Source organism: Candidatus Colwellia aromaticivorans, from assembly GCF_003333305.1.
GTDB classification, from domain to species: Bacteria; Pseudomonadota; Gammaproteobacteria; order Enterobacterales; family Alteromonadaceae; genus Colwellia; species Colwellia aromaticivorans.
This window is the reverse complement of record NZ_QOLD01000058.1, coordinates 1-57,671: the sequence shown is the minus strand read 5'-3', so window position 1 is coordinate 57,671 and position 57,671 is coordinate 1. Positions and strand designations below refer to the sequence as shown.

Annotated in this window: 55 protein-coding genes (1 of these 55 running past the window's edge); 25 read left to right on the top strand and 30 right to left on the bottom strand. The window is 37.7% G+C overall.

Annotated elements, in window-relative coordinates; translation table 11 throughout:
• The 6 genes from rdgC to DWA31_RS08825 form a co-directional block, all read left to right on the top strand.
• On the top strand, positions 1-182 hold the end of the coding sequence (rdgC, locus tag DWA31_RS08850; protein WP_114326232.1) for a recombination-associated protein RdgC. 742 nt of this gene lie to the left of the window's left edge; only the last 182 of its 924 coding nucleotides appear in the window; its start codon lies beyond the left edge, outside the window; it ends in the stop codon at positions 180-182.
• A gap of 18 nt (positions 183-200) precedes the next feature.
• Positions 201-1,376 (top strand): phosphoglycerate kinase, encoded by a 1,176-nt coding sequence (locus DWA31_RS08845; protein ID WP_114326231.1) that lies wholly within the window; start codon positions 201-203, stop codon positions 1,374-1,376.
• 233 nt (positions 1,377-1,609) lie between these two features.
• Positions 1,610-2,515 (top strand): fructose bisphosphate aldolase, encoded by a 906-nt coding sequence (locus DWA31_RS08840; protein ID WP_245942561.1) that lies wholly within the window; start codon positions 1,610-1,612, stop codon positions 2,513-2,515.
• Positions 2,516-2,767: 252 nt separating this feature from the next.
• The gene (fba, locus tag DWA31_RS08835) at positions 2,768-3,832 is read left to right on the top strand and encodes a class II fructose-bisphosphate aldolase (RefSeq protein WP_114326230.1); all 1,065 of its coding nucleotides are present in this window, start codon (positions 2,768-2,770) and stop codon (positions 3,830-3,832) included.
• Between the two features lie 308 nt (positions 3,833-4,140).
• Complete coding sequence (locus tag DWA31_RS08830) at positions 4,141-5,028, top strand: DUF481 domain-containing protein (RefSeq protein ID WP_114326229.1); 888 nt, start codon at positions 4,141-4,143, stop codon at positions 5,026-5,028.
• 88 nt (positions 5,029-5,116) lie between these two features.
• The gene (locus tag DWA31_RS08825; RefSeq protein ID WP_114326228.1) at positions 5,117-5,896 is read left to right on the top strand and encodes a DUF481 domain-containing protein; all 780 of its coding nucleotides are present in this window, start codon (positions 5,117-5,119) and stop codon (positions 5,894-5,896) included.
• Between the two features lie 416 nt (positions 5,897-6,312).
• On the opposite strand, the gene DWA31_RS08820 is transcribed toward DWA31_RS08825, so the two are convergent.
• Positions 6,313-7,899 (bottom strand): isocitrate lyase, encoded by a 1,587-nt coding sequence (locus DWA31_RS08820; RefSeq protein ID WP_114326227.1) that lies wholly within the window; start codon positions 7,897-7,899, stop codon positions 6,313-6,315.
• 341 nt (positions 7,900-8,240) lie between these two features.
• Between DWA31_RS08820 and DWA31_RS08815 the strand changes: the two genes are divergently transcribed.
• The 3 genes from DWA31_RS08815 to DWA31_RS08800 all read left to right on the top strand — a co-directional run bounded on the left by DWA31_RS08815 (position 8,241) and on the right by DWA31_RS08800 (position 12,845).
• Entirely contained in the window at positions 8,241-9,188 is a 948-nt protein-coding gene (locus DWA31_RS08815; protein ID WP_114326226.1) for a LysR family transcriptional regulator, read from the top strand.
• 881 nt (positions 9,189-10,069) lie between these two features.
• A complete protein-coding gene (locus DWA31_RS08805) occupies positions 10,070-12,253 on the top strand; it encodes a malate synthase G (RefSeq protein WP_114326224.1) in 2,184 nt (727 codons plus the stop codon).
• Between the two features lie 238 nt (positions 12,254-12,491).
• The gene (locus DWA31_RS08800; RefSeq protein ID WP_114326223.1) at positions 12,492-12,845 is read left to right on the top strand and encodes a hypothetical protein; all 354 of its coding nucleotides are present in this window, start codon (positions 12,492-12,494) and stop codon (positions 12,843-12,845) included.
• A 39-nt stretch (positions 12,846-12,884) separates the two neighbouring features.
• On the opposite strand, the gene DWA31_RS08795 is transcribed toward DWA31_RS08800, so the two are convergent.
• The gene (locus DWA31_RS08795) at positions 12,885-13,805 is read right to left on the bottom strand and encodes a hydrogen peroxide-inducible genes activator (RefSeq protein WP_114326222.1); all 921 of its coding nucleotides are present in this window, start codon (positions 13,803-13,805) and stop codon (positions 12,885-12,887) included.
• A 130-nt stretch (positions 13,806-13,935) separates the two neighbouring features.
• On the opposite strand from DWA31_RS08795, the gene DWA31_RS08790 reads away from it, so the two are divergent.
• Positions 13,936-14,214: a peptidylprolyl isomerase gene (locus DWA31_RS08790; RefSeq protein WP_114326221.1), complete on the top strand. Its 279-nt coding sequence runs from the start codon at positions 13,936-13,938 to the stop codon at positions 14,212-14,214.
• Positions 14,215-14,336: 122 nt separating this feature from the next.
• Here DWA31_RS08790 and DWA31_RS08785 read toward each other — a convergent pair whose 3' ends face one another.
• The 4 genes from DWA31_RS08785 to DWA31_RS08770 form a co-directional block, all read right to left on the bottom strand.
• A complete protein-coding gene (locus DWA31_RS08785) occupies positions 14,337-15,602 on the bottom strand; it encodes an inorganic phosphate transporter (RefSeq protein WP_114326220.1) in 1,266 nt (421 codons plus the stop codon).
• A 10-nt stretch (positions 15,603-15,612) separates the two neighbouring features.
• The gene (locus tag DWA31_RS08780; RefSeq protein WP_114326219.1) at positions 15,613-16,293 is read right to left on the bottom strand and encodes a TIGR00153 family protein; all 681 of its coding nucleotides are present in this window, start codon (positions 16,291-16,293) and stop codon (positions 15,613-15,615) included.
• Positions 16,294-16,664: 371 nt separating this feature from the next.
• Positions 16,665-17,792: a PilT/PilU family type 4a pilus ATPase gene (locus tag DWA31_RS08775; RefSeq protein ID WP_114326218.1), complete on the bottom strand. Its 1,128-nt coding sequence runs from the start codon at positions 17,790-17,792 to the stop codon at positions 16,665-16,667.
• A gap of 48 nt (positions 17,793-17,840) precedes the next feature.
• Positions 17,841-18,884: a type IV pilus twitching motility protein PilT gene (locus tag DWA31_RS08770; protein ID WP_114326217.1), complete on the bottom strand. Its 1,044-nt coding sequence runs from the start codon at positions 18,882-18,884 to the stop codon at positions 17,841-17,843.
• Between the two features lie 75 nt (positions 18,885-18,959).
• Between DWA31_RS08770 and DWA31_RS08765 the strand changes: the two genes are divergently transcribed.
• From DWA31_RS08765 to tadA, 7 genes are all read left to right on the top strand, one after another.
• Complete coding sequence (locus DWA31_RS08765) at positions 18,960-19,703, top strand: YggS family pyridoxal phosphate-dependent enzyme (RefSeq protein ID WP_114326216.1); 744 nt, start codon at positions 18,960-18,962, stop codon at positions 19,701-19,703.
• A gap of 44 nt (positions 19,704-19,747) precedes the next feature.
• Complete coding sequence (gene proC / locus DWA31_RS08760) at positions 19,748-20,560, top strand: pyrroline-5-carboxylate reductase (RefSeq protein WP_114326215.1); 813 nt, start codon at positions 19,748-19,750, stop codon at positions 20,558-20,560.
• Positions 20,561-20,731: 171 nt separating this feature from the next.
• On the top strand, positions 20,732-21,277 hold the full coding sequence (locus DWA31_RS08755; RefSeq protein ID WP_114326214.1) for a YggT family protein: 546 nt from the start codon (positions 20,732-20,734) through the stop codon (positions 21,275-21,277).
• A gap of 101 nt (positions 21,278-21,378) precedes the next feature.
• The gene (locus DWA31_RS08750; RefSeq protein WP_114326213.1) at positions 21,379-21,819 is read left to right on the top strand and encodes a DUF4426 domain-containing protein; all 441 of its coding nucleotides are present in this window, start codon (positions 21,379-21,381) and stop codon (positions 21,817-21,819) included.
• A gap of 192 nt (positions 21,820-22,011) precedes the next feature.
• Positions 22,012-22,614, top strand: a complete 603-nt coding sequence (rdgB, locus tag DWA31_RS08745) for an RdgB/HAM1 family non-canonical purine NTP pyrophosphatase (protein ID WP_114326212.1) — start codon at positions 22,012-22,014, stop codon at positions 22,612-22,614.
• Between the two features lie 16 nt (positions 22,615-22,630).
• Positions 22,631-23,863, top strand: a complete 1,233-nt coding sequence (hemW, locus tag DWA31_RS08740; protein ID WP_114326211.1) for a radical SAM family heme chaperone HemW — start codon at positions 22,631-22,633, stop codon at positions 23,861-23,863.
• Positions 23,863-24,381: a tRNA adenosine(34) deaminase TadA gene (gene tadA, locus DWA31_RS08735; RefSeq protein ID WP_114326210.1), complete on the top strand. Its 519-nt coding sequence runs from the start codon at positions 23,863-23,865 to the stop codon at positions 24,379-24,381. Before hemW ends, tadA begins: the two co-directional genes overlap by 1 nt.
• Before the next feature lie 517 nt (positions 24,382-24,898).
• Here the strand turns inward: tadA and mltF are convergent.
• Positions 24,899-26,359: a membrane-bound lytic murein transglycosylase MltF gene (mltF, locus tag DWA31_RS08730; RefSeq protein ID WP_114326209.1), complete on the bottom strand. Its 1,461-nt coding sequence runs from the start codon at positions 26,357-26,359 to the stop codon at positions 24,899-24,901.
• A gap of 196 nt (positions 26,360-26,555) precedes the next feature.
• Between mltF and purL the strand changes: the two genes are divergently transcribed.
• Together purL and DWA31_RS08720 are read left to right on the top strand one after the other, a co-directional pair.
• Positions 26,556-30,503: a phosphoribosylformylglycinamidine synthase gene (gene purL, locus DWA31_RS08725; protein ID WP_114326252.1), complete on the top strand. Its 3,948-nt coding sequence runs from the start codon at positions 26,556-26,558 to the stop codon at positions 30,501-30,503.
• A gap of 218 nt (positions 30,504-30,721) precedes the next feature.
• A complete protein-coding gene (locus DWA31_RS08720) occupies positions 30,722-31,396 on the top strand; it encodes a nitroreductase family protein (protein WP_114326208.1) in 675 nt (224 codons plus the stop codon).
• A gap of 19 nt (positions 31,397-31,415) precedes the next feature.
• On the opposite strand, the gene DWA31_RS08715 is transcribed toward DWA31_RS08720, so the two are convergent.
• The 3 genes from DWA31_RS08715 to DWA31_RS08705 form a co-directional block, all read right to left on the bottom strand.
• Positions 31,416-32,006 carry a DUF2780 domain-containing protein gene (locus tag DWA31_RS08715; protein WP_114326207.1) on the bottom strand — a complete coding sequence of 197 codons (591 nt, stop codon included), beginning with the start codon at positions 32,004-32,006 and terminating at the stop codon, positions 31,416-31,418.
• Between the two features lie 224 nt (positions 32,007-32,230).
• Positions 32,231-32,458 carry a hypothetical protein gene (locus tag DWA31_RS08710; RefSeq protein ID WP_114326206.1) on the bottom strand — a complete coding sequence of 76 codons (228 nt, stop codon included), beginning with the start codon at positions 32,456-32,458 and terminating at the stop codon, positions 32,231-32,233.
• 44 nt (positions 32,459-32,502) lie between these two features.
• The gene (locus tag DWA31_RS08705; protein WP_114326205.1) at positions 32,503-32,838 is read right to left on the bottom strand and encodes a ribonuclease E inhibitor RraB; all 336 of its coding nucleotides are present in this window, start codon (positions 32,836-32,838) and stop codon (positions 32,503-32,505) included.
• Positions 32,839-32,960: 122 nt separating this feature from the next.
• Here DWA31_RS08705 and DWA31_RS08700 point away from each other — a divergent pair, with 122 nt between their 5' ends.
• Positions 32,961-33,857 carry an RluA family pseudouridine synthase gene (locus DWA31_RS08700; protein WP_114326204.1) on the top strand — a complete coding sequence of 299 codons (897 nt, stop codon included), beginning with the start codon at positions 32,961-32,963 and terminating at the stop codon, positions 33,855-33,857.
• Positions 33,858-33,924: 67 nt separating this feature from the next.
• On the opposite strand, the gene DWA31_RS17705 is transcribed toward DWA31_RS08700, so the two are convergent.
• From DWA31_RS17705 to DWA31_RS08640, 12 genes are all read right to left on the bottom strand, one after another.
• Positions 33,925-34,413: a type II secretion system protein gene (locus tag DWA31_RS17705; protein ID WP_114326203.1), complete on the bottom strand. Its 489-nt coding sequence runs from the start codon at positions 34,411-34,413 to the stop codon at positions 33,925-33,927.
• A gap of 74 nt (positions 34,414-34,487) precedes the next feature.
• The gene (locus DWA31_RS08690; protein WP_245942560.1) at positions 34,488-35,114 is read right to left on the bottom strand and encodes a pilus assembly FimT family protein; all 627 of its coding nucleotides are present in this window, start codon (positions 35,112-35,114) and stop codon (positions 34,488-34,490) included.
• 139 nt (positions 35,115-35,253) lie between these two features.
• Positions 35,254-35,751, bottom strand: coding sequence for a hypothetical protein (locus DWA31_RS08685; RefSeq protein ID WP_114326202.1), 498 nt, complete (start codon positions 35,749-35,751; stop codon positions 35,254-35,256).
• A gap of 208 nt (positions 35,752-35,959) precedes the next feature.
• Entirely contained in the window at positions 35,960-37,195 is a 1,236-nt protein-coding gene (locus tag DWA31_RS08680; RefSeq protein WP_114326201.1) for a type II secretion system F family protein, read from the bottom strand.
• Positions 37,196-37,215: 20 nt separating this feature from the next.
• Positions 37,216-38,928: a GspE/PulE family protein gene (locus DWA31_RS08675; RefSeq protein WP_114326200.1), complete on the bottom strand. Its 1,713-nt coding sequence runs from the start codon at positions 38,926-38,928 to the stop codon at positions 37,216-37,218.
• 5 nt (positions 38,929-38,933) lie between these two features.
• Entirely contained in the window at positions 38,934-40,052 is a 1,119-nt protein-coding gene (locus tag DWA31_RS08670; protein ID WP_114326199.1) for a tetratricopeptide repeat protein, read from the bottom strand.
• Complete coding sequence (locus tag DWA31_RS08665) at positions 40,052-40,984, bottom strand: ExeA family protein (protein ID WP_114326198.1); 933 nt, start codon at positions 40,982-40,984, stop codon at positions 40,052-40,054. The genes DWA31_RS08670 and DWA31_RS08665 overlap by 1 nt, the downstream gene beginning before the upstream one ends.
• A 15-nt stretch (positions 40,985-40,999) precedes the next feature.
• Positions 41,000-42,679, bottom strand: a complete 1,680-nt coding sequence (mshL, locus tag DWA31_RS08660; RefSeq protein WP_114326197.1) for a pilus (MSHA type) biogenesis protein MshL — start codon at positions 42,677-42,679, stop codon at positions 41,000-41,002.
• A gap of 54 nt (positions 42,680-42,733) precedes the next feature.
• Positions 42,734-43,066 (bottom strand): hypothetical protein, encoded by a 333-nt coding sequence (locus DWA31_RS08655; RefSeq protein ID WP_114326196.1) that lies wholly within the window; start codon positions 43,064-43,066, stop codon positions 42,734-42,736.
• On the bottom strand, positions 43,059-43,769 hold the full coding sequence (locus tag DWA31_RS08650; RefSeq protein WP_114326195.1) for a hypothetical protein: 711 nt from the start codon (positions 43,767-43,769) through the stop codon (positions 43,059-43,061). The genes DWA31_RS08655 and DWA31_RS08650 overlap by 8 nt, the downstream gene beginning before the upstream one ends.
• Positions 43,766-44,395 (bottom strand): PilN domain-containing protein, encoded by a 630-nt coding sequence (locus DWA31_RS08645; RefSeq protein ID WP_114326194.1) that lies wholly within the window; start codon positions 44,393-44,395, stop codon positions 43,766-43,768. The genes DWA31_RS08650 and DWA31_RS08645 overlap by 4 nt, the downstream gene beginning before the upstream one ends.
• Entirely contained in the window at positions 44,385-45,347 is a 963-nt protein-coding gene (locus tag DWA31_RS08640; RefSeq protein ID WP_114326193.1) for a hypothetical protein, read from the bottom strand. Before DWA31_RS08640 ends, DWA31_RS08645 begins: the two co-directional genes overlap by 11 nt.
• 146 nt (positions 45,348-45,493) lie before the next feature.
• Here DWA31_RS08640 and DWA31_RS08635 point away from each other — a divergent pair, with 146 nt between their 5' ends.
• Entirely contained in the window at positions 45,494-46,453 is a 960-nt protein-coding gene (locus tag DWA31_RS08635; RefSeq protein WP_114326192.1) for a 1-aminocyclopropane-1-carboxylate deaminase/D-cysteine desulfhydrase, read from the top strand.
• A gap of 214 nt (positions 46,454-46,667) precedes the next feature.
• Here the strand turns inward: DWA31_RS08635 and rplI are convergent, their stop codons facing one another.
• The 8 genes from rplI to DWA31_RS08590 all read right to left on the bottom strand — a co-directional run bounded on the left by rplI (position 46,668) and on the right by DWA31_RS08590 (position 54,276).
• Complete coding sequence (gene rplI, locus DWA31_RS08630) at positions 46,668-47,120, bottom strand: 50S ribosomal protein L9 (RefSeq protein ID WP_114326191.1); 453 nt, start codon at positions 47,118-47,120, stop codon at positions 46,668-46,670.
• Between the two features lie 18 nt (positions 47,121-47,138).
• Positions 47,139-47,366: a 30S ribosomal protein S18 gene (gene rpsR, locus DWA31_RS08625; RefSeq protein WP_019029522.1), complete on the bottom strand. Its 228-nt coding sequence runs from the start codon at positions 47,364-47,366 to the stop codon at positions 47,139-47,141.
• Between the two features lie 62 nt (positions 47,367-47,428).
• Positions 47,429-47,767: a primosomal replication protein N gene (priB, locus tag DWA31_RS08620; protein ID WP_425451875.1), complete on the bottom strand. Its 339-nt coding sequence runs from the start codon at positions 47,765-47,767 to the stop codon at positions 47,429-47,431.
• Between the two features lie 7 nt (positions 47,768-47,774).
• Positions 47,775-48,197 (bottom strand): 30S ribosomal protein S6, encoded by a 423-nt coding sequence (rpsF, locus tag DWA31_RS08615; protein WP_114326190.1) that lies wholly within the window; start codon positions 48,195-48,197, stop codon positions 47,775-47,777.
• Positions 48,198-48,651: 454 nt separating this feature from the next.
• The gene (locus DWA31_RS08605) at positions 48,652-49,935 is read right to left on the bottom strand and encodes a DUF945 family protein (protein WP_114326189.1); all 1,284 of its coding nucleotides are present in this window, start codon (positions 49,933-49,935) and stop codon (positions 48,652-48,654) included.
• A gap of 101 nt (positions 49,936-50,036) precedes the next feature.
• Positions 50,037-50,792 (bottom strand): 23S rRNA (guanosine(2251)-2'-O)-methyltransferase RlmB, encoded by a 756-nt coding sequence (rlmB, locus tag DWA31_RS08600; RefSeq protein ID WP_114326188.1) that lies wholly within the window; start codon positions 50,790-50,792, stop codon positions 50,037-50,039.
• A 62-nt stretch (positions 50,793-50,854) separates the two neighbouring features.
• Positions 50,855-53,215: a ribonuclease R gene (gene rnr, locus DWA31_RS08595; protein ID WP_114326187.1), complete on the bottom strand. Its 2,361-nt coding sequence runs from the start codon at positions 53,213-53,215 to the stop codon at positions 50,855-50,857.
• A gap of 443 nt (positions 53,216-53,658) precedes the next feature.
• Positions 53,659-54,276 (bottom strand): tetratricopeptide repeat protein, encoded by a 618-nt coding sequence (locus DWA31_RS08590; RefSeq protein WP_114326249.1) that lies wholly within the window; start codon positions 54,274-54,276, stop codon positions 53,659-53,661.
• 310 nt (positions 54,277-54,586) lie between these two features.
• Between DWA31_RS08590 and DWA31_RS08585 the strand changes: the two genes are divergently transcribed.
• The 4 genes from DWA31_RS08585 to tnpB all read left to right on the top strand — a co-directional run.
• Positions 54,587-55,774: a cyclic di-GMP phosphodiesterase gene (locus DWA31_RS08585; RefSeq protein ID WP_342766954.1), complete on the top strand. Its 1,188-nt coding sequence runs from the start codon at positions 54,587-54,589 to the stop codon at positions 55,772-55,774.
• An 89-nt stretch (positions 55,775-55,863) separates the two neighbouring features.
• Positions 55,864-56,895, top strand: coding sequence for a DUF484 family protein (locus DWA31_RS08580; protein ID WP_168427315.1), 1,032 nt, complete (start codon positions 55,864-55,866; stop codon positions 56,893-56,895).
• A gap of 286 nt (positions 56,896-57,181) precedes the next feature.
• Positions 57,182-57,499, top strand: a complete 318-nt coding sequence (tnpA, locus tag DWA31_RS08575) for an IS66 family insertion sequence element accessory protein TnpA (RefSeq protein ID WP_114324640.1) — start codon at positions 57,182-57,184, stop codon at positions 57,497-57,499.
• Positions 57,492-57,671, top strand: a 180-nt coding sequence (gene tnpB, locus DWA31_RS08570) for an IS66 family insertion sequence element accessory protein TnpB (RefSeq protein WP_210725508.1), incomplete at its 3' end; no start/stop codon positions are given. The genes tnpA and tnpB, both read left to right, overlap by 8 nt.

The following is a 57,671-nucleotide window of genomic DNA, read 5'->3' as shown; positions in this document are numbered from 1 at the left end:
CCATTAAACGCATTAAATTTTTTGATGTTATTCAAGAACAAAATGATGATATTGACGCAGATGATATTGTTGCAAAATTAGATGCTGATTTCGCCTTGATGGCCGGTGAATTAAACCGCTTTATTCATGACTTATTAGCTGAGTTTTCATTAAAAACCACTGATCTATTAGAAAAAGATTAAACTTTTGGAGTATTAAAAATGTCAATTATCAACATGACAGATCTAAATTTAGCCGGACAACGTGTTCTTATACGTGAAGATTTAAATGTACCTGTGCAAGAAGGTAAAATCACCTCAGATGCACGTTTACTAGCAGCCTTACCGACAATGAAACTCGCATTAGAAGCGGGCGCAAAGGTTATGGTAATGTCACACCTTGGTCGTCCAACAGAAGGTGAATATAATACTGATTATTCTCTTCAGCCTGTTGCTGATTATCTAGCTGCAGCGCTTAATTACCCTGTACGCCTAGTAAACGATTACTTATCTGGCGTTGAAGTTGCTGCTGGTGAATTAGTTATATTTGAAAATGTTCGTTTTAATCAAGGCGAAAAGAAAAATGATGACGCGTTAGCAAAACAACTAGCAGCCCTTTGCGATATTTTTGTAATGGATGCTTTCGGTACAGCTCATCGCGCCCAAGCCAGTACGCACGGCGTGGCTAAATTTGCCCCTACCGCTTGTGCTGGCCCATTATTAACCGGTGAATTAAATGCTTTAGGTAAAGCGTTAGACAATCCAGCCCGCCCTCTTGTCGCGATTGTTGGTGGTTCAAAAGTGTCAACTAAGCTTACCGTATTAGATTCATTATCGAAGATTGCAGACATTATTGTTGTTGGTGGTGGTATTTCAAATACGTTTGTAGCTGCAGCTGGCCATGAAGTAGGTAAATCATTATATGAAGCCGATTTAATTCCAGAAGCACAACGTTTATGCGCGCAAACCCAAGTAATCTTTGCTGATGACGTTACGGTAACCCGAGATGGGTTTAGCGACTGGAAACATGATTCTGCCACCACAATAAAATCAGCTTCTGAAGTTGATGCTCTTGATGACATTATTGATTATGGTCCAGAAACAGCAAATAAAGTGGCTGAAATAATTAAAACAGCTGGCACTATATTATGGAATGGCCCTGTAGGCGTATTTGAAATGGACGCCTTTGCCAAAGGTACTGAGGTTATTTCTCATGCTATTGCTGACAGTACGGCTTTTTCAATTGCTGGCGGCGGCGATACCTTAGCTGCTGTTGATAAATATGATATTAAAGATAAAGTATCGTATATTTCCACTGGTGGTGGTGCTTTTTTAGAGTTCTTAGAAGGCAAGAAATTACCTGCTGTTGAAATTTTAGAACAAAGAGCAAGTAAATAGTTTGGAGTTTATAAAAGCCTAACAAGCAAAAATAACAAAACAGTTATTTTTGCTCGGTTATAAACCTAAAGCACCTCAAAATACGCGTTGCCGTATCTTGAGGTGATATTTTTTAATAAAAAATAATAAAATAATAGAAATAACACTATACTGAAAAATATGAGTTGTTCTTCCACCCAAACTTCCTGAACGTTAACCGATTTAATTTAGCCGCTTTACTCAAGGAGATCTTCATGACTTTAACGCCTGATGCTTTTGCAAAAATGCTAATAAAAATTACCAATCAAGATGGTTTTATTGCCGCCTTAGACCAAAGCGGCGGTAGTACACCAAAAGCACTCGCTTTATATGGCATAGAAGAATCTAGCTTTAGCAATGATGAACAGATGTATGACTTAGTACACAAAATGCGCACACGTATAGTCACTAACGCTGCTTTCCACGGCACACGAATTTTAGGTGCTATTTTATTTGAAAATACCTTAGATAGAGAGTTTGAAGGTAAAAATGCCGCACAATATCTATGGCAAGACAAAAATATAGTACCATTTTTAAAGGTTGATAAAGGTCTTTGCGAAGAGAATAATGGTGTGCAGTTAATGAAAGCGTTACCAACGCTGAATACATTACTAGACAAAGCAGTTACGCAAGATGTCTTTGGCACTAAAATGCGCTCAGTTATCAAATTAGCCAACCAACAAGGTATTAATGATATTGTTGCGCAACAATTCACCATTGCAAAACAAATTTTAGCAAAGGGGTTAATACCAATAATTGAACCTGAAATTGATATTAATAGTCCTGAAAAGTCTGCAGCTGAAGTATTACTTAAGTCAGCATTGCTTGATGAATTAGATGCATTATCTAATGGGCAGAATGTCATGTTAAAACTCACACTGCCTGATTCAAATAATTTTTATACTGATTGTATTAATCATAAAAACATTATAAAAGTTGCAGCTTTATCAGGTGGTTACACCAGAACACAAGCAAATAAAAAACTTCACTCAAATCATGCTATGGTAGCGAGCTTCTCTCGCGCCCTCACTGAAGGACTATCTGCGAAACAATCAAATAATGAATTTAACATAACATTAGATAGTGCCATAGCAAGTATATTTACTGCATCTAAATCTTAAGGAAAATAAAACGCCTTAAAGCAGAATGAACTATGCGAATGAGTGTGGTTAACTTTCACACATAAAAACAAAAACCTTATGGAAACAACGCTTTTTTATAAGTTTTTTTTGTAAGTTTAGTACAAAATGCTAACATTCCCCATCGAACCTTCAAAACCACAACTTTCTATGCCCGAAGCAGTTAAACTCTGATATAATTTCGCCACTAAAATAGAAAACATAACCTTTAATTGACTACCCTAGGAGTAACCAATGGCTTTAATTTCAATGCGTCAAATGCTTGATCATGCTGCAGAGTTTGGATATGGAATCCCAGCATTTAATGTAAATAACTTAGAGCAAGTGCGCGCAATTATGATTGCAGCAGATAAAACTGATAGCCCTGTTATTCTTCAAGGCTCTGCAGGCGCTCGTAAGTATGCTGGAGCACCATTTTTACGCCATTTAATTTTAGCCGCCATTGAAGAGTTTCCTCACATTCCGGTGGTAATGCATCAAGATCACGGTACTTCACCAAGCGTATGTCAGCGCTCAATTCAATTAGGATTCTCATCTGTAATGATGGATGGCTCCTTAATGAGCGATGGTAAAACGCCAAGTAGTTATGATTATAATGTTGACGTAACGCGTAAAACCGTTGAAATGGCACATGCTTGTGGCGTGTCTGTGGAAGGAGAATTAGGCTGCTTAGGTTCGTTAGAAACAGGTGAAGCCGGTGAAGAAGATGGTATTGGTGCCGTAGGTAAATTAACGATGGAACAAATGCTAACAAACCCTGAAGAAGCTGCTGATTTTGTGCAAAAAACGCAAGTAGATGCGTTAGCTATTGCCTGTGGTACTTCACACGGTGCTTATAAATTTACTCGCCCACCAACAGATGATATTTTAGCCATTGATCGTATTAAAGCAATACATCAACGTATTCCTAATACGCATTTAGTTATGCATGGCTCATCGTCTGTTCCACAAGAATGGTTAGCTATTATTAATGAATTTGGTGGTAATATCCCAGAAACTTATGGCGTACCTGTTGAACAAATTCAAGAAGGCATCAAAAACGGTGTTCGTAAAGTTAATATTGATACTGATTTACGACTAGCCTCAACTGGCGCTACCAGACGCTTTCTAGCACAAAACCCAAGTGAATTTGATCCTCGTAAATTTTTAGCTGAAACAACCAAAGCAATGTCTGATATTTGTGTTGCCCGTTATGAAGCGTTTAATACTGCAGGTAATGCCAGTAAAATAAAACCCATTAGCCTTGATACTATGTTTGATCTTTATCAAGCAGGTAAACTAAATGCGCTAATCAAGTAATCGATACCCGCTCCACTTGAAGATGATCGTTTCAGCAAGTCTGAGAGATTCATAATCAAGTGGAACGGCTATATAGCTAAACATATTCAAACCATCTAGATTTTTTGTAATAATAGGTGGTTCTTTTCTTTTTACTTTCATACAAAAATTCTCTTTAAAATAAAGTCAATTTATTTATAATACTCTGCTTTAGAATTGTGATTTACCCATAGCCTTTATAACACCTCGCTTATAAATCTATTATTTTTATTAACTACGATTACTTTACAGTCTTAGTTAAATTATTTTGTGTGAAAATTGAGAATAAAATGTGTCGTTTTTTAGTACTAACATCATTTTTCCTATTATCTGTTACTGCTTATGCACAAGGAAGTTACTCTCAAGATGAGAATAAACAGGTTTCAATAAATCAAACAAACTCTCTCTCGAAAGCAACTGCTGCCGATATTTTATCTAGTCTTGAAAACCCAGTACAAACAAATGCGGTTAACATCAAGCCGATGCTGATTGGTTCTGCTGAACTAGGTTTTTTATACAAAACCGGTAATACTCAAAGTGCTGATATAAAAACGGGTATTGATTTACGTTTTGAGCAAAGCCGTTGGTTAAGCTTGATAAACATAGATTTACTCATCAAAAAAGCTGATGTGGCTGATAAAGATACGGGTGATTCACACTTTAAGACCACTGACAAAAAATGGACAATAGCTTCGCAAACTAATTACAGCTTAGACAGTAGCGAGAAGCATTACATCTACGGTAATGTTTGGTATGAAGAAAATGACTTTAGTGGTTTTATCAATCAAAGCTCAGTTTCTACTGGCTGGGGTAGGCATTGGTATAGAACTAATGAAGCCTCACTTTGGGGTGATATTGGCCCTGGCTATAAGCGCGATCAACTTAAAGTAACCGATAAAGAGCCAACACACACAATAGCGTCATGGATTATACAGGCCCAAGCGCTGTATATAAGAAAACTCGGCGAGCATGTCGAATTAAAACAATATGTTAGTGTCAAGCAAGCAATAAAAACAGGTGAGAATAGTATTTATAAGGGGGAAACCTCTATCACAACTAAACTTATTTCAACATTGCAGCTAAAGTTTACTTTTACTGTTAACTACAATACTGACATCGAAGATGACAAGAAAAACTTAGATACTCAAACCGCCGTAACGTTAGTTTATAGTTTTTAATCAACCTGATATTTAATATTAAAATATCAGGTGTTATAATTTCTTTGATTTGACATATTAAACATATTAAAAATAACAAGGGAATATCATGGTTCGTAACTACACACTAACAGCTTTATGCTTATTACCACTAGTGTCATACGCAGTATCAGCGGAAGACACAGAAAAAAAATCAGAATATACTGCATCAGCTGAATTAGGCTTTTTATATAAAACAGGCAACACAAAAAGTGCAGATATTAAAGCTGGTTTTAATCTGAAGCATGAAAAGGATAAGTGGAGATCTGTAGTTGCTTTTAATATTCTCGCTAAAAAACTAGAAAAAGAAGATGCTGATGGTAATGAAGAGTTTGAAACGACTGATAATAAGTGGGATATACTTACCCAAACCAACTACACCATAGGTGAAGAAGGTAAAAACTACCTTTACGGTAACCTTGCTTATGAACAAGATAAATTCAGTGGTTTTGAATCACAAAGTTCTTTTTCTGCTGGTTGGGGTCGCCACTGGTATGAAACTGAAACCTCATCGTTTTTTGCTGATATAGGTCCCGGTGTAAAATATGATGTTACCCGTGCAACTGATACAGACTCATCATCAAGCAGCACCAGCTTAATCATACAAGCACAGGCTCTTTATACACATAAGTTCAATGAACATGTTGAATTTAAACAATACCTTGTTGCTAAGCAAGCGACTGAATCAGGTGAAAACAGTATTTATAAATCTGAATCTTCTGTTACCGCTCAGTTAATTGACTCTCTACAACTAAAATTTGCTTTACGTATAAATTATGACACTGAAGTTGAGCCTGAATTTGAAAATACAAATACAGAAACTTCAATGACTTTAATCTATAATTTCTAGTCTATTCATAAATACCACTATTATTCTCAAATTAAAAGTATTGATAATAACAGTGGTATCCCCCTACTGATTATCGTCTTTTATTCAAATGAAAGTATGCCTAATACCAAATGAAATAATGAATGAGTCAATTCATTACTTCAATTGGTATAATATTATGTTACTGCTTTAAAGGTACTGCTTGGTGAATTATAACAAACTCACCACGGCCAGCCTGTTCATACCATCGATTTATATCATTGATTAATGAATCAAGTTTTAATAATAATTAATCCTAACTTATTGCTGATCAAATCCATACTGAAGGCTACTTTTGACAAACTTGTAAAACAAAAAAGCTAGAGTTTTAAAAACTCTAGCTTTTTATTTATATTGAACTTTTTACAAGCTCTACATAATTCTTAACAAGTTAGTGATTAGTTAAACTGGTTAGAAGTGTTTTTCGCGCCGCCTGCTTTAAGAGCATTTTCACCAGCAAAGTATTCTTTATGATCATCACCCATGTCTGAACCAGACATGTTTTGATGTTTAACACATGCGATACCTTGACGGATTTCTTCACGCTGAACTTTCTTAACGTAACCTAACATACCTTGCTCACCGAAGTACTCTTTAGCTAAGTTGTCTACAGACAACGCAGTAGTGTGGTAAGTAGGTAGAGTGATTAAGTGATGGAATACGTTTGCTTCACGAGCAGTATCTGCTTGGAAAGTACGAATGCGCTCATCAGCAGTTGCAGACAATTCAGTTGCATCATATTCTGCTTTCATTAAGTCAGCACGAACGTATGCAGATACATCTTGACCCGCTTCAACCATTGCATCATATGCTTGTTGACGGAAGTTAAGTGTCCAGTTAAAAGATGGAGAGTTGTTATAAACAAGTTTCGCATCTGGGTGAACTTTACGAACGTCATCCATCATGCCAGCAATTTCGTGTACTGTAGGTACTGCAGTTTCAATCCAAAGTAGATCAGCACCTGCATTAAGTGCACCAATACAGTCAAATACACAACGTTCATGGCCAGTACCTTGACGGAATTGGTATAAACCTGAAGGTAAACGCTTAGGACGAACTAATTTACCGTCACGGTTAAAGCATACATCGCCTTCTTCCATGTCAGCTACGCTGATTTCTTCAACATCTAAGTAAGAGTTATAGATATCGCCAGAATCACCTGGTTCTTTAACTACAGCGATTTCTTTAGTAAGACCAGCACCTTCAGAGTCAGTACGTGCAACGATAAGACCGTTGTCGATACCTAGCTCTAAGAAAGCATGGCGTAATGCACGAATCTTAGAATGGAAATCAGCATGAGGAACAGTTACTTTGCCATCTTGATGTCCACATTGCTTTTCATCAGCTACTTGGTTTTCAATTTGAAGGGCACAAGCGCCGGCTTCAATCATTTGCTTAGCCATGATGTAAGTCGCTTCAGCGTTACCAAAACCAGCATCGATATCAGCAACAATTGGCACAACGTGAGTAACGTGATTATCAATTTTAAATTGGATAGCAGCTTTGTCGCCTTCTGCAGCAGCGTCTAGTTCACGGAAAAGACCGCCTAGCTCACGTGCATCAGCTTGACGTAAGAATGTGTAAAGCTCAGCAACCAAAGAAGCTACAGAAGTTTTTTCGTGCATAGATTGATCAGGAAGAGGACCAAATTCACTGCGAAGTGCAGCAACCATCCAACCTGAAAGGTATAAATAACGACGGTCTGTTTTGCCATCAAAATGTTTCTTGATAGAAATCATTTTTTGTTGGCCAACAAAACCATGCCAGCAACCTAGAGATTGTGTGTATTGAGTCTTGTCTGCATCAAAAGCAGCCATATCAGCACGCATAATGTCTGCAGTGTACTGAGCAATCTCTAGACCAGTTTTGAATTTGTTCTGTAGACGCATACGAGCAACTGATTCTGGGTTTATAGGATCCCAAGAGCTACCTGCATTTGCTTTAATCGCTTGAACCGCTTCTATTGCACTCTGATAATTAGACATATCAATCTCCGTTTACTTTGTTTGTAGTATATAAAAAGCTATATTAGCTTGGTTGGTGTAACTGACTTTGTATGCCGTTACACTAGACGACAAAAATAATAGTCTACTCACTATGTATTTAGGAAATATATAATTATGATTACCATCATTCACGTAGAAAATATCACTTCTTCATAGTAAAAGGAAAACACCTCTTAAATAAATTAAAACAAGTAGTTATAACGAATTATCATTTTTTATGTTCTCTAACACGATAAAATGAACAATAATAAACATTGAATATTATAAAAAATTCGCTTATATCTATTTCAATTATGTTTTTACAGAGAGCCATTAAACTCATGAATATTTCAAAGATTGATTTAAACCTACTTATTTATCTAGATGTTTTACTCAGAGAAAAAAATGTTACCCGTGCGGCTAACCAGCTTAATATTACCCAGCCCGCAATGAGTAATGGCTTGAAGCGTTTACGCAATTTGTTTAATGATCCAATTTTAGTACGCACTTCTGACGGTATGGTACCAACAGAAAGAGCAAGAACCTTAGCACCGACCATTAGAAAGATATTGCTTGAATTAGAAGAAGCACTACAAGGCGAAGAAGAGTTTAATGAGAAAAATAGTTCACGTGTTTTTCGCATTATGGCAAGTGATTATGCCGCTTCAACCCTATTGCCTGAATTGTTAAAGTTACTTAACAAAACGGCGCCAAATGTTACGATTGATATAATGACACCAAGTGATGTTACCTTTCATGATGTTGAAGCAGGTAAAATAGATATGGCTATTAACCGTTTTGATGAATTACCACAATCGTTTCATCAAAAGTCTATTTGGCGTGATTCCTTTTCATGCTTGCTCAGTGCTGCCAACCCCATGGTTGATAAGTTTAATTTAAACGCTTACTTAGCATCTAAACATGTGTGGGTATCAAAAACAGGTTTTGGTGTTGGTGTTGGAATGAACCCGGATGATGTACAAAAACTTGGCTGGGTGGATGAATCACTAGCAAAAATAGGTAAACAACGTGACATTAAAGTTTTCACACGAAATTACCATGTAGCCATGCAATTGGCTCATGAAGATAACTTAATCGCGACATTACCAACCAAAGCAGCCATGCTCCATAAAAATGATAATAGTTACATCATCATCAAACCACCGTTTGAGATCCCTGAAATGGAGTTGAAAATGATCTGGAGCCCATTACTACATCATGACACAAGTCATATTTGGTTTAGGCAATTAGTCATTGAAGCTGCTAGACAAGTACAAATAACTGAATAATTAAAAGCGGTACTAGGGTCTGTTGAACTTTCGCGGTTAAATTTTGTTCGCCTTTTTTAAAGAAAGTAAAGCGTTTTAATCGCGGCGAGTAGTATGTAGCCTAGTCATTCTAAGCAAATACTACTCAACAATGAGTAAAATGCTTTTAGCCGAATCCTTCGGACAGCGTTTGTTGGTCATTTTTACGGCGTTATCGCCTTTTTATGTGACGCTACATGGATGTAGCTTATAAGACAATGCAGGAGCATATTGTCCTGAACAACCATTCTCTTCAATCAATGCCTTGCCTTGCCTAAAGGCGTTTCTAATTCCAGCTGAATCATACATCTTCAAGTGGAACGGGTATATATAGCTCAGTAGTCTTTTCAATACTGAAGTAATTTCCTATTTTACTGCCATTTTTCAGCTATCAACAAACCTCATCATAAAAGAAAGGCATAATTAAAAAACCAACATTCACAAAATTAATAGTAGGTATTAATTTACCGCTATTGCTAGTTATACCTATTCTGAATAGGATGACAATATATACCCGTGTTACTTCAAAATGCAGGATTCAGTTGGAATTAGAAACGTCTTTAGGCAAGGCATTGATTGAAGATAATAGTTGTTCTATTGTCGAAATAAATAACGCTGAATAAAACGTTTCTAAACCAACCCTACGGGGATGTCTGAGTAAATCATGCTCTTCGTTGCATCTGTTTTTAAGGGAATAACCCTTAATAAAAAGATGCGCCTTGATCATGAATCGCTCAGGCATCCTGAAACACGCATTTTGAGGTATCACGGGTATATAATTATTTCATTCTAGCAATGAAGAATTTCATCAAGCTTTTATCAAAGTACGTTACATCCAAAAAAGCAAGGCAAGTGAGGAAAATATGACCCAAACAATTCAATTAGCAGGCTTAACCATAAATCAAAATCTACATGATTTTATTGAAAATGAAGCCCTGCCAAATACCGGCATAACATCAGCACATTTTTGGCAAAGCTTTGCCAAAATCATTAACGACCTATCGGGTGAAAACGCACAGTTACTTGCTAAACGAGATGACTTACAAACACAAATAGATACTTGGCACAAAAATAATTTTGGCGATAAGTTTAGCTTTGACAACTACAAAAAATTCTTAACTGATATCGGCTACCTAGCACCTGTAGTAGATGATTTCTCTATCAGTACAGAAAATGTAGATGCCGAACTAGCGACCATTGCAGGTCCTCAGCTCGTTGTGCCTATTATGAATGCTCGCTTTGCCTTAAATGCAGTAAACGCGCGTTGGGGTAGCTTATATGACGCTCTTTATGGCACTGACGTTATCAGCAGTGAAAATGGTGCAGAGAAAGCTGGTAGTTATAATCCCATACGCGGCGCAAAAGTTATTAGTTATGCTAAAGAATTTTTAGACCAAGCCATTCCATTAGTTAAAGGTAGCCATCAAGACGCTGTTGCCTACCATTTGAACGAACAGAAATTAATGGTGAGTTTAGCCAATGGTGAACAAAGCTCGTTAAAAGAAAGTAGTGCTTTTATTGGTTTTACTGGCACTATCAATCAGCCAAATACTTTAGCTTTTAAACATAATGGTTTACACCTGGAGCTAGTATTTGATGCAAACAGTGTTATCGGAAAATCAGAACCGTCGACGTTAAGTGACATACTGCTTGAATCAGCACTTACCACTATAATGGATTGTGAAGATTCTGTGGCAGCCGTTGATGGTGAAGATAAAGTAGTAGCCTACCGTAATTGGTTAGGATTAATGCAAGGTACTTTGACAGAAGAAATTCATAAAAACGGCCAAGTATTCACCCGTAAAATGAATGAAGACCGCAGCTATCAATCATTATCAGGCGATTCAGTACAGCTTAAAGGTCGTAGTTTGATGTTCGTGCGAAATGTTGGTCACCTTATGACTAATAATGCCATTATTGACGGTCAAGGACGTGAAGTTCCTGAAGGAATAATGGATGCAGTGATTACTTCTCTACTTGCCCTACATGATTTAAAAGGTAATGGTGAGCTAAGCAACAGCAACGAAGCATCAATATATATTGTTAAACCAAAAATGCACGGCCCTGATGAAGTACAGTTTGCTGATACTTTATTTGCCCGTGTTGAAGATTCATTATCACTGCCACGTAATACTATTAAAATGGGTATTATGGATGAAGAACGCCGTACCAGTGTTAATTTAAAAAATTGTATCCATGCAGCAAAAGAGAGAGTTGTATTCATTAACACCGGATTTTTGGACAGAACTGGTGATGAAATTCATACTTCTATGGCCGCTGGCCCAATGGCACGCAAAGCGGATATCAAGTTAACACCTTGGATTGGCGCCTACGAAAATAACAATGTAGATGTTGGCCTAGCTTGTGGATTTAGTCAAAAAGCTCAAATTGGTAAAGGTATGTGGCCTATTCCAGATCAAATGGCTAACATGATCGCAACCAAAATTAATCATGTAGAAGCGGGAGCAAATACTGCTTGGGTTCCATCACCAACCGCAGCAACACTACACGCATTGCATTACCATCGCATTGATGTATTTGCACTACAAAAAGACTTAATGCAACGAGAAAGCGCTAATTTAGATGACATCTTAACAATTCCATTAGCAACAGATACCAACTGGAGTGACACGGAAATAACAGAAGAACTAGATAATAACGCTCAAGGAATTTTAGGTTACGTTGTCCGTTGGGTAGACCAAGGTATTGGCTGTTCTAAAGTACCAGATATCAATGATGTCGGGTTAATGGAAGATAGAGCAACCCTACGTATTTCTAGTCAACATATGGCTAACTGGCTACATCACGGCATTTGCAGCCAAGAGCAAGTACAAGCAAGCCTGGAAAAAATGGCTAAAATTGTTGATGGTCAAAATGCAAGTGACCCAAGCTATCAAGCGATGAGTGATGACTTTGATAATAGCATTGCCTTTAAAGCAGCCTCTGCTTTAGTGTTTTCTGGTGCAGAACAACCCAGTGGTTACACTGAGCCATTATTACATCAATGTAGATTAGATAAAAAACAAGAGCTTGCTAACAATAAATAGCATATCTTCGTATAGTTTATTTACATAACACTAACTTATGTAAAAACAATGAAAGCAAATGATAAATAACCTTGTTATTGTCATTTGCTTTTTTTATTTCTGACGCCCTTTACTTCTAACGCATATTATATAGGCAAAACCTAAGTCAAATTGTCATACCTATGAAACTTTTACTGGTAATATCGGTCTTATTTGAAGAGTAATTATGAAGCTAAAGATCTAGAATAGGAGAGCTATTATGAAACAACTACTATCACTATTGTTAATAATTATGGTTGCTATCATGTCTTGGTCTAGTTGTGCCAAAAATAAAGTAATTAACATTACTACCATTTATAGCTTATCTTATCCTATAGCGCCTTCTTCGTTATTAGCACCAACTTTGACAGCACTAGAAACGAACGAAAGCTTAAACTTTTCTCAAGCTAAAGTTGTGAGTGAAAAAAATCGTTTTTTTGAACTATCAATTGTTTTTAATGAAAACCTACAACAGATAATTTCATTTTTTACCCGCTCAAATGATGAAAAAATCTACGCTAAGAATAATAGTTTCCCTTCATATACCCGTGATACCTTGCCTCTAAACCTTTGATTTTCGCTAAGTGGTGAATTCATTAATTCAAGCTATTATCTATTGGCTCAATGAAGCTTTACTAACAACATCTGCTAATGACATAAACGTTGCTTCACGCATACTCGTTTTGCGCCATACAATACCTATATCTCTATATACTTCGCCTTTCATCGGCTCAATTAGCAACCCTTCTAACTTACCAACCCCTTTATTTACTGCCATTTCGGGTAAAAAAGTAACACCGTGATGAAATGCTGTCATTTGAACTAACGTCGCTAAACTTGAAGCCGAAAAGCTATTAATAAGACTCGCATCTGCTAGTTTGCATGCTGATACTGCATGTTCAGTTAAACAATGTTCTTCATTGAGTAGAAAAACACTTTTTTCTGGTAAACTTTGATAGTCTAAAGACGCTTGAAAACGATTCACTAACGTTTTATCACCAGCAATATAGAAATCATCTTGCCCTAATTTTTTAGAAAAGAAGTTATTTTTTGGAATAGGAAAAGCAACTATTGCACAATCAATTTCGCCTTGTTCCAACTGAAAGAGTAAATTATCAGTAGTATCTTCTCGTAGATATAACTCAATATTTGGTAGGTCCTTTTGACAAGCTTGTACTAAATCGGTGAGTATAAATGGCGCAATCGTTGGAATACACCCAAGATTAACACTTCCACTATTATAACAACCTTGTTGTTGGGCAAATGTAGTGAATTCATTTGCATTAAGTAAAAGTTTTTGTGCAAGTGCCACTACTTGTTTTCCATGGCTTGTAAAAATAAAACGCTTATGCTCTCGCTCAAGTAACTGACAACATAGCTGCTGTTCTAATTTTAAAATTGCGCTACTTAATGTTGATTGGCTAACAAAACAGGCCTCTGCAGCCTTGTTGAAGTGCTGATATTTATCAAGTGCCAACAAGTAGTTTAAGTGCTTTAAGTTAGGTAATTTATTATTGAATGTGCTACTGCTCATAGAGTATCGACTTTTTAGATTAAGAGCTCGGTAATGTAGTAATAATTTAAATCAAGATGTCTTTAAAATCAAAGGAAAATACGATAAGGTTACGCAGAGTTTATTATTATAACAACTAACGGGGAAAACTATGTCACAAGCTGCTGCACGCCATTTATTGGTAGACACTGAAGAACAGTGCTTAGCATTAAAAGCTGAAATAGAAGACGGAAAAGATTTTGCCGAAGTAGCCAAAGAACACTCAAACTGCCCTTCAAAAGCGCAAGGCGGTGATTTAGGTACATTTGGTCCTGGTCAAATGGTTCCAGAATTTGATAAAGTGGTATTTTCTGCACCACTTAATGAAGTGCAAGGTCCAGTAAAAACTCAGTTTGGTTATCATTTACTCGAAGTAACTGCGCGGGATTAAAGGTTAAGAGAGCCTTACTTAAGTAATATAATTTAAGTTACATAGTTTAAGATACAAATAATAAAAAAGAAAAGCCGCAACAAACGTTGCGGCTTTTTTATATTTGTAGAGAAAGCTTTTATCTAGGTAAAAGTCGCCTGCATCATCCAGAAGAACAATATGGACAGCCCTGCACCAATTGGTAAAGTTATCACCCAAGATACAACAATGTTACGTACTACGCCTAAGTTAATAGCAGCAATACCACGAGCCATGCCTACACCCAACACAGCACCAACTAAGGTTTGTGTGGTTGAAATAGGTAAACCTGCACCTGAGGCGATAACAACAGTACAAGCAGCAGCTAATTCAGCAGCAAAACCACGACTTGGTGTTAAATGAGTAATACCCTGACCAATAGTGGCCATCACTTTATGACCAAAAATAGCCAAGCCAGCAACAATACCAAAACCACCTAGTGGTAATATCCACCAAGCAATAGTAGATTTCGCCGCTATTTGTCCACCGTTATCAACAATACTAACAACCGCAGCAAGTGGGCCAATCGCGTTAGCAACATCGTTTGAGCCATGAGCAAATGCCATACAACAAGCCGTTACTATCATTAACACGGCAAATACTTTTTCTACATTGGCATAATGCGTTTTAAGTGCTGCTGACTCATCAAACTTAAGGCGATTAATAAACACCTTACCGATAATAGCAACCAAAACTGCAGTGATGACCGAGTATATAAAGCCATCGGCGGTACCAATGTGTAAATCTATATGCTTAAGACCCTTTTTGATAGTAACCAACGCCAGTACAAAACCCGCTAAAAACATATATAACGGTACCCACCGTTTCGCTTGTTGTAATGGTTTATCCGTATCAAAAATAAGTTTTTGCGCACTATTAAATATAATAAAAGCAATAACGCCAGAAATCACTGGCGTAATAACCCAACTACCAACAATACCAGTAACTTTGCTCCATTCCACAGCATCAGGACTTACGCCAACAGCAGCAAAACCAACAATGGCACCAACAATTGAATGGGTAGTAGACACTGGCCAACCTAGTGCCGATGCAATAAGCAACCAAGTAGCAGCAGCAAATAATGCTGAAATCATACCAAAAACAAGTAATTCAGGTGATTCAATAAAGAAACTGGCATCAATAATGCCTTTACGAATGGTTGAAGTAACTTCACCGCCTGCTAAATAAGCACCAGCAAATTCAAATATCATGGCGATAATAATCGCTTGCTTGATAGTCAGCGCTTTTGAACCAACAGAAGTACCCATAGCATTGGCTACATCATTGGCACCAATGCCCCACGCCATAAACAAGCCAACAACAGCAGCAATAATAACTAATGTAGTTCCAGAATTAAGTAAAATTTCCATCAGTTAACCCCTACTTTCTAGCAAGAAGTATTTCTAAACGTGCGCCAACACGTTCAGCTAGATCGGCTAAGTCGCCAACCCAATCAATTATTTGATATAAGAACATTACATCAACCGGATTTAATTCACGTTCTAAAGCAAGTAAATCTTTGCGCAAAGCAATTTGCATGTCATCAGTATCGTCTTCTATTTCATCTAATTGGTTGATCATTTTTTCAACCAAAACTACTTCTCGGCCACGAAAGCCTGTTTCTAACAAGTCATCTAATTCGTTGATTGCTTCGGCAGCTTTTTCGGTCGCATCAATACAACGCTCTAAATATTTTGAAAATTGATCTTGTAAACTAGTCGGTATTTCTAATTTACGACCTAAAACACGCCCTGCAATATCTTTTGCACGATTGGCTATTTTATCCTGTTGAGTAAGCAACTCGAGTAAATCAGCCCTGTCTACAGGCATAAACAACCCACCGGGTAGCTCTAAACGTAGTTGACGCTTTAATGAGTCAGCATCTTGTTCTAATTTGGATAATTTACGACGAACTTTAGCCGCTTCACTCCAATTTTGCTCATAACAAGCTGTAAAGAAAGGAATAAGTTGATTGCTACATTTAACAACCAATTTGATATGTTTTTCTAATGGTTTAATTGGTGACTTTGCAAATACACCTATTATTGAATTTCTGGCCATAATGGTTTCCAGTTTATTATTTTTCAGGGCGGATAATAACGTATTTATCTAGTAATGTTAACTTTACTAGGTAAGTTCCCCTAGGATGTTGAATTTTATCGGCTAGAATTATATGACAGTTATATGACAGTTTTATTACAAAGGAAACACGGTGATAAAAATGAGCAGCGAGTAGCGAGTATATCTATTCATAAATAACGCTAATCCCGTGATTTAATAATAAAATTTAGCCCTCAACCCACAAGTTTATGGGCTATACATCATTTTAAAGTTTCTCACCTTATAATAGAGAAAATAGCCGTTGATTGATTGTATAATGAATTAACTAACGGCCTTTTTCGAATTTAAAGTAAATAACAAAAAATAGAAAATTAATCGTATTTAGGTTCAACACCATCGATAGTAATGCCTGCCAACCCGCCAGTACCACTTTGATCATTACTTCTTAATTTAATCATCAATCGTAAGTCATTAGGTGAATCAGCATGATGAATAGCATCGGCATAAGTAATTAAGCCTTGTTGGTATACATTAAAGAGTGCTTGGTCAAAGGTTTGCATACCTAACTCATTCGATTTTTGCATCACGTCTTTAATACTACCTATCTCACCTTTTTTAATCAGCTCTGCAATGTATGGTGAATTTAACAAGACTTCTATAACAGCAACACGACCATTACCATCCCTAGTTGGCACTAATTGCTGCGCAATAATACCACGCAGATTCAACGCTAAATCAAACAATAATTTTCCATGTTGATTAGCTGGAACTAAATGCATAATACGGTCAATCGCTTGGTTTGCATTATTAGCATGTAAAGTAGCAATACATAAATGCCCTGTTTCGGCAAAGCTTAATGCATACTCCATCGTTTCTTGGCTACGAATTTCACCAATTAAAATAACATCAGGTGCTTGTCGCAATGAGCTTTTAAGTGCAGCATCAAATGATTCAGTGTCTAAACCGACTTCCCGCTGAGTGATCATACACTTTGCATGCTCATGAACAAATTCCACCGGATCTTCAATGGTTAGAATGTGCCCACGAGAATTCCGATTTCGATAACCTATCAAAGACGCCATCGAAGTTGATTTACCCGTACCCGTACCACCAACAAAGAGCAGTAAACCTCGCTTTGACATCACAACATCTTTAAGTATCGGTGGTAAACCTAATTCCTCAAGATCAGGAATATCTGTAACAATACGACGGATAACCATACCGGCCATATCTCGCTGCCAAAAGGCTGAGATCCGAAAGCGGCCTATGCCATCAATCGATATTGCAAAATTACACTCTTTTTCTTCATCAAATTGACGAATCTGTTTTTCGTTCATTGCATTATGAACTAAGCCTAACGACTCTTCCGCTGACAATACATGCTCAGTGATCGGACGTAATTCGCCATTAATTTTTGCGCTAACGGCTAACTTTGCCGTAACAAACATATCAGATGCCTCGGCACTCACCATTTTTTCTAATAGCTGATGAAAATTCATTGGGTATTCCTGTTCTTATAGTTCTAAAATGTATTATACCAATTGTTATTAAAAGCTTTTAAATTGGTTTTTATCTACCGCTTTTTCCATCGCTGCACCCTTAGTGATCATGCCGCGATTAACCAGATTTTGTAAGCATTGATCCATTGTTTGCATACCATTAGACATACCTGTTTGAATGGCTGAATACATTTGGGCAATTTTATCCTCACGAATTAAATTACGAATAGCGGGTGTTCCAATCATAATTTCATGGGAAGCAACTCGACCACCACCTACTTTCTTAATCAAGGTTTGAGAAATAACCGCGCGAAGAGATTCTGATAACATAGAGCGCACCATGGATTTTTCCGCGGCTGGAAATACATCAATAATACGGTCAATGGTTTTAGGAGCTGAGGTTGTATGTAGTGTTCCGAACACTAAATGGCCGGTTTCTGCTGCTGTCATCGCAAGTCGGATAGTTTCTAGATCACGCATCTCGCCCACTAAAATAACATCTGGATCTTCACGTAAAGCTGAACGTAATGCGGCGGAAAAACTTAACGTATCTCGGTGCACTTCTCGTTGATTAATTAAACATTGCTTATTTTCATGCACAAATTCAATAGGATCTTCAATGGTTAAAATGTGATCATTCTTAGAATCATTAATATAATCAACCATTGCCGCTAAGGTGGTTGATTTACCAGAGCCTGTAGGGCCTGTTACCAAAACTAAGCCACGCGGTGTGTCCGAAATGTCACGAAAAATATCAGGACAACCCAAATCATCTAACGATAAAATCTTGCTTGGAATAGTACGAAATACAGCAGCAGGACCTCTGTTTTGGTTAAAAGCATTCACCCTAAAACGTGCTAAGTTTGGTACTTCAAAAGAAAAATCCACTTCTAAGTTTTCTTCATATTCTTTACGTTGGCGATCATTCATAATATCGTAAACTAAGGCGTTGACATCTTTAGCATCAAAAGCAGGGATATTCAATTTACGCACATCACCATCGACTCGAATCAATGGTGGTGAACCCGTTGATAAATGTAAATCTGACGCTTCATGCTGCACACTAAATGCGAGTAGTTCGGTAATATCCATAAAAAATCCTCGGTTTATCTGTTAAAGTACTGTTTGTTAAAAATATATCTATCAACATTATTTACATAAAAAAACATGAACAAAATTAAAGAAAATATAAAAAAAATTCAACTACAAATTGATCAAGCTTGCCAAGCTACTGATGATACTCACAATCAAGAAAGTAAGGTTTTCTCCAATAATAGACAAAATCATGTCACTTTGCTCGCGGTTAGTAAAACCAAACCAGCATCGGCAGTAGAACAAGCTTATCTGGCTGGACAACGTAATTTTGGTGAAAACTATTTACAAGAAGCTGTTGAAAAAATAGCTCATCTATCACATTTACCAGAGCTTTGCTGGCACTTTATCGGTCCTATACAATCTAATAAAACTAAGCAAATTGCGAAAAATTTCACTTGGGTTCATAGTGTTGATAGGGCTAAAGTTGCCATACGCTTAAATGCACACTTTACTGAGTACTTAAGTGAGACACGCCATTCAAATTATTGTCAAGATACCGCGCTAAACATCTGTTTACAAGTCAATATTAGTGAAGAACCATCAAAATCAGGCATCATGGCTAGTGAACTATTTTCTTTAGCTGAAGTTGTTGATAATTGTGATAAACTCACCTTACGAGGCTTAATGGCTATTCCTGAAAAAAATACCGGTGTAGCAAGTTACGAAAAAATGCAGCACTTGTTTAATAAATTACAAGCCCAATATCCAACAGTAGATACACTCTCAATGGGTATGTCGAATGATTTAAGTACAGCGATAACCCATGGTTCAACTATGGTAAGAATCGGTAGAGCCATCTTTGGAGAAAGAGATTAATACCATCAAGACCAGTAAACGTATAATTTAGGACAACAATACTTATGAAAAAAATAGCGTTCATCGGCGCAGGTAATATGGCACGCGCGATTATTATTGGGCTTATCAACTCAGGCGTAGCAGCAAAAAACATTATCGTTGCTAACCCCTCACCAGAAAAAAGAGTCATGCTCGCAAGTGAATTTGGCGTGCAACAAACCAATGATAATATTGAAGCCGCAAAATTTGCTGATATTATCGTGCTTAGTGTTAAGCCACATTTTATCTGTGATGTTTGTCAACAACTAAGCAATGCACTAGATATTACCAATAAATTGTTCGTTTCTGTTGCCGCTGGTACAACGGTTGCTCAAATTCAACAAGCATTAAACAAACCAGTAGCGCTAGTACGGGTTATGCCTAATACACCGGCACAACTAGGCTTAGGAATGAGTGGTATGTTTGCTTCAAAAGAAGTAAACAGAGAACAAAAAGCGGCAAGTGATAAGTTAATGTCTGCTGTTGGTAAAGTTATCTGGTTAGAAACTGAAGATAAAATTAACGATATTATCGCGATTGCTGGCTCGGCACCTGCCTATTTCTTCCTCTTTATGGAAGCCATGGAAAAACAAGCCCAAACCTTAGGTTTTAACGCCCAAGAAAGTAGAATGTTAGTACAGCAAACGGCGCTTGGCGCCGCCCAAATGGTTGAGCATAATACCGCTGCTATTAGCACCTTAAGAGAAAATGTTACCTCAAAAGGTGGAACTACCTTTGCAGCTCTAGAACAGTTTAGAAAAGATGGCCTAGAGAGAGTCGTGAGTAATGCAATGAATGCAGCCATTGCTAGAGCCGAAGAGATGGCAAAGGGTAATTAAAAATTTCGAGTTGAAAACACAAATTACACAAATAAGTGTAAAAACAATTAAACCATAGATAGTCTGTTTAAATACAAGCGCGATGCACTGAGTTAATTTCAGTCCATGAGTCATTGATTAAAAGCCGTAGTTGAGCAAATTATCGAAGATAAATTTTATTTAGGATAAAAAATGGAAGCAGTAATCTACTTACTTCGATTCGTATTTGATGCGTTTTTAATGATTTTGATCATGCGTTTTTGGCTACAATGGGTTAAAGCTGATTTTTATAATCCACTCAGCCAATTTATCGTTAAAGTAAGCAATCCCTTGGTAGTACCTTTACGTAGAGTTATTCCCGGCCTAGGTGGTTTAGACATGGCAACCCTTGTTGTTGCTTATATAATAGCTACATTGAAGTTTTTTACCTTGGCGGCATTAGCAGGTGAAAGCTTAGGCCCTTTGGCTTTTTACATAGGCCTATTAGTATTGTTGAAACAAGCAGGGTTTCTACTCTTTGTGATTATGATCATCATGGCTCTCATGAGTTGGGTAGTGCATGGCTACAACGCAACCTTAATGATTTTTAATCAATTAACCGAACCATTTTTGAACCCTATTAGACGCATTATTCCTAATTTAGGCGGATTAGACTTATCCATGATTGTTGCTTTTTTAGCCCTGAATGTAATTAACATTCTACTTTCGAATTCTTTACCTTATTGGAGCGCATTATAACTAATAAAGTGTTTGTATTTTGAACTACAGACACATTTTTTCAGGTCTGTTCTATAATAGGTATATAGACCTTATCAAAATCAATGAATCAGGAGAGCCACATGAAGAATTCAATAATGAAACTTTTGCTAGCGATCACTATCAGCTTTTTTGCTATCAGTCACGCTAACGCTGAAAACATGAAAAAACTTGGCTCAATGGATGTACATTATATGGCTATTGGCTCAACTTTTTTTACGCCAGAAATAGCGAAGGTTTATGGTATTACCCGTAGCCGATATAATGGTCTTATTAATATTTCAGTACTCGATAATACCAAAGCAGGACATCCCGCTAAATCAGTCAGTATTAGTGGAAAAGCAAAAAATAATTTAGGCCAATTTAAAGCGTTAGAATTTACCGAAGTAAAAGAAGGTGATGCCATTTATTATTTAGCACAAATTAAATATGGCAACGAAGAAACAATGCATTTCACCTTATCCATCAATGATGGAAAAGAGCAGCAAATATTAAAGTTTTCTCAAAAATTTTATGTAGATTAACGAATAACTTCGAGTTTCGAGTTTCGAGTTTCGAGTTTCGAGTTTCGAGTTTCGAGTTTCGAGTTTCGAGTTTCGAGCAGCCTAGTGGCAGATAACATTGTCTGCTACTATTAAAAAATAATTTTTACAATCACTAAATAATATACGTTATTATTGCTGTCATTATCTTTTAAGAAAAAGTATCTACATTTCATGTCAAAAATAGTTTTAGCCACAGGTAATCAAGGCAAAGTTAAAGAATTAGCAAGTTTACTCGCTACACACCAATTAGAAATTGTTCCTCAAAGTGATTTTAATGTACCTGATGTCGCTGAAACTGGCACCACATTTGTTGAAAATGCCATTATCAAAGCGCGCCATGCGGCAAAAATTACCGGCTTACCAACCATCGCTGATGATTCAGGCTTAGAAGTTGATGCATTAAATGGTGCACCCGGTGTTTATTCTGCCCGCTATGCCAGTGATATTACTGAAAACCCCAGTGATGATGACAACACCAACAAATTACTAAACGCGCTAAAAGATACGCCAGATGAACAACGCAGTGCACGTTTTCATTGCGTATTAGTTTATATGCAGCACGAAAATGATCCTACCCCCATTATTTGTCATGGTGTGTGGCAAGGAAGTATTAGCCGAACAAAACAAGGTGATCAAGGTTTTGGTTATGATCCTATTTTTTGGCAGAGTGACTTACAACTGTCTTCAGCACAACTACCACGTGAACTTAAAAATAAATTAAGCCATCGCGGCCAAGCCTTAGCAAAACTAGTTAAAAAGTTAACAACAGCGTAGTAATAAAAGCATTATCATGAAGACTAAATTACTGACTACACCACCCCTGTCACTCTACATTCATATACCTTGGTGTGTAGAAAAATGCCCTTATTGTGATTTTAATTCTCATGCATTGAAGTCTCAAGTACCCGAGCAAGACTATGTTAAAGCCTTAATCGCTGATTTGGATGCTGATATCGCTCGCTTTGATTTATCTCAACGACCATTGCATTCCATTTTTATTGGTGGTGGTACGCCAAGTTTATTTTCCGCACAGGCAATTAAAAGCTTACTAGATCAAGTTTTATCTCGCTTTAAGCAAAACTCATCACAAGATAATTATTCTCATAGTAATACTTCACAAGAAAGTAATATCGAAATTACCTTGGAAGCAAATCCTGGCACTGTGGAAGCGGATAAATTTATCGGCTTTGCCAAAGCGGGAGTTACCCGTTTATCTATTGGCGTGCAGAGTTTTGAATCGGATAAATTACTGAAATTAGGTAGAATTCATAACGTTAGTCAGGCAAAATTCGCCGCTCAACTCGCCCATGAATCTGGCGTAAAAAGTTTTAACTTAGATTTAATGCATGGCTTGCCAAATCAAACCTTAGATAATGCCTTAGATGATTTAAAAACTGCCATCAATTTAAAACCTGATCACCTCTCTTGGTATCAACTTACCATTGAACCAAATACAGCTTTTCATTCTAAGCCACCCAAATTACCGCAAGATGAAGTGTTATGGGACATTCAAGATCAGGGCTTTAAATTACTGAGTGATGCTGGTTATCAACAATATGAAATATCCGCATTTCGCCGAGTAAAAGATGATGAAGCAGATGATAAACAATGCCAACATAACCTTAATTACTGGCGCTTTGGCGACTACCTTGGCATAGGCTGTGGCGCACATGGAAAGATTACTGATCCCAAAAATGGCGTTATTCAGCGTACTGTGAAAGTTAAACATCCAAAAGGCTATCTTGATCCAAATCGTGCGCCATTAGATCACCTAAAGACGGTGACAAATGATGAGTTGCCTTTTGAATATATGATGAATCAACTTAGGTTGTTTTCTAGCTTTACTTTAGTAGAGTATCAACAGCGTACAGGGTTAGCTGCCAGCACAGTATTACCAACACTTCAACAAGCACAAAATAAAAAGATGATGACTTGTACCGATACTCTATCTATAGAAGGCAAGTGGCAAGTCACGCTACTTGGTCATCGATATTTAAATGATTTACTGGAGCTTTTTCTCTAATGACTTTAGATTGTGAAGACAGTGAAAATACTAATAAATATTTCATGCAGCAGGCATTTAAGCTAGCGCAACAGGCTGAACAAAATGATGAGATCCCTGTTGGTGCAGTCGTTGTCTATCAAGGAAAAATAATTGGTGAAGGCTATAATCAATCGATTATGCTTAACGATCCTTCAGCCCACGCAGAAATGATCGCTATTCGCCAAGCTGGAAAGTATCTTAATAACTACCGTCTGATTGATTGTACTTTGTATGTTACGTTAGAACCCTGCCCCATGTGTGCAGGCTTGTTGGTACATAGCCGTATAAAAAAACTTGTTTATGCAAGCCCCGATCTAAAAACAGGCGCAGCGGGTAGTACTTTTAACCTAGTGTGTAATGAACAGCTAAATCATCAAATAGACGTTACTGGTGGCGTATTGCAAACTCAATGCAGCCAGCTGTTATCTGCTTTTTTTAAGCGTCGTCGAGCAGAGAAAAAGCAACAAAGAAAATCAATAGACATGCCTAAAGGCTAATGGATAGAGCACTTTATCTTAGCTGTGTATTAAACCCTTCGACTGCTTCGCGCTCAGGGCGAACGGGGCCATAGATCAAGACTAACGAGATCAGGGAGTATGCTCCAGTTTGTATTTATACTCTGCCGATTATGCTGAGCAGGTGAGAAACGAGCCGTCCGTCGAAGTATTGATACGCTGCCGTTTATGCTGAGCAGGTGAGAAACGAGCCGTCCGTCGAAGTATTGATACTCTGCCGATTATGCTGAGCAGGTGAGAAACGAGCCGTCCGTCGAAGTATTAATTATTTGTGGTTCATTAAGCTCTGTAACGATTTGATTAAAATAAAACTGTCGACGAGTATTTATTTTATGATGTTGTATTTTTAGCTGTTTTCTACGCGCACTGGCTGATATTTGCCTTCTTATTTTCATTTGGTTCTCTTTATTTTGTTATATTTAATCATTTCAAAACCATTATTATCTTTGAATATGACATTACTATGACAAGATAAAAAATAACCAAAGTATTCTACAACTTACTCTGTTGACTCCACTATTTCAGCTGCGACAACTTCGGGTGTGGCAACTTCGGGTGCGACAACTGCCTCAGCAGCCTCTGTTGCTTTAGCATCTAACCACGTTAGCGTATCGTAATAGCGGCGAATATTTTCCACATAATGTACCGGCTCTTTTCCACGAGCGTAACCATATTTGGTTTTTTTATAATATTTTTTTTGTTGCAATAATGGTAAACGTGTTTTTACTTCAACCCAACGATCAGGATCGCCACCTTGTTGCTGTGTAATGATCCTTGCATCATTTAAGTGACCAAAGCCAACATTATAAGAAGCCAGTGCAAACCACATTCTGTCAGGGCTAGGGATTCTATCTGGCATTTTATTTATCATACGCTTAAAATACTTGCTGCCACCACGAATGCTTTGCTCCGCATCTAATCGGCTTTTTATACCCATTTGTTTAGCCGTACTAAGGGTCAACATCATCATGCCACGCACACCTGTATGAGAACGAGCATGTGGTCGCCAATGAGATTCTTGGTAACTAATTGCCGCTAATAAACGCCAATCAATTTCTTGCGCGTATTTTTCAAATAAAGGTTGATACTTAGGTAGCTTGGTCGAAACGGCCTTAATAAAAGTACGCGTTTCAACATAATCAAACTGTTCAATATGACCATAATATTTGTCATCCAGTGCTAACAGTGTGCCGTTATGATGTACTTGTCCAAAAAATTCGATCAAACTAGCTAAAATAGCATCATCACCATTTTTATCCACCATCCAAGCCAATGGCTCAGCTTTTTTTATGGTAAATCCGACACTTATTTCTGGATAATAACGACGATTAACCGCCAAAGCGTTACTATCGACAATAGTATAATCAATTTCTTCATTCAATATTTTTAATAATAATTCTTCACTGTCAAATTCTGATGTTTCTAACCAGTTAAGTTCTGTATGTTCTTGCTTAAGTATTTCTAATTTTTCCACATGACTTGAGCTCGCCGTGACCATTAGTTTACCGGTAAGGTCACTCAGCTTTCTTGGTCTCACTTTTCCTTGTTTAAAAACTAATTTTTGACTAACTTGCTCATAACTTGGTGCAAAACGAAAGCGAGATAAGCGCTTATCTGTTATCGACAAACCTGCAGCAAGAAAATCTACTTCACCCGTATTGAGTTTAAAAAACAATTCATCAAGGGAATAGCTAGGTACTATTTTCAAATCAACATTTAGATATTCAGCATATTTTTTTGCCAAATCATATTCAAAACCAGCATAACCATCTGCTTGAACATAATAGCTGTTAGGCCCAAATAAAGTGCCAACACTGACATAACCTCGTTCAATAATACGGGTAAAACTTGCTGATTTCGTCTGCTCATTACAAGAAAAAAGCAATGGCATTAACAAGAAAATGAATAGTACTTTCTTGTTAATTTTTTGGGACAAGTTATTAAAAGGTGAATATTTCATAGGCTTAATTGTGTCGTGTATTGGTGTGTTAGCCAAGTACTTTTTTTTCAGACGGTGTTTTAATGATTTTCTGAATTTTTAACGCTTACTAAAAGGCAAGAATTAAACTATAATACGCGCGAAATTTTTAGCTCTTGTGTCGAACGCAGAACTGAATAACAACCTTACATAAAACTTGGTGATTAATCCTATGACGATGTTGATAAAAAACCTTCGTGGCGCTCCAGCACTTTCTGACTTTAGAATAAATAAACTATTGGCTCAGTGTGCACAATTACAACTACCTGTAACTGAAATATATGCTGAATTTGCCCACTTTGCTCAACTTAATGATGAGCTAGCCACTATTGAAGCAAAGGTTTTACAACAGCTACTAACTTATGGTCCGACAATTGAAGAGCATGAGCCTCAAGGACAATTTTACTTAGTAACTCCTCGTCCGGGTACAATATCGCCATGGTCATCTAAATCAACTGACATTGCACATAACTGTGGTTTGGCTAAAGTAGAACGTTTAGAGCGCGGCATGGCTTACTATGTAAGTATTGAAGATGGCGTAAAATTAAGCGCAGAACAAGAACAGCTGCTTATCAGCTTATTACATGATCGCATGATGGAAAGCGTATTCACTGACTTCGCTGATGCCGATAAATTATTTGTTAGCGCTGAGCCGGGTGAATTAACCGCGATTGATATTGAAAACGGCGGCAAAAATGCCCTAACACAAGCTAACATTGAACTAGGTTTAGCGCTTGCCGACGATGAAGTAAATTACTTATTTGAAAACTTTACCAAGTTAGGCCGTAATCCACACGACATTGAGCTTTACATGTTCGCCCAAGCTAACTCAGAGCATTGTCGTCATAAAATATTTAATGCCGACTGGACTATTGATGGCGAAAAACAGCCTAAATCCTTATTTAAAATGATCCGTAATACTCATGAAGTTAACCCTGATTTTGTACTGAGTGCTTATAAAGATAACGCCGCGGTTATGGTGGGTAATAAAGGCGGTCGCTTCTTCCCAAACCCAGAAACGAATGTCTATGGTTACAACCATGAAGACATTCAAATATTAATGAAGGTAGAAACCCACAATCACCCTACGGCTATATCACCTTACCCTGGCGCTGCAACGGGTAGTGGCGGCGAAATACGTGATGAAGGTGCGACGGGTATTGGCTCAAAACCTAAAGCAGGTTTAGTTGGTTTTTCAGTCTCTAATTTACGTATTCCTGAGTTTGAACAACCATGGGAAACTGATTTTGGTAAACCAAGCCGCATTGTTTCAGCATTAGATATAATGATGGAAGGCCCCTTAGGCGGCGCAGCATTTAACAACGAGTTTGGTCGCCCTGCTATTTTAGGTTATTTCCGTACTTATGAAGAACAAGTTAACTCTTTCAACGGCACTGAAGTACGTGGTTATCACAAACCTATTATGCTTGCTGGCGGTTTAGGTAATATTCGTGATGAACATGTACAAAAACGCGAAATTATCGTTGGCGCTAACTTAATCGCCCTTGGTGGCCCTGCCATGAATATCGGTTTAGGCGGCGGCGCAGCATCATCAATGGCATCAGGACAATCAGCAGAAAGTTTAGATTTTGCTTCTGTGCAACGTGAAAACCCTGAAATGGAACGTCGTTGCCAAGAAGTTATCGATAAGTGTTGGCAGCTAGGAGAAGAAAACCCAATTGCCTTCATTCATGATGTGGGTGCAGGTGGTTTATCTAATGCTTTCCCAGAGTTAGTTTCTGATGGCGGCCGTGGTGGTGTTTTCGAACTTCGTAATGTACCTAATGATGAACGCAGCATGGCGCCTCATGAAATATGGTGTAATGAATCTCAAGAACGTTATGTTATTGCCGTATCAGACAAAAACTTAGCGACTTTTGAACAAATATGTCAACGCGAACGTGCGCCATTTTCTGTGGTAGGTAGAGCAACCGAAGAAGCGCAATTAACCGTGACTGATTCACACTTTGCTGGCAACGACAAATTAGACACGCCGATTGATTTACCGCTTGACGTGTTACTAGGCAAAACCCCTAAAATATTCAAAGACGTACAAAGTGCTACAGCCACTGGTGATGAATTAGACGTTAGTAAAATTAAGTTAGAAGATGCTGCTAACCGCATTTTAAGTTTACCAACGGTTGCCGAGAAAACTTTCCTTATTACCATTGGCGATCGAAGCGTAACTGGTATGGTTAATCGTGACCAAATGGTTGGCCCTTGGCAAGTACCTGTAGCAGATTGTGGTGTTACCGCGTCTGCTCTTGACTCTTATCACGGTGAGGCAATGTCATTAGGTGAACGTACGCCTGTTGCCCTACTAAACTTTGGCGCGTCAGCGCGTTTAGCGGTAGCTGAATCATTAATGAACATTGCTGGTACTGATATTGCTGGTTCTGACGGTGATAGGTTAAACCGTATTAAGCTTTCAGCTAACTGGATGTCTCCTGCTGGTCACCCTGGTGAAGATGCAGGCCTTTACGAAGCCGTTAAAGCCATTGGCGAAGAATTATGCCCGGCATTGGGTTTAACTATTCCAGTAGGTAAAGACTCAATGTCAATGAAGACTAAATGGCAAGATAAGGGTGAAGATAAAAGCGTCACCTCACCTATGTCATTAATTATCACCGCTTTTGGTGTTGTTGAAGATATCCGCAAAACGGTTACCCCTGAATTAAGAACCGATCAAGGTGAAACGTTATTAGTGGCCATTGATTTATCAAAAGGACAAAACCGTTTAGGTGGCTCATGTTTAGCGCAAGTTTATAAACAACTTGGCAATGAAACACCCGATGTTGATAGCCCTGAAACGTTGAAAGGTTTCTTCAATGCGATGCAAGCGTTAGTTCGTGATGAAAAGCTTATTGCTTATCACGATATTTCAGATGGTGGTTTATTCACTACCGTTTGTGAGATGGCATTTGCGGGTCGCACCGGTATTGATATTGATATCAGTAAACTTAGCGGTGATAACGTTTCAGTATTATTCAATGAAGAGCTAGGCGCGGTAATACAAATTAGTGAAAGCGATGTTGATGCTATTCACGCGGTGCTAGCTGAACACGGTATTGAAGATTGCTGCACTGACCTTGGTCGTATCAACAATGAAGACACTATTCGCTTTACTCGTGATGAAACCATTATTCTAGAAAACTCTCGTACTTATTACCGTACTACCTGGGCACAAACCACCTATAAAATGCAATCATTGCGTGACAACCCAGCCTGTGCGCAAGAAGAACATGATGTGAAGTTTGACACTGAAGACCCAGGTTTACAGGCCGATTTAAGTTTTGATATTAACGAAGATATTGTTGCTGATTTAATTGCTAAAGATGCACAAAACGGGACTAACCCGAGTATTGCTATTTTACGTGAGCAGGGTGTTAACTCTCATGTTGAAATGGCAGCGGCATTTGATCGCGCTGGTTTTGTTGCCATTGATGTACACATGTCAGACATATTAGCTGGCCGTACTGATTTAGCTGATTTTAACGGCTTAGTTGCTTGTGGTGGTTTTTCATACGGTGATGTTTTAGGTGCTGGTGAGGGGTGGGCGAAGTCAATTTTATTCAATCCTAATGCTAAAGCCATGTTTAAAGCTTTCTTTGAACGTGAAGATACCTTTTCATTAGGCATATGTAATGGCTGTCAGATGATGTCTAACCTAAAAGAGATCATTCCAGGAAGTGATGCATGGCCACGCTTTGTACAAAATAAATCAGAGCGCTTTGAAGCACGTTTTTCATTAGTTGAAATTCAAGAAAGCCCTTCAGTATTATTTAAAGGCATGGCTGGCTCAGTAATGCCAATAGCGGTTTCTCACGGTGAAGGACGCACCGAATTTAGTGGTGATGAAGCCATTGATGCTGCCAATAATTCTGGTACGGTATCAATGCGCTATGTTAACAACTATGGCGATGTTACTGAAACCTACCCGGCTAATCCAAATGGCTCAGTTGACGGAATAACTTCGTTAACGACCACTGATGGCCGTGTTACCATTATGATGCCGCATCCTGAACGTGTATTTCGCACAGTTGCTAACTCATGGCACCCTGATAGTTGGGGTGAAGATTCACCTTGGGTGCGCATGTTCCGTAACGCGCGTAAATTTATCGGCTAACCTTTTTGCTAGTAGCCCTTACTTCTTCGTCAGAAATACTCATTGACTAGCGTCAACTCCGTCTTTCTTTCTTGAATTAAGAGCAACTACCTTCAAGGTAATCATAAATTCAAACCGACAACTTTCTCTTTGGAAATTGTCGGTTTTTTATTGCTTTTAAAACAAAGATAAATTCTGTTAAAGTGATTCCACTTTAATAGTAATACGAATAAAGAATTATGAAAGATCATGACTGCTCACCATTAACTGGCTATATTGAATACCCGCCAGCAGAAATGCTTGAGCGCTCAGCGCAATTTTATCAAGAAATAAAACGTCGTCATTCCATTCGCAGCTTTAGTAATAAAGCCGTAGACAAAGCCGTTATTGAAAATTGCCTAAAAGCTGCAGGAACAGCACCAAGTGGTGCTAATCATCAACCTTGGCATTTTGTTGCCGTAAGTTCGGCTGATATAAAAAAACAAATTAGAGAGCAAGCTGAACATCATGAACGTGGTTTTTATGAAGGGCGTGCAGGAAAAGAGTGGCTTGATGCCTTAAAAGAGTTAGGTACAGATGCAAACAAACCGTACCTAGAGCATGCGCCATGGCTAATTGCTATTTTTAGTCAGAAAAAAGGCGGTATAAGTGAAGAAGATAAAAACACCAATTACTATGTGCATGAATCGGTTGGTATAGCGACAGGATTTTTAATCAACGCCTTGCATAACGCAGGTTTAGCAACCTTAACGCACACACCAAAGCCGATGTCGTTTTTAAATAAAGTGTGTAATAGGGGTGATAACGAACGTGCTTACATGCTATTAATTGCTGGCTACCCAGCAGATGATGCAACCATACCTTCGCATGCTCAAGTAAAAAAGCCGCTAAACGATATAGCGACTTTTTTGTGATCTGCGACTGAGCAACTAATTAACCTAATAGTTTTCCTAAAACATCAGTTAACATTTGTTTTGCTTGTTGCCCTTGTTCGGTGTCTAAGTAGCTTTGAGCACTAGAAATAAAGTTATTAATCATTTCTGGCTTCAAACCTAACGCTTCAAATTGTTTTTTTACATCATTCATAGACTTTAATGAGTCACTGTATTCTGATGCTTTATCAAGTAATCCTCCCATGCTTTCACTAGAGTCTGAACTAAGTTTACTAATATCTGGCATTTGACTAACTAACTCATCAACTTCAGGAATTAACTTGGCAAGCTGACTAAACTGTTCCGTTGAAACGTTATTTTTAACATAGTTTAAAATAGCTCCCATACCAGCCGATGCTTGGTCAGTGTTAATCTTTAATGCGCTAGTTAACATATCAACTAAACCATCTGTACTTGGCATCGCTAAAGTTTCTGCGTCAACGTTTTGCTGCTTAGCTTCAACATCCACGCTTTGTTCCTTAGCTTCGCCTAAGCCAACTAAGTTTTTCAGGCTATCAAGCCAGCTTTTTTCTTCTGCCAGTACAGAAGTACTCAATGTTGAAATAGTTAGCAACACAATCAGTTTTTTCATAGGGAATCCGTAGTTTTCTTCAGTTATTATTTAGTGAAGGCGAGTGTACAACATTTTACATAATGGTATGCAGTCCTTTAACTATACAGAGAAGAAATACCGAACCAAACTTACGTATTTTCCTTTTTGATAGTTGCTATATTGATCTTTGCACGACTAAGCAATCATAAGAAAATAGTTGGCAAACATTTATCAGTTAATGTATTTATTACCCCATCAACTACTCAAACAAATTCTAGCTGAATATCAGTACATCCTTTCTTACAACGTATCCCTGAATTATCACTGCTTGCAGTGGCACTGTGTTGAGGTGTTATTAAAAAAAGCGGTTGCTGACAGGTAGAACAAAGCACAGTTTGTCCTGCCATTACTTTCTTCATTAACTGTCTTTGGCTAGCAAAGGAGTTTTTACTTTTTTTTTGTAATTCAGCAAACTGCTTAATATTAATCATGTTTTTCCTAAATCTTTACTTTTATGATAGCCGTATAGCTGAAGTTACAAACAGTAAAAACCATCAAACTTACCCTGTAACGGCACGCTAGTTGTTTCGAGTAATTCTTGATAGGCACTAATATTGTCGTAATTCAGCGACATTTCTGGGTAAGCGGTAATTTCCCATAGCAGTGCTTCATTGTCATGAAATGGTGTAAAAGAAAGCTTTTGATTATTCTCTAACAGTAGCTGACCAAACTGTAATGCTAGCACTTGTGAAGGAAACAATACTGAAAATTCTACTTCTCTGGCTTTTTCTAGATCATCGCCAGCTTGTTGCATTTGCCATAAGGCATCGCCAATATTATCGTTTGGAAAAAGGGTTAAATCACGGTCCATCGGTTACTCTTCATGTTTACTTTTAAGAAAGGAACTTATTAAAATTCATGTTACCTGATAACGCTTAATGGGTAAAAGTGTTAAGCTCATCAATATTGATTTTATTTCTTTTTCTGCCGTTTATGACCCTTATTTTTGAGCATCATATAAAACTTGATAACATTACTAATAACAGTATTGATGTTGAAGCTATCACCGCGTTAACCGCACTTTTCGATAGCCTTGCAAAAACAGACAATACACTAAGTAAGGCTCAACTTAAGCAAGCGATTAGTAAAGGTGCATTATGGCTAACCCGTGGTAAACATACCCAAAGGCTACGCCGCCTTAAAAAACCGATGCAACAGGGTGATGAGTTGCACTTTTATTATAACGAAACGGTGCTAGCTAGTGAGGTTGCAGAGGCTACTTTGATTAGCGACGAGTCTGATTATAGTGTTTGGTATAAACCCTTCGGTATGCTTTCTCAAGGCTCTAAATGGAGTGACCATTGCACTATTGCTCGCTTTGCACAGCAGTATTTTACGTCTGAACGGGCTGTTTTTATTGTCCATCGTTTAGACAAAGCGGCCACAGGGTTAATACTCATTGCCCACAGTAAAAAAGCCGCACAAGCCTTGTCTTCAATGTTTGAAAATCGTACGACTAATGACAACTCTCTTGATAAATATTACCAAATAATTGTTCATGGCAATCACAGCATAAATGAACAGCCACAAGTGATTACCACTGAGGTGGATGGTAAAAGTGCTCGTAGTACTTTTCGCTGTTTAACTTATGATGAAACTAAAGATCAATCACTTATTGAAGTGAAAATTGATAGCGGCAGGAAACATCAAATTCGAGTTCACGCTGCCAGTATTGGTTTGCCTGTAGTGGGTGATAGGCTACACGGCATCGCTGATAATAATGAATCGCTTAATTTACAGTTATGTGCGGTTAGTTTGAGTTTTATTTGCCCTATTACGCAACAAAAGCAATGTTTTCAATTATCCGAGGCATTACGACCTCAACTGTAATAGCTTAATGTAAAATTAAAAAACCGAGACAAGCTCGGTTTTTTGAATACATACTACTTTAACTAAACTAACATGCATTACCACTAGGATCACTAGTAATACTAGTAATACTAGGTCTTGTTTCCGCGTTAGTGACACCTGAAGCATCATATATAGCACGACATTTGGTCCCATCTACAGCATCAACATGCTCAAATGTACCAGCACTACCACTGACTTCCGTCATATCCTCTAACACTAATAAACTTGCGATAGAGTCTTCATCTGGCCAGCCATATACTAAACCAATTGATGAGCCTGCAACACTCACAGCACCTGTGCTTGCTGTTTCTCCTGCAACAAGCGCTTTAGCATGGGCCATATCAGCCGCTGAATTAATTGATCCTCTAACTGCTTCAACAACAGAAGCCTTAGCATCAGACGTTAAATCAATAAACTTAGGTGCAGCTGTTACCGCTAAAATACCTAAAATCACGATAACTACCACTAACTCAATTAAGGTAAAACCTTGCTGCTTGTTTACTGACTGAGTGTTTCTGAATGCACTAAAACGCATTGTTGCTTTCCTTTTTTATTAATTTAAATTTTACTTATCTGTTACTTAACCGTTAGTTAATTATTACTTAACGATTAATTTTTATTAATATTTACCACTACAGAGCTATTAGCATTGTTGTAGAAAAAATTATTACCTACCGTATCATCAGTTGGCGCGGTGAAAACACCATTATCACCTTGTACTAATGTTTCTCTCAAAAAATATCCACAAAGATTAGTGTTCACAATAACAAAGTAATTAATACTACCATCGTCATTTAACACATCGATATCATCAGTAATTGTAGGTGGCTGTGCTAATATACCCTGCCAAACTTCTATACAATCAGTGGTATCCATATCAGCACCTGTAGGTTTATCTGAATTTATACCGGTCGGATAGCCAGGTCTAATGGTGTTATCATCACCTGGAGTGGTTAAGAATAACTCTACTCCATCATAGTCAACACGATTTACGCCATTTTCAGTTGGACGCGCTTCAGCTTCCCATTGTGCTCTAGCTAATGAAACGCCGGTAGCAAAACCACCCGCCATGCCTTCAATATTTGCTTGCTTAGCTTGTTCGGTTAAATCTAAAAATTTAGGAATTGCAGTAACCGCTAAAAATCCTAATATAACCACAACGATAACTAACTCAATTAAAGTAAAACCTGCGGCTTGCTTTATTATTGATCTATTCATTTGGGTTCGATTATTCATACCAGCCTCATATTCTTTTAACTTGATTTATTGTAACAGTGATTTATTTACTAAGTCACTTATTTAACAACATTAATTACATTTCAGAGTGATTTTTCACTAAAAACTTTCAATTTAATTTAGTTACTTAGTTACTTAGTTACTTAGTTACTTTGCTCACCTTACCGTTAGCACGGTTATATTGAAAGTAACTACCGTCTAGTAGCACATATCGGCACTGTCCTTTTGACTGAATATGTTGTTCATTAGTATTATCGTGAACCTCTATTGCGATAATAGAAAACTTCATTAAACTCATTGGCGTTTCCATTATCAACTGCCAAATAGCTTCACATGCCAATTGTTTGTGTTTAACATCTACCCAACCTGTATTATTAACCGATACTACTTGCTTATCTTTATTATTGAAAGAAGCAAGTAGTACAGTATTTGGCTGCTTATCCATTAACCATTGCGCATGAACGGTACTCACTTTAGTGTTAAAACTTTGCGCTAACGTGGTAAATCCAGCATGTGTAAATTGGGCTTCACTTTTAATAAAGTAGTTAATAAAAACAGCCATCATCACCCCAACAAGCGCAATGATAACGAGAAACTCGGCAAGTGACTTTTCTTTTTTTTCGCTATTTGTTGCCATTTAATTAAAGTCTCGCATGCATGCTAGCCTCGAGTTAATAGTAGCGAGCAGCAAAAAACGGCAGACCGCGTGGTCTCTCGTAACCCGAAACTTCTCTTGCTCGCAAACATTACTTACCCTGCATCGCTGATGCCATATCCCACCATGTTGATGTGAATAATTCTACTTATTAGAGATAGCAACATCATTACATTAACGGTCATTTGTATTATTTACCTTGCATCGCTGATGCCATATCCCACATCGGTGTGAATATACCTAACGCGAGTACCAATACCATAGCCGCAACACCAACCAAAAGTATTGGCTCTATTCTAGCGGTTAATGTACTTAAATCGTAATCGACTTCTCGTTCATAGTAATCACCGACTTCTTTTAGTAACTCGTCTACCCGACCGGTTTCTTCACCTACGGCAATCATTTGCAATACCAGTGGTGTAAATAAGGTACTGGCAATCGCCGCACGCAACAAACTTTCGCCACTTTCAATCGCTTGACGCATAGCAATAATTTTTTCTTTCATGAAACTGTTATCAACTGCGTCAGCCACAAGGGTTAAACCTGTTGTCATTGGAATACCCGACTTTAAAATGATACCAAAACTATGGGAAAATCTAGCCAAAATAGAACGCTCAATTATACTCCCAATGACTGGCAGTTTTATTTTTCGTTTATCCCACTGATAACGGCCTTTATCTGTTTTAAGTGATTTGCGCAAAGCAAAATAAGCGACTACACCAGCAATTAACATGTAAGGCCAATAATTTAAAAAGAGCTCGGAACTGTTGATTAAAAATTTAGTCGCTAAGGGTAAATCTGCGCCCAATTTAGCAAACATATTAGCAAAAGTAGGAATAACAAATATATTCAAAATAACAAGTGCAGCACCTAAAGCAATTAACACCATAGTAGGATAACGTAATGCCGTTTTAATACGCTTTCTAGTTGCTTGTTCGCGCTCTAAATACGTTGTCAGCTTTAAAAATGATTCTTCAAGTTGACCGGTATTTTCACCTACATGAATTAATGATACAAATAAAGAACCAAAAATTTCTGGATGTTGATTTAATGCTGACGAAAGGGTATACCCACCCTGTAATTGGCTAGCAATCTCATGCAACGCTTTTTTAAGGGGGGCTGAATTACTCGCTTCTTCCATGCCATTTATTGCACGTAAAATAGGAACACCAGAGCGCATTAAGGCGTACATTTGTCGAGAAAAAATAATTAGTTCATCTAACGATACCCGACTAAAGCCAAAGATTTCACCCACATCTTTACTGGCAAAACTGTCACTTTTCTTTTCTGTAGCCTCAGAAATTGAAATAGGGGTAATACTTTTACGTAACAGCTGCTCAGCCACAGCAGAAGCATTTCCAGCTTCCATGATCCCTTTCACTTGGCTGCCGCTAATATTACGACCTGTATATTTAAATGATGCCATAAATTACTCTTTATTGTGATCTAGCTCACATCTACCGTTTCAACTAAACGTAACACTTCTTCCACTGTTGTTACGCCTTGTGTTGCATAATCAAACGCAGCTAATGCTAGTGGCATAAAGCTTGGGTTAGCTTTTGATAATTCGGTAAATTCTTGGGCATCATCACGCTTAAGTGCTGCCATCATGGGCTCGTTCATTTCTAATAATTCGAAAACACCAATTCGCCCTTTATAGCCAGTGTATTGGCAACTTTGGCAGCCTTTGCCATGAACAAATTTTGTAGTGTTGACGCGCTCTCCCGCTAAATTTGTTAACCACATTAATTCTTGTGGATCGGGTTTATGCTCTTCCACACAATGTTCACAAACACGACGCACCAAACGCTGAGCAATAATTGCCCGTAATGAGCTGCCGACTAAAAATCCCGCAGCGCCCATATCAATCAAACGTAGCGCACTGGCAATCGCATCATTAGTATGTAATGTTGATAAGACTAAATGCCCGGTTAATGCGCCTCGTAAACCAATTTCGACAGTTTCTTGGTCGCGCATTTCACCTACCATCATAATATCAGGATCTTGACGTAATGCTGTACGTAATACGGTGGAAAAGGTTAAGCCTATTTTAGGGTTTACCTGCACCTGATTTATGCGCGGCAAGCGATATTCTACAGGGTCTTCAACGGTAATGATTTTTTTACTAGCTTCATTTAATTCACTTAAAGCAGCATATAACGTGGTGGTTTTACCACTACCCGTAGGCCCAGTAACCAACACCATACCGTGAGGGCGAGTAATTTGATGACGAACGCGTTTAACTAAATCATCTGGCATACCCGTTTGATCTAATGATAACAAACCAGCGGATTGATCTAATAATCGCATAACAACCGACTCACCATGCTGTACTGGCATAGTCGACATACGTACATCAATCTCATGCCCAGCAATTTTCATATGAAAGCGGCCATCTTGTGGAATACGTTTTTCAGAAATATCTAAGCCTGCCATTAGCTTTAAACGCAGCACCATAGCAGAGGCAATTTTATTTTCTTTAAGAATATTTTCCTGCAAAACTCCATCAATACGTTGACGAATGCGTAGCTGGTTTTCATCTGGTTCAATATGAATATCAGAAGCGCGCATTTGTACCGCATCTTCAAACACCGATTGCAGTAGTTTACCTACAGTGGCATCACCTGTCTCATCAATAAAGGAGGTAGATAAATCAAAGCTAGACGACTTCTCATACTCTTCTTCTAGCTGACTAGCAAAAGACTCAATATCAGCAGTACGACGATAAAGACTATCAAAAGCATCAAACATTTGAGAGTCCATCACTACAGCGAGTGCTAAACTTTTTGGCGCAAGCATATGCTCTAGCTGATCAATCGCATTTAAATCCGCTGGATCGCTCATGCCTATTAAGACAGAATCACCTCGGTCTTCTATTATCAGCGCTCTTAGGCGTCTAGCATGAACTTCTGGTAGCAAACTAGCTAAATCAGAAGCAATACGTCGTTGGCTTATATCTAAAAAGGGTAAGTCTAATTGCTGTGCTAAAAACTCTAATAATTGTCGTTCGGATAAATAGCTTAATTCAATAAGCGTATCACCTAGTTTTCGTCCGCTAGCTTTTTGGCTATTTAATGCCTGCATCAATTGTTCGTTGGTAATGATGTGCTCGTGAACCAATAGGTCACCCAAGCGCATTTTTAATTTGGGGGCTGCCATGTTATTTATTCTCCTAGAGCTTGCATGCGTTGCTGAGCAAATTCTGCTGAAGCAATCGATAAATCAGACTTTGTTAAGGCAAGCGCATATTCAGTTACCGCCAAAGAAAACTGACTATTTTTGTCATAAACAATCGCTAAGCCTAGGTGCCAACGGCCACTATATGCTTGCATGTCGATTAAAATTTTATACGCTTGGATAGCACTTTTATATTGCTCAATTTGTTGAGAAACGTTAGCCAACATAACCTGATATTCTTGCTGTTTAAGCGTAGGTAATACTTTTAAGGTGTCGTAAGCAGCTTTGTGTTGCCCTTGTTGAAGATGAATTCTCGCCTTTAACTGTCGTAATTCTGCGTCATTTCTGTCTAACGAAATACCTTGAGACAGTAAATTTGTTGCTTGTTGATACGACTTTCTACCAAACCATAAAGCGGCAAGCTTTTTACGTGCTTGTTTATAGTTTGGGTCAATAATCAACACCTCTTCAAATAACTGTTCTGCTTTTGTTATATCATTAATTTTTATCGATTTCTCTGCTCTAACTAATTTTTGTGCTACTAATTCTTTTGACGTTAATTGACGTCGAGACACTGACATTTTGCTTTCAGTTGGCGTTTTAACTTGTATAGGATTCACTTGTGCAGGACTAATAGGTTTAGGCTTGATAGGCACAGGTTGAACTTGCTGTCTGATCGCAACAATATTTTTTGATACTGGCTCTGGTAAGTTAACTTTTTCTTTAACTATTGGTTGTTGAGGCAACTCTATAGCTAGTTCTGCTTTCGCTTCTGGCAGCGAAAGTTTTTCTGGTATTGGCTCTTGTCGGTCAAGCGTTTGTCGGTCAGGAGTTAACGTTTCATCCAATTGTCGAGGTAATTCCCGACTTACATTGGCTACTGGACTTTGTACTTGTTCCTTAATTTTCAACTCGCTAGACGATATTTGTTCCTGTAAATTCCAGATATAAAATCCAAGTAAATTAAAACTAACTAACACCGCTAAACTGATTAAAACAATTTTTATCGTTGATGGTTTATGGCTGATAACTACTGGCATAGCAACTTGCCCTTGCTCAGGCGTACGCTGCTCTAAATCTTTAAGCATCTGATTAATAACACTCACTATGATACTCCTGATAAATAGTGAGAATAAGCAACATATCCCAGCATTAATAACAACGCACTAAATGCGGCAACTAAAAAAACACTTTTCCCGTTAATACGGCCAAAGCTATCGGCACTTGGGTTAATGCTTTCGGTGTCTCTTATTGCTGCTGCCAACTGTTTTCTAGTCATTTGATAATTACCCTGCCCATAACTTAACATCAACATTTTATGGCATAAAATGTTGACTAAACGCGGTATACCTTGGCTTGCTTTAGTGATTTTTTTACACAAGCTAGCTGAAAATAATGCAGCACCTTTATAGCCAGCAACTTGCAGCCTATGTTGTATATATTGCTGAACTTCTTCTGCTTTCATTGCCCGTAATTGATAAGAAAACGTGATCCGTTGGCGAAGCTGTCTAAAATCAGTTTGTGCTAAGCGTTGATCTAACTCTGGTTGAGCAAACAATACCACTTGCAGTAACTTACGTGTTTCCGTTTCTAAATTTGTAAATAGCCGTAATGCTTCTAAACTCTGTTCTGGCAATGCCTGGGCTTCATCAAGTATTAAAACAACAGAATGACCTTTAGCATGTAATTCTAATAATCTATTTTGAATCCGCTGCGTTAACAATTGTACTGACATACGTTGGGCTTGTTTAACGCCTAATTCAATCGCCACTGCTCGTCGTAATTCATCTGGATTTAAATAAGGATTAGGAATATAGGCGGTGACAAAATGCTTGGGAATTTCATTCAATAATTTTCGACACAATAATGTTTTTCCTGTACCCACTTCACCAATCACCTTGATGAAGCCTTCCCCTGTTTTTAACGCCGTCATTAATACCGCAAGTGCCTCATTATGAGGCTCAAGCGCTAAAAAAAAGCTAGTATTTGGTGTTAGTGTAAAAGGTAGCTCTGTTAAACCAAAGTGGTACAAGTACATAAATTACAAATTTTGCTATTGAGCATCTGCAGGTTCATCTTCTTCAGGAAACCACTTTTGCAATAAAGAACGGGCATCTTGAAGTTGTGTTTTCCACGTATCTTGACCAATAACAATAGGTTTAAGTAAAATGACCAATTCACGCTTTTGCGTAACCTCACTCACGCTTTTAAATAAACCACCAAGAAACGGAATATCACCGAGTAAAGGGGTTTTAGATTCTTGATCTACTTGATACGTTTCAATTAAACCACCAATAACAACTATTTCACCTGATTTAGCACGAATAATAGTATCTGATTCTCTCACTCGACTTTGCGCTAATGGCAGTACCAATTCTTGATCACCAAGCTGAATCACTTTGCTTTGTTCACCTGTTAGGGTAACGGAAGGGTGAACGTGCAAAATAACCGTTCCATCTTGGTCAATTTGCGGCGTAACATCTAAAGCAATGCCTGAAAAAAAAGGCGTCAATTCAACCTCCGGTGTGGTAGTCGTTGATGTACCTGTAGTGGTGGTACTAGAAACATCAGTAACAAAGTACTCATCTTCACCCACTTTAATAACTGCTTTTTGGTTATTGGTAGCTGTAATTCTTGGGCTTGATAATACTTGAACATTACCTTGGGTTTGCAGCAAATCAATCACACCACTAAAATCAGGACCAGAAAAACTAATTGAAGTAGCCCCACCAATACTACCTGCAATAGAATTACCCGCAATATTTCCACTGGTACTAAAGTTAAAATCAGTATTCCCTAAACTACCGAGTACTTCATTCCAATGAACACCTTGTTGGTATTCATCGTTTAAGGTTACTTCCATTATTTTAGCTTCAATAATAACTTGGCGGTGTAAATGCGTTTCGGTATCACTGATGAATTTTTTAACTGCCGAAATTTCTGTAGGTAAACCACGTACTGTTACTAGACCTGCATGTGGTGAAACAATCACTGAACGTCCGTCGGCAGTTCCCACAAAAGCTGTTAATGTTTCTTTTAGTTCAGTCCAGAAGTTAGATTCATTTTCAGTATAAATATTAATACCGCTATTACTGCTTTGGCCGTTTTGGTTGTTTTGGTTGTTTTGGTTATTACCACTACTACCGTTGTTACCACTATTATTACTGTTGTTGTTATTACTATTTGGGTCATTTTCTGACACACCACCTGAGTTAATAGTGGTGCTAGAGGTACCAAACCTTTTTAAAAACAGGTAATTAAGTGCAATAGTTTCAGTGCGAATACCGGCTGGATAAACTTGAATAACATTGCCATTGCGGCGGATATCAAAACCATAAATATCTTCTATAACCGCTAAAACCTCAGTTAACGTTACATCAGTTAAACTCAAAGTAATGCTACCACTAACATCCGGATGAATAGCGATACTATAAGCGGAACCTTCAACTATGGCAGTGAAAAAGTCTTTCGCTGCTACTGAGGTTGCTGAAATTTCCAGTCTTTTTTCTGACAGCAAACCTTGTTTCGCTTGTGCCATATTTTGTTGCATTAACTCTTTTTGTACGGAGTTTGGAACTTGTGTTAATGGCTTAGGGCTATTTAACACCTTTGTTTCGCTAATTGCTTGCTCTAAACCTGCTTTCATATCTGCAGGCTGATCCGGCGTGGTTTGACACCCGACAAGGGTTAACAACAGAGTAGATAGCGCTATTTTTATTTTTGACTGTTTCATAATTCAACTTTTTATTCTACTTGAATTTAAGGATTCTTTGCGAGTATTTTCTCGCTAGTAAGCTTTAATTTTTACCACATTACTCTTAAATATTTTTAATTTAAGACGTTGTGTTTTACTGCGTAAGATCACACTTTGATCATTAACAGCGGTTAACTGATATTCACCTATGTGGTCAAACGTTTTTAATACTTTGCCATTAATCACCACAGTATGAACACCATCGCCATGAATAATGGACTCTAAAACCAATTTTTTACCATTGGGTGTAACCGATGATGTTGCACTATGGCCAAAAGGACTCGTGGGATCGGTGTCTGCTAGCACTTGAGTTATCGAACAAGCAAAGCCACAAACCAATATAAAATAAGTAGTAAATTTAAACACCAACGAACTCCTTATTAGTACCTAAGCTATACATTTCAATTTCTAGCTCACTGTTAGGATATTCAGTTAATTTAAAGTTGAAGTCTTGCCAGAAAAATTTCCATGGCAGTTTTTCAAGCTGCGTTAAATAATCACGCAAATCAAAATAACGGCCAGAGAGTTTAATTTTAATGCCATGACGATATAAGTTTACACCTACAGAGTTATCATTTGAATCAATTGAGGCTGCGCTAGTCTTTGATGTTGAATCAAGCTCTGAGTTAGGTGCAGGGTTAGACAATAAGGGTTTCGCGCCGAGTAATTCAAAAGACAATAACGACACCCCTTTTTCAAGTTTTAATAAATCTAATAATGCATAACGCATTTGAATTGGGCTCATTAAATCACTGGTTAACGTCAATAATTTAGTATCAATTTTAGCTAGCTTGGCTTCATACTGAATGATTTTATTTCTAGTATCTTCATTAGGATCGCGCTGTAAAGCGGCTTGCAACTCAAGCATTGATATTTTTAATGACTGGTTACTTGAACTAAGCTGTACTATTTTTTTACTCGCGCTAGTATTGCTAGCCATTTTATCATCAATAAAGAAGTAAAATATAATAAAAAATACGGCGACTAAACCGGTCAGTAATATTAAATACTGCTCTCGAATAGTCAGTTTTAAGAAGTTTTCACTGCGCTCTTGCCATTGTTGATTCATCGTAATGACACCTCTTGAACTTTAGAACTAACCATAAACTCGGTAATGTGCTGTTCGTTTTCCGACAGTTTAAAGTGAGAAAATGACTTGCCTGATAACAACAAAGAATTTTCAAACCCTGCTAACCATGCAGGCACAGCCTCTGGCGTCAATGCTAATCCAGAAAAAGTCATGTTATCATTATTTATATTAATCGTTTGTAAACGAATATCTTGATGGTGCAATTGCGCTAATTCATTCATTGCGGTAGCAAACCCAGCTACATACGTTTTATTCGGGTTTGTTAATTTTTCATGTAACGCTTTTTTATTGCTCATTAACAATTTAATAGTCGCCAATTTATCGGCTAACTTACCATCAACTTTTCGCGATGTTAGTTGCGTGGTTAAACTTGCAAATAATTTATCTTGTTTTACTTTTTCTTTTTGCAAAACATTGAGTTTTTCTTGTAGAGATTGGTGCTGAAAGTCAGTGACTATTCCCCAGCCTAACATCAAAGTAAAAGCGGCAACCCAAAGTAAAACAACTCTAGGTAATGTTAATAATACTGGTTCAGGAAAAAGCTCAGGTTGTAGTAAATTTATACTGTATTTATTAGCAGCTCTTACATTAGGGTTAGCTGACATTCATTGTCTCCTGAGCTTGCTCGGCAATTTTAGCATCATACATAGTTGCACCGATAGCAGCAGCATGGCCTCTGTGTTGCTGATACGGTTCAGGTAAAGCCAACAACGTAACAGGAGTATGAGAGTTTTCAGCTAATTTACGTGCTAAGAAGCCTTCGTTCTCCATAGGTAATAGCACTTTAATTTTTTTAATAGGCGCTTGTTTTAATTGACGTTCAAAGAAGTCAGATGAACGTTGAACTTCTAATGCTAAATTATCAATGACTGTCATTGCTAATTCATCTTCAGTTTTATTCGCTATTTGCTTAAAGCCACGTAAACGACGATGAAAATATAATTTACCCTGCTTAACAATTAACAATACAATTTCTTCATTAGGTTGCTGACAAACTAGCAAACAAGCATCACTTTGAGTTGCTAACAAATTAGCAAATGCAAATTCTACCGTAGTAATACTAGCGACTTCAGCACCCTCTGTATTTGTCACGGCTACAATTTGTTTAAGCTCATTGATGGGCGCACAAACTACATTAATTTTTTCTTTACCACCAGCTAATAATGGACCATCAAAATAATCTAACACCATGTTATCAGGCGAAATATTCACTAAATCTTTGACTTGCCACTTTAATGCCGCATTAATTTCAGCCGAGGGAACATTAGGTTTATCAACTTGTACAATTTGTGACTGTTCAGCGCTAAGCACGATATGGCACTTACCCGTAAAAGCAAGTTCAGTTTGCAGATCTGTAATTGCCTGTGAAAAACCTAACTGATTCACTTTTTTATGTTTAAATATGGTGCCTGAGGCAGGGGTACTCTCATCCGGTGTTGTTGCAACTAAAGAAGGCAGTGAACATAAAGTAATAGACTCTTGTTGTATAGATATACCAACTAATTGATCTGATTGCTTTTTTGAAAAAATATTATTTATTGATGTGAATAATGACATTTATTTTTGTGCTATATTATTATTAAAATGAAAGACTTAAAATAAGTACAGCTAACAATATCCTTTATTAGAGTGCTGCTGCAAGTATTATTGACGACTTTTTAGCTTTTTATTGCACTTTTCTCTTTACTATATGATTTATCAAGATGACCATTTTATCTGAGTTACAACCATTATTTCATCCTTTATTTAACAAGCACAAGGTGCAAGTTGAAATAAAGCGTGACGATATTATTCACACGATAATTTCAGGTAATAAATGGCGTAAACTTAAATTCAATTTGCAACATGTAAAGCAAGCACAAAAGTTCAATGGTGTACTTAGTTTTGGTGGCTGCTATTCAAACCATATCCATGCGTTAGCATTTGCTTGTTGTGAGCAAAACATTCCTTGTGTTGGCATTATTCGTGGCGAAGTAGCGTACGCTGATAATTTCACCTTATCTTGGGCAAAACATTGGGGTATGAAACTTCACTTTGTTGATCGTAAAACTTATCGTCGCCGTCATGACAACGACTACCTAAAAGAATTACAACAACAATTCCCTCATTATTTTATCGTACCTGAAGGTGGAACTAACAAACTCGCTATTACGGGTGTTAGCGAAATAATCACTGAACTAACTACACAAACTGAGTTTGATACCTTAATAACGCCGGTGGGCAGTGGTGGTACAATAGCCGGGCTTATTGTCGGAGATGCATTAAATAACGCAACCCATAAAATACTCGGTATTGCCGTATTAAAGAATGCCAAATATTTAGAAAATGAGATAAAGCATTTATTGCCTACTGCAGTAAAAACACATAATAACTGGCAATTATTAACCGAATTTCACCGGGGTGGTTATGCTAAATTCAGCCCAAATGATATCGCACGTATCGTTGAATTTAACCAAGTAACAGGGGTTGAGTTTGAGCCTGTTTATTCGGGAAAAATGATATTAGCTTTTCTTGATTTGCTCGAACAAGGCTATTTCAGAAATGGTGAGCGGATCGTCTTATTACATACAGGTGGTATGCAGGGGCTTGGCGGTATGATTGAACGTGGAATACTCAACGCAGAAGATTGGCCAATGCCAGAGCGAGTAGCGAGTAGCGAGTAGCGAGTAGCGAGTAGCGAAAAGTATATACCCGTGTTACCTCAAAATGCAGGATTTAGCTGGAATTAGCTTTGCAACAAATAAAAACACCGTAGTCTCTAAGAGAATACGGTGTTCTTTAAATACCGTTACGAGAAAGGAAAGTTTTAAGTAACGAAATACCACACTATCAGCAGGTTTTCTTTAAAACTTGTAACTCGTAACTTAAAGCTATAGTTTATGCTTCAGCAATAACAATCACTTTAATGCTAGTATCAACATCGTGATGCAAGTGAATAGCGATTTCGAATTCGCCTGTTTCACGGATTGCACCTAATGGTAAACGTACTTCAGCTTTAACAACTTCAACGCCAGCAGCGGTGATTGCATCAGCAATATCACGAGTACCAATAGAACCGAATAACTTACCTTCTTCACCAGATTTTGATGCGATAGTAATTTCACTCAATTCAACAAGTTTAGCAGCACGAGCTTCTGCAGTTGCTAGAACTTCAGCTAGTTTAGCTTCTAAGTCAGCACGACGTGCTTCAAAGTGCTCAACATTAGCGTCTGATGCAAAAACTGCTTTACCTTGTGGTAATAAGTAGTTACGTGCATAACCTGATTTAACAGTTACCTTGTCACCAAGGCCGCCTAATTTGGCGATTTTGTCTAGAAGAATTACTTCCATAATAAACCCCTTTTAAGCTTACTTGTGTAAGTCGGTGTATGGTAACAATGACAAGTAACGAGCGCGTTTAATCGCACGAGTTAATTGACGTTGATATTTAGCAGCAGTACCAGTGATACGGCTAGGAACAATTTTACCACTTTCAGTGATATAATTTTTTAACGTAGCAACATCTTTATAATCAATAGATGTTGCGCCTTCCGCTGTGAAGCGACAAAACTTACGACGTCTAAAAAAACGAGACATAATTTTCTCCGAATTTGGTTTTATTTACGCGTTAAGGTTTAGACCTTAAGAGAAATAAAACACTAATTAATCATTTCTATTTGTTGAGCATGTAAAACCAATAGCGGATTACCGTTTCTTGATTCGTGGCGGTTAATAAAACCACTCACCTTTACATTTTGTCCAACAACTAATTCACGAGTTAAGTGTGATAAATCACCTGTAGCAACAACTTGTATTCTGACAAATGCATGTCGGTTCATACCAGCTTCATTTTGTATAGACTTATGATCTATTGAAAACTGACTGTGAACAATACCTGCTGGGCTAGTTGACTGTTTTGGGGTTTTCACCACACTACCTGTCAACATAAGGCAATTCTCTTGCAAAAAGTCTTGCGAGCTATCTTGCAAAAAAGTCACAGATTACCTATTCGCTAGCAGCTTCTTCTGACTTTTCTTCTGTAGAAACTTCAGCAGCTTTTGGCGCAGCAACATCTTTCTTAACTTCGCGGCGATCGTCACGACGGTCATCTTTAGTAACAGCCATAGGCGATGCTTCAGTTACCGCGTCTTTAGTACGCATGATCATATTACGAATAATAACATCGTTATAACGGAAAGAAGTTTCAAGTTCATCAATAATTGACTGTGGCGCTTCAATGTTCATAAGAACATAGTGGGCTTTATGTAATTTATTGATTGGATATGCTAATTGACGGCGACCCCAGTCTTCAAGACGGTGGATCTTACCTTCAGCAGCATTAATCAAGTCTGTGTAGCGCTGGATCATACCAGTCACTTGTTCACTCTGATCAGGGTGAACCATAAATACGATTTCGTAATGACGCATTACGAGCTCCTTACGGTTGTAGCCTCATAATCTGGCTCAGCCAACACCAGTTGAGGCAAGGAACAAAAAGTTCAGGCTGAATTAAGGACGCGTATAATAGAAGAAATAAGGGATAAAAGCAAGTAACTATAACTATAAAACGAAATGAGTTTATTTATACCCAAGCCACCTCAAGATGCAGGATTCAGCTGGAATTAGAAACGTCTTTAGGCAAGGCATTGATTGAAGGCAATAGTTATTCTACTGTCGAAATCAATAACGATGTATAAAGCGTTTCTAAACCAGCCATTCTGGGACGTCTGAGCAAATCATATTCATCGTTGCGTAATTAATTAAGGGAACAACCATTAATGAAATACACGCCTTGATCATGAATCGCTCAGCCGCCCTGAAACGAGCATCTTGAAGTCACTTGGGTATAGTTGCTTGTTAGTGCGGTTGCCAAGACTAAAAATTATAATGGAATAGCATTACCATTAATATTTAATTGGCCTTGCGTATAATTAACGTTAACACTTATCTTATCTTCTTTTTGTATGATGAAGCCTTGTTCAACATAATGTTCAACCATTGGTGCCAGCCCTAATTTAGCAAAAAATGCCATCGGCGCTTTACCATTGGCGGTTGCATTAATTGCAGCCATAATTGACATGAAATTTGCAGTATCAAACAGCTTTTCATCGACACTAACTAGCATGGACGATTCAATCTTTCCTTCGGGTGTTACTACGCTGAAATCTTCAATTTTAATAACAGGGTCATTCGCTAATAATTTAGCCGTTAATGCTGATAATTTGTTCAAGCTCGCTGAACTAAACACTTCTTCACCATCATCTGATAACTCTGTCAGTAAAGCATTTATTTCCTGCATCACGGTAATATTTAAGCCATTAAGGACAACATCTAAATTAGCGTGCTCTAACTGTTGCCCCGCCGATACTAATTTATCTGCGCTGTAATTCATCTTAATTTCCATTAAATCGTTATTCATAGATGACATGGCATTAATAAGTAAGTGACTCAACGAAAACACTTCATTACCAGTAGCATCCTTGGCTTTTATAGCAGATGTAGAAAAATCGAAACTACCTGTTGAAATAGCATTACCCTGATAATAGCTTCCAACAATAAGTGTTTGGTCTAATGAAAATTTCATATCTTCAATGGTAAAACTTTCATCCGTAGTTGTGGCCGATAAACCCGCCCAATTAAAATCGCCATAAAGCCTACGTTCATTTTCTAACACAAATTTGCCAACGCCTTTCGCTGAGACAATCTTGTTACCGTCAACCTCTTTGCTTATTTCATCAATGGTAATGTGAGTAATAATATCTTTAGAAAAGGTTAATAACGCCGAGAGGTGAATTTTATTTTTAATAAAACTCTCTACTTCTTCTTCAATGAAAAGGTCGGTAAACTTGATATTTGATTTTGAGTAACTTAACGCAAATTTTACTCCCTCATCAGTAAAAATTACCGGCCCAAAGGATAAATCATCTTCAATAACAATATTAAGATCATCTACGTCTTCATGTTGAAGTAACACCGTCATTTCAGTTACTACTTTCCCACTATACCAATTTCGGTTGAAGGTAGTTGATTTGATGGTAATAGCGGGATTATCATTTAACTTATGTAATGCTGATTGGTATTCTGTTTCAACAATACCGCCAATAAACTTCGGTGATACCATTATAGTGGCGCTTAATAAAGCAATTATAATAAAGAGTTTTTTCATGCGGGTTCATCCTTGAATAACGTTCAATAACTTAACTAGCTAAATAAATAAGTGTTGGTAAATAGTTTGTTTCATTAATACTATTTACCGATCTTTTTCACTTAATTCAAGCGTTGTCTCACTATTTCAAATAAGCAAATACCTGTGGCTACTGAAACATTCAAGCTGGAGACGCTACCCGCCATTGGTAATTTTATCAATTGATCACAATTTTCACGTGTTAATCTACGCATGCCCTTTCCTTCGGCTCCCATCACCAAAGCCAAAGGCCCTGATAACTGAACGTCATAAAGGCAGGTATCAGTTTCACCTGCTGTACCAATAATCCATACACCCATTTGCTGTATATGTTTCATCGTACGCGCTAAATTAGTTACTTGAATTAAAGGCACAAATTCTGCTGCGCCAACCGCGACTTTGCGCACGGTTGCTGTTAAACGAGCCGCATTATCCTTAGGCACAATAATCGCTTGTACGCCTGCAGCATCGGCATTTCGTAAACAAGCGCCTAAGTTATGTGGATCGGTTACACCATCTAAAATAAGTAAAAATGGTGGTGTATCATTTTTTTCAGCGTTATTAATAATGTCATCTAAATCATTTTCATTGAACACTTTGCCCGGCTTTACTCGCGCTACTACGCCTTGGTGTTGCTCACCTAAACTTTTCTCATCAAGTACTTTACGCTGCGCCATTTGCGCGGCAATACCATATTTACGCGCTAAATTAATAATAGGCATTAAACGGTCATCTTCACGCCCTTTTAATAGCCATATTTCTATAAAGCGCTCAGGTGCACTTGCTAATAAAGCATTTACTGCATGAATACCAAAGACTAATTCTTCATTTTTTGCCATGTTTAATTTACCTTTGTCGCACTAACGTACGACATACCTATTTATAGCTTGTTGTTAATTTTTTATTTATTTTCTTTTTTACGCGCGTTTTTACCAGGACGTTTTTTGCGTTCCGTGCGCTTTTTAACTTTGCTCTTTTCTTTTTGAGGCGCAGCTGTTTTACTACTTGATGACTTCTTTGGCTTTTTATTTGATTTATCACCATTATCATCACCAGTCGTTTGCATAGTAAGGTCGATTTTCTTTTCGTCTAAATTTACGGCAGCAACTTGTACTGTAACTACATCACCAACGCTATATTTAACACCACTATTTTCGCCTTTTAAGCACATGCGTACATCATCATAATGATAATAATCACGGCCAAGCGCAGTGATATGTACTAAGCCTTCAATATGTAAATCTTGTAAGCGAACAAAAAGACCAAAATTAGTCACTGTACTGATAACGCCAGTAAAGTTATCACCGACATGATCTTGCATAAATTCACACTTTAGCCAATCACTAACATCGCGAGTCGCTTCATCAGCCCGGCGCTCTGTCATCGAGCAATGCTCACCTAACTCAATCACTTCTTCAAGTTTATAATCATATAAACCCGCATTCGCTGCCACTGCTTCATCTGAGCTAAGCTGCTGCATAAGAATACTTTTGATCACCCTATGTACCACAAGATCTGGATAGCGACGAATGGGTGAGGTGAAATGACTATATGATTGCAATGCTAAACCAAAGTGCCCGAGGCTATCACTTTGATAAACCGCTTGGCGCATTGAACGCAACAACATCGTTTGAATAAGCTCTCGATCAGGGCGATTTGCCACTTTTGCTAAAATATCACAATAATCCTTTGGCTCTGGCTCTTCTCTTTTAGGCAGTGTAATGCCTAATTCAGTTAAATAACTGACAAAATTATTATACTTATCTTCGGTTGGTTTTTCGTGAACACGAAATAATCCCGGCTTTTGATGTTTTTCAATAAACTTAGCAGTAGCAACATTGGCTAAAATCATACATTCTTCAATGATTTTATGAGCATCGTTACGGATAAGTGGCACAACGCTTTCTATTTTTTTCTCATCATTAAAAAGAAATAATGATTCTTCGGTTTCAAAAGCAATAGCACCACGTTTATTACGCGCATCACTTAACGACAAATACATATCCTTAAGGTTTTTTAAATCAGGTACTAACGCTTGATATTCTGTGCTTAACGCCTCATCACCATCCAATATTTTAGCGACTTTACTGTAGGTAAAGCGTGCATGTGAACGCATGACTGCCGGATAAAATTTACTTCCTGAAAGTTTACCTGCTGCACTCACCGTCATTTCACACACCATACATAGGCGATCAACATCAGGTTTTAAAGAACATAAACCATTGGAAAGTTTTTCGGGCAACATTGGAATAACTTGGCTAGGAAAATAAACAGAATTACCACGAGAAATAGCTTCATCATCTAGTGCGCTACCATGACGAACATAATAACTAACATCAGCAATAGCAACCCACAGACGCCAACCGCCCGATTTTTTAGGTTGGCAATATACCGCATCATCAAAGTCACGGGCATCCTCACCATCAATCGTTACCAGTGGTAACTCTCTCAGATCTTTGCGTGGTAATTTTGCTGACTCTTCAACTTCATCACTAATACAAGCGGCTTCTGCTTGAACTTCATGAGAAAATTGATGAGGTAAATCATGGGCCCGTAAGGCTATTTCAATTTCCATACCTGGCGCCATGTGATCGCCTAATACTTCAATCACATTGCCGATAGCATGCGAACGCCTTGTTGCTCTTTGTACTAAATCAACCACCACCATTTGACCATGACGTGCGCCTAGTTTTTCTTTGGGATCAATTAAAATTTCTTGTTTTATTTTGGTGTCTTCTGGTACTACCGAGCAAACATGATGATCCACATAAAAACGTCCTACAATGGGCGCTTTCCTCGGTTCAATCACCTCTAATATTCTAACTTCTTTTCGGCCTTTTCGATCAGTACGGTCGACCAAAATAGCTTGAACGACATCACCATGAAATACTCGCTGCATTTCATGAGAAGAAATATAAAAATCTTTACCCCGTTTGTCTTTTTTAGCCGGATCATCAGGTGCAAAAAAACCAAAGCCATCTCTATGACCAAGCACTTTTCCTGTTAACAAGCTGCTTTCTTCTGGTATAGCGTATTGTTTGAATTTATTAAAAATCAACTGGCCACTATTTTCCATCGCACGTAAACGACGCTTCAAGCCGACAAGTAAATGATCTTCTTGATATTTTAATGTTTTCGCTATGGCGTTATATGTTGGCGGAGGTGAGCTCTTTTCAATAATAGAGAGTAATAGTTCACGGGAAGCTACTGGTTTTTCATATTTTTTTGCTTCGCGTTTTGCGTAGGGGTCTTTAAAAGTCACAATAATTAGATGTTTTTAATAGTTTAATTACTCTGCAGTATACCACAAACTCTAATTTCGTGACTGCTAACTCAGCAATAATTCTCGACTGACTAACGAGTATATACCCATGCCACTTCAAGATGCAGGATTCAGCGAGAATTAAAAGGCTTATTAGGCAAGGCATTGATTGAAGATAATAGTTACTCTATTGTCAAAATCAATAACGCGGCATATACGCCTTTTAAACTCGCCCTGCGGGGGCTACAGAGAAAATCATGCTCATCGTTGCATCTATTATTAAGGGAACAACCATTAATAAAAGATGCGCCTTGATCAAGAATTCCTCTGTAGTCCTGAAACTCGCATCTTGAGGTGGTATGGGTATAAAACAAATCAAGCGCCTTGCTCTTAAAGATTGACCCTCATTACTCATGTTGAAGTAAGTTAAACCATTAATTGATTTAATTAGTGTAGCTTTTGTTTTTCGCCATATTAACGACTGTATCAGGCATTTTTGCTGCTAGCTGTGATAATAAATGCGTAATTTTTTTATGAGTCGTTTTATCGTCCGTAATTGCATGGTGTAGTTGAGAATAAAGTGCAGGATAATCTAATGGGCTACCATAGCCTTGCTGGTATATTGACGCTAGGCGCATTTGAGCGGCAAGATTATTCATAGCGGCGGCAGCTTTAAGAAAAATAATTGCTTGCTCCATGTCCACTTGCATAAATTTACCAACATGATAATAACGCCCTATTTGCTCTATCCCTTCAACCAAGCCTTGATCAGCTGCCAAACGCATGTAATACAAACCTAATGCAATATCTTTTTTTACACAAACGCCATAAGCTAGCATATCACCCCATAAAAACTGATAAGAAGGCATTTTAGCTTTGACAGCGCGCGCTTCTATGTCTTGCACTAATTGACATTCATCTATGACTACTTGGCTTAAATGTTTATTTTCTTTAATTAAACTTAACAACTGGTCATCGGTATAAATTTGCACTGCGGTTAAATTTTGACCTTTAACTAAAGGCAAAAAAAACATAAAAATAATGAAAAGTAAAATACGCATATCAATCCCAAAATTCAGATAGTAAAAACGAAGAAATAAAAATAAAACCATAGCACTTATTTTGCTATCGGCAATAAAACACAAAACTAAATCATTATATACATATGATCGTTTTATACCGAGACTAATTCAATACTGATAATTTACCCACGCAATTTAAAGACCATTATACCCATGATACTTCAAGTATCATGGGTATAATAGTTACTACTGACAGCAAATTAAATAAAACCGGACAACATAAATTGTTTAATGTATAAAAAGTAGCTAGTATCATATGAGCAGAATGTACCCATGACATTGAAGTTAAATGGACACAAATGAGATGATTGTAGAAAAGCAACTTACCGAATTAAATATTGGTCATTACGTTACAAAAATTGCCAAACAAAATGGTAATTTATCCTTAAGTACACCGGGACACATTAAAAGTAACAAGGTAATTAACCGCCTAAAAAATCAAAGTATTTTTTCTGTATTTATAGATGAAAGTAAAACAATTCCTAACCCAGCCTCAACATCTCCTACCCATAAAAGCCCAAAAGACAGAGCAACAATAAAAGCTGAAATTAACAAAGCTAAAGCCATATTTGACGAATCAAAGACAATTCAAAAAAAACTTTTCGCACGAGCGTTAAGTGGCATGACAGTTGATTTAGCCCCTGTTATTGAGGTAACGAACAAATCTGTCGATGCAATTTTTAATAGCCCTGATTCTTTAGCTTGCATGATAAATATTCGAGAAAAAGATGAATATTTATTAGAGCATTCAGTGGCCGTTGCTGTTTATATTACCATTTTCGCTCATCACTTAGAGATGAGTAAAGCAGTTGTACAACATCTTAGTGTAGGTGCATTTCTGCATGATATTGGAAAAATTAAAATACCTGATGATGTGTTAAATAAACCAGGTAAGCTGAGTGAAGAAGAGTTCATTATCATGAAAACGCATGCTAATCATTCTATTGATATAATTAAAAAGATCCCTGGAATTAATAAGTTAAGTTTGGAAGTCGCCGCCTTGCATCATGAAAAACTTAATGGTGAAGGCTATCCTTTTCAAGTTGAGGGCAAAGATATTAGTCAATATGGCCGTATGATAGCCATTTGCGATATATTTGATGCCTTAACAGCAAATCGCGTCTATAAAGAAGGCTTTACCCATAATAAAGCCTTTTCAATTTTACGCGAATTAGCCAAAAGTAATCACTTAGACATCACCTTAGTAGATCAATTTATTAAATGTCTTGGGGTTTACCCTATTGGTTCACTCGTACAGTTAGAGTCTAAAAAATTAGCGATAGTAGAGCAACGCAATAACAATTCGCCTCTCAAACCTAAAGTACGCTCTTTTTATAGCGTTAATCTGAACCAATACGTAAACACCCAAGACGTAGACTTAACAGATACTGATGATTTTATTGTTAAAAGTGTGAGGGCGGAGGAATTTGATCTTGATATGAATACCATTATTGAGATGTTATTAATGGAGGGATAAAACCAACAGCAGGTTGATTATCTATACAAAAATGTACACAATACCAAAGCCCCCTAATTCCATAAATTATCAAAACAGGTATGTCTGATATGTCTGAATCCATCATTGAATTAGAGAAAAAGTTAGCAAGTGTCCTTGCTAATTCACGTGCCAATGAAGCCATTGCACAAAAGCTTTTTGAGATAGAAACTCAAATTCTCAGTTGCAAATCAAGTCAAGAATTATTACAACAGCTGCTTGCTTTAATTAAAGATAAATTTAACTTAACCGGTATTTTTTTATTATTAGCAGAGCCAACACCGCTTAGTTATTTGCTCAGCGGTAATATGCAAACCAATTGGCATCAAAAAAATAGCCGTAATATTGACTTTAAGCTACTGCAAAGTTTTCATCCTCAGAGAAAGCCATTTCTTACTAATCACATTGATGACATAAAGGCGATATTACCTAAAAATTTAGCAAGTCAAACCCACTCTGCCGCGTTAACACCATTAATTTTAGAAGGAGAGTTATTTGGTAGTTTATTATTTACTGACAGTGATCCAACTCGATTTACCCCTAATTTAGGCACCTTACATTTAGAGCAACTTGCGGTCAAAGTAAGCCTTTGTTTATCAAATGCAATGATCAGAGAACAACTGGAATATATGGCCCATTATGATCGCCTAACTGGCGTGGCTAATAGACGACTAATGGAAGTATCAATAAACGAAGAACTAATTCGACAACGTCGTTATAAAGTACCTTTTTCAGTACTATTTATTGATTGTAATAAGTTCAAGCAAGTTAATGATACCTATGGACATGACTGCGGTGACAAAGTATTGACATACGTTGCCACGCAGCTACAAGAGTTAATCCGTGAGAACGATAAATGTTTTCGTTATGCTGGCGATGAATTTGTGATTACTTTAGCCAGTCAGACCTACCAAGAAGCACTTTTGGCTTGTAAACGCTTAACAGATTTTTTTCAAAATAATCCAATGCCTTATCAAGGATCTTTTCTTCCCATAACAATTAGCTGCGGTGCCGCTGCTAGCGATGGTAAAAAAACAATGGATGAACTATTAAAACAAGCCGATGAACAACTTTATTTACATAAAAAAGCAGTAACGGCTTAATAAATACCTATTATACCAATTGAAGTAATGAATTGATCATTCAGCGAGAATTAAAAGGTCTAGAGGCAAGGAATTGATTGAAGAGAATGGTTATTCCCTTGTCTAAATCAATTACGCAGCATATATACCTTTTAAACTCGCCCTTGGGAGCTTGTCAGGAAAGTGATAACGCCACAAATTTATTTGATATAGAACGACTATATACGGTGAACGTCTCGCCAAATGCACATATCCTAAGCTAAGCATTAACCCTAGACTTGCTTCAACGTAATAAAAGGAGCAATGTATGAGCCGTAAAACTTCCGATGAGTGGAAATGTCTTGTAGAGAAACAAATCACTAGCGGTCTATCAGTACCAAAGTTCTGTGACCAGTATCAATTAAGTACTAAGTATTTTTATGCGCGTAAAGCTATTATCGCTAAAGGCAATAACCGTACTGATTTTATACAAGCCAAAATTATTACCAAACAAACCATTATCACTCAGCCCATTGAATATCCCATCAAACTGAATCTACCCGTTGGTGAATTATCATTTCCTCATAATATTTCTCCTGCCTTTATAGCTGAGCTGCTCAATGGGCTAACGCATGAAGATGTTTAGTGATGTTCCCGAGGTTTTTCTTTATCGTGATTTTGTCGATTTTAGAAAATCGATAAATGGTTTAGTGGTGATTGTCGAACAGCAGATGCAAGTTTCACCTCTCACGGGCAGTGTCTTTGTTTTTTGCAATAAGGGCCGAGATAAATTGAAGGTACTTTATTGGGACAAAACT

Bases quoted from the DNA above. Each gene is read 5' to 3' on its own strand.
- DWA31_RS08845 (WP_114326231.1), top strand. From the start codon at position 201: ATGTCAATTATCAACATGACAGATCTAAATTTAGCCGGACAACGTGTT.
- DWA31_RS08840 (WP_245942561.1), top strand. From the start codon at position 1,610: ATGACTTTAACGCCTGATGCTTTTGCAAAAATGCTAATAAAAATTACC.
- fba (WP_114326230.1), top strand. From the start codon at position 2,768: ATGGCTTTAATTTCAATGCGTCAAATGCTTGATCATGCTGCAGAGTTT.
- DWA31_RS08830 (WP_114326229.1), top strand. From the start codon at position 4,141: ATGTGTCGTTTTTTAGTACTAACATCATTTTTCCTATTATCTGTTACT.
- DWA31_RS08825 (WP_114326228.1), top strand. From the start codon at position 5,117: ATGGTTCGTAACTACACACTAACAGCTTTATGCTTATTACCACTAGTG.
- DWA31_RS08820 (WP_114326227.1), bottom strand. From the start codon at position 7,899: ATGTCTAATTATCAGAGTGCAATAGAAGCGGTTCAAGCGATTAAAGCA.
- DWA31_RS08815 (WP_114326226.1), top strand. From the start codon at position 8,241: ATGAATATTTCAAAGATTGATTTAAACCTACTTATTTATCTAGATGTT.
- DWA31_RS08805 (WP_114326224.1), top strand. From the start codon at position 10,070: ATGACCCAAACAATTCAATTAGCAGGCTTAACCATAAATCAAAATCTA.
- DWA31_RS08800 (WP_114326223.1), top strand. From the start codon at position 12,492: ATGAAACAACTACTATCACTATTGTTAATAATTATGGTTGCTATCATG.
- DWA31_RS08795 (WP_114326222.1), bottom strand. From the start codon at position 13,805: ATGAGCAGTAGCACATTCAATAATAAATTACCTAACTTAAAGCACTTA.
- DWA31_RS08790 (WP_114326221.1), top strand. From the start codon at position 13,936: ATGTCACAAGCTGCTGCACGCCATTTATTGGTAGACACTGAAGAACAG.
- DWA31_RS08785 (WP_114326220.1), bottom strand. From the start codon at position 15,602: ATGGAAATTTTACTTAATTCTGGAACTACATTAGTTATTATTGCTGCT.
- DWA31_RS08780 (WP_114326219.1), bottom strand. From the start codon at position 16,293: ATGGCCAGAAATTCAATAATAGGTGTATTTGCAAAGTCACCAATTAAA.
- DWA31_RS08775 (WP_114326218.1), bottom strand. From the start codon at position 17,792: ATGAATTTTCATCAGCTATTAGAAAAAATGGTGAGTGCCGAGGCATCT.
- DWA31_RS08770 (WP_114326217.1), bottom strand. From the start codon at position 18,884: ATGGATATTACCGAACTACTCGCATTTAGTGTGCAGCATGAAGCGTCA.
- DWA31_RS08765 (WP_114326216.1), top strand. From the start codon at position 18,960: ATGAACAAAATTAAAGAAAATATAAAAAAAATTCAACTACAAATTGAT.
- proC (WP_114326215.1), top strand. From the start codon at position 19,748: ATGAAAAAAATAGCGTTCATCGGCGCAGGTAATATGGCACGCGCGATT.
- DWA31_RS08755 (WP_114326214.1), top strand. From the start codon at position 20,732: ATGGAAGCAGTAATCTACTTACTTCGATTCGTATTTGATGCGTTTTTA.
- DWA31_RS08750 (WP_114326213.1), top strand. From the start codon at position 21,379: ATGAAGAATTCAATAATGAAACTTTTGCTAGCGATCACTATCAGCTTT.
- rdgB (WP_114326212.1), top strand. From the start codon at position 22,012: ATGTCAAAAATAGTTTTAGCCACAGGTAATCAAGGCAAAGTTAAAGAA.
- hemW (WP_114326211.1), top strand. From the start codon at position 22,631: ATGAAGACTAAATTACTGACTACACCACCCCTGTCACTCTACATTCAT.
- tadA (WP_114326210.1), top strand. From the start codon at position 23,863: ATGACTTTAGATTGTGAAGACAGTGAAAATACTAATAAATATTTCATG.
- mltF (WP_114326209.1), bottom strand. From the start codon at position 26,359: ATGAAATATTCACCTTTTAATAACTTGTCCCAAAAAATTAACAAGAAA.
- purL (WP_114326252.1), top strand. From the start codon at position 26,556: ATGTTGATAAAAAACCTTCGTGGCGCTCCAGCACTTTCTGACTTTAGA.
- DWA31_RS08720 (WP_114326208.1), top strand. From the start codon at position 30,722: ATGAAAGATCATGACTGCTCACCATTAACTGGCTATATTGAATACCCG.
- DWA31_RS08715 (WP_114326207.1), bottom strand. From the start codon at position 32,006: ATGAAAAAACTGATTGTGTTGCTAACTATTTCAACATTGAGTACTTCT.
- DWA31_RS08710 (WP_114326206.1), bottom strand. From the start codon at position 32,458: ATGATTAATATTAAGCAGTTTGCTGAATTACAAAAAAAAAGTAAAAAC.
- DWA31_RS08705 (WP_114326205.1), bottom strand. From the start codon at position 32,838: ATGGACCGTGATTTAACCCTTTTTCCAAACGATAATATTGGCGATGCC.
- DWA31_RS08700 (WP_114326204.1), top strand. From the start codon at position 32,961: ATGACCCTTATTTTTGAGCATCATATAAAACTTGATAACATTACTAAT.
- DWA31_RS17705 (WP_114326203.1), bottom strand. From the start codon at position 34,413: ATGCGTTTTAGTGCATTCAGAAACACTCAGTCAGTAAACAAGCAGCAA.
- DWA31_RS08690 (WP_245942560.1), bottom strand. From the start codon at position 35,114: ATGAATAATCGAACCCAAATGAATAGATCAATAATAAAGCAAGCCGCA.
- DWA31_RS08685 (WP_114326202.1), bottom strand. From the start codon at position 35,751: ATGGCAACAAATAGCGAAAAAAAAGAAAAGTCACTTGCCGAGTTTCTC.
- DWA31_RS08680 (WP_114326201.1), bottom strand. From the start codon at position 37,195: ATGGCATCATTTAAATATACAGGTCGTAATATTAGCGGCAGCCAAGTG.
- DWA31_RS08675 (WP_114326200.1), bottom strand. From the start codon at position 38,928: ATGGCAGCCCCCAAATTAAAAATGCGCTTGGGTGACCTATTGGTTCAC.
- DWA31_RS08665 (WP_114326198.1), bottom strand. From the start codon at position 40,984: ATGTACTTGTACCACTTTGGTTTAACAGAGCTACCTTTTACACTAACA.
- mshL (WP_114326197.1), bottom strand. From the start codon at position 42,679: ATGAAACAGTCAAAAATAAAAATAGCGCTATCTACTCTGTTGTTAACC.
- DWA31_RS08650 (WP_114326195.1), bottom strand. From the start codon at position 43,769: ATGAATCAACAATGGCAAGAGCGCAGTGAAAACTTCTTAAAACTGACT.
- DWA31_RS08645 (WP_114326194.1), bottom strand. From the start codon at position 44,395: ATGTCAGCTAACCCTAATGTAAGAGCTGCTAATAAATACAGTATAAAT.
- DWA31_RS08640 (WP_114326193.1), bottom strand. From the start codon at position 45,347: ATGTCATTATTCACATCAATAAATAATATTTTTTCAAAAAAGCAATCA.
- DWA31_RS08635 (WP_114326192.1), top strand. From the start codon at position 45,494: ATGACCATTTTATCTGAGTTACAACCATTATTTCATCCTTTATTTAAC.
- rplI (WP_114326191.1), bottom strand. From the start codon at position 47,120: ATGGAAGTAATTCTTCTAGACAAAATCGCCAAATTAGGCGGCCTTGGT.
- rpsR (WP_019029522.1), bottom strand. From the start codon at position 47,366: ATGTCTCGTTTTTTTAGACGTCGTAAGTTTTGTCGCTTCACAGCGGAA.
- rpsF (WP_114326190.1), bottom strand. From the start codon at position 48,197: ATGCGTCATTACGAAATCGTATTTATGGTTCACCCTGATCAGAGTGAA.
- DWA31_RS08605 (WP_114326189.1), bottom strand. From the start codon at position 49,935: ATGAAAAAACTCTTTATTATAATTGCTTTATTAAGCGCCACTATAATG.
- rlmB (WP_114326188.1), bottom strand. From the start codon at position 50,792: ATGGCAAAAAATGAAGAATTAGTCTTTGGTATTCATGCAGTAAATGCT.
- DWA31_RS08590 (WP_114326249.1), bottom strand. From the start codon at position 54,276: ATGCGTATTTTACTTTTCATTATTTTTATGTTTTTTTTGCCTTTAGTT.
- DWA31_RS08585 (WP_342766954.1), top strand. From the start codon at position 54,587: ATGGACACAAATGAGATGATTGTAGAAAAGCAACTTACCGAATTAAAT.
- DWA31_RS08580 (WP_168427315.1), top strand. From the start codon at position 55,864: ATGTCTGAATCCATCATTGAATTAGAGAAAAAGTTAGCAAGTGTCCTT.
- tnpA (WP_114324640.1), top strand. From the start codon at position 57,182: ATGAGCCGTAAAACTTCCGATGAGTGGAAATGTCTTGTAGAGAAACAA.